We start from the raw sequence: 55,435 nt of genomic DNA, 5'->3' as shown, positions 1-55,435 counted from the left end.
CCGGGCGTCTACCAGCTGGAAAACCGCCATGTGACCACCCATGCCAGCGATTTTTCCGCCTCGCTCGACCAATTGCTCGCCACCTGCCCGAATCTGGAGCGGGTGGCGCTGGTCGTCACCTGGTTCGGCACCGACCTCCGGGCCGGTGCGTGCCAGATCCGCCCCGCCGTCGAGCGGCGCAACAAGCCGACGCAGATCGGCATCTTTCCTCTGGCGTGGCAGGTGGCCGGGCTGACGCGCACCAGCGCCGCGCTGGTGAGCCATTATGAGGGCAAGCCGGCCTATGGCGGCACGCCCTCCGACGACAGCGTGATCGCGGCGATTGAGGCGCTTAAGGCGCGCGGGCTGAAGGTGACGCTGAACCCCTTCCTGATGATGGACATTCCCGCCGGCAACGCGCTGCCCGACCCGTGGAACCCCGGGGCGCTGCAGCCGGCCCATCCCTGGCGCGGGCGCGTCACCTGCCATCCCGCCCCCGGTGTCCCCGGCTCGCCGGATGGCACGGCGGCGGCGGGGGCTGAGGTGGCGGCGCTGTTCGGCACGGCCAGCGCGGCGCATTTCGGCGTCGCCTCGGGGCGCGTCACCTATGCCGGCCCGGACGAATGGACGCTGCGGCGCATGGTTCTGCACTACGCTACGCTCGCCCAGATCGCCGGCGGGGTGGAGGCGCTGCTGATCGGCTCGGAAATGGCGGCGCTGACACGGGTGCGCTCAGGCCCCGGCGTCTACCCGGCCGCCGCCGCCTTCGCCGCGCTGGCGGGCGAGGTGAAGGCGCTGCTCGGGGCCGGCACCCAGATCGGCTATGGCGCCGACTGGACCGAATATGGCGCCCATGTGCGGGATGGCGGCGCGGAGGTGCGCTTTCCCCTTGATCCGCTCTGGGCGTCCCCCGCGCTCGATTTCATCGGCATCGACTGGTATCCCCCGCTGGCCGACTGGCGCGAGGGCGGCGCCCATCTCGACGCCGAGAGCTTTGAGAGCGGGCATGACCGCGCCTATCTCGCCGGCAATCTCAACGGTGGCGAGGCGTTCGACTGGTATTACCCGGATGAAGCCGCCCGTGCGGCGCAGGTGCGCGCCCCGATCACCGATGGCGCCTATGGCGAGGCGTGGGTGTTTCGCCAGAAGGACCTCGCCGGCTGGTGGAGCCACGCGCATCACGAGCGCGTCGGTGGGGTGCGGCAGGCGAGCCCGACGGCGTGGCTGCCGGGCTCCAAGCCGGTGCGCCTGACCGAGATCGGCTGCCCGGCGGTGGACAAGGGCGCCAACCGGCCGAGCGCCTTTCCCGACCCGAAATCGACCGAGGGCGGGCTGCCGCCCTTCTCCAGCGGCGCGCGGGACGATTTGATCCAGCGCCGGCATCTCGAAGTGAGCCTCGCCGGCTTTTCCGGCTCGGTGGTGCTGAACCCGCTGGCGCCGGGCCTGCCGGGCGGGCGGATGATCGACCCGGCCGCGCTCACGCTCTGGACCTGGGACGCGCGGCCCTTTCCGGTGTTTCCGCGCGCCAGCGATGTGTGGGCGGATGGCGCCAACTGGCAGACCGGGCACTGGCTCAATGGCCGGCTCGGCGCCGCGCCGCTGGCCGAGCTGACGCAGGCGCTGGCGGGCGATTTCGGCGTGCCCGATATGGCGACGGGCGATCTGCGCGGCATTGTCGACGGCTATGTCGTCGACCGGCCGATGACGGCGCGGGCGGCGCTGGAGCCGCTGGCGCGGGCCTTCGCCTTCGATCTTGTCGAGCGCGGCGGCGCGCTCACACTCGCCCCGCGTGGCGGGCGGGTGCGGGCGGTGCTGACCGATGACGACATCGCCACCGGCGAGGGGGTGGTCGCACCCTCGCTCACGCGCGCGGCGGAGGGCGAATTGCCGCTGTCCGCCACGCTCGGCTTCACCGATGGCGCGCAGGATTACCGCCGCGCCACCGCCGTCTCGCGCCGACTGGCCGGGGCGGCGCGGGCGGAAACCGGGCTGGAGGTCGCCATGGTGGCCGATCCCGGCCTCGCCGCCGGCCTCGCGGATATGTGGCTGCAGGATGCGTGGGCGGGGCGCGACACGCTGAGCCTGACGCTGCCGCCCTCACAGATCGCGCTGGAACCGGGCGATCTGGTGCGGCTGGAGCGCGATGGGCAGGCGCGGCTGATCGAGATCGTCTCGATCGAGGACCGGGGCGCAAGGCTGGTGAATGGGCGCAGCATCGACCCGGCGGTGTTCGCCCTCGCGGTGCGCGAGGGGCGGGCGGGCGAGGTCGAGCTGCCGGGCGGCGAGGGGCCGGCGCTGGTGCATCTGCTCCAGGCACCGCTGGCGCGCGGCGAGGGGGCGCCCACGCTGGCCTGGCTCGGCGCCTTCGTCACCCCATGGCCGGGGAGCCTGAACGTCTGGCGGGCGGTGGATGGCGGCAGCTTCGAGCCGGTCGCCACGCTGGCGGCGGCTTCGGTGACGGGCGAGACGCTGGGCGTGCTGCCCGCCGGCCCGCTCTGGCGCTGGCAACGCGCCAGCCTCGATGTCGCGCTCGATGGCGGGCTGCTGGCCGGGGCGAGCGAGGAGGCGGTGCTGGGCGGGGCCAATGCGCTGGCGCTGATCGACCCTTCCGGCGAGATCGAGGTGATCCAGTTCGCGGAGGCGGAACTGGTCGGGGACTCGACCTGGCGGCTGTCCGGCCTGCTGCGCGGCCAGCTCGGCACCGAGGCGCGGGTGGCCGCTGACTGGCCGGCGGGCACGGCGCTGATGAAGGTGGACGCCAATCTGATGCCTGTCGCGAGCGGGCTCGACATGATCGGCCGCGCTGTCACCTACCGCGTCGGCCGTGCCGATCGCGACCATGGCGACGCCACGGTGACGGAAATCGCCGCCACGTTGGGGCCTGCCGCGCTGCGCCCCTTCGCGCCGGTGCATGCCCGCGCCCGGCGGAGCCCCGCCGGGGTGGCGCTGAGCTGGACCCGGCGCACCAGGGGCGACGGCGATTCCTGGGATCTGGTCGAGGTGCCGCTGGGCGAGACCAGCGAGGCCTATGCGGTCGAGATCCTGAGCGGGGAAGTCGTCAAGCGCCGCGTCACCACCACCACGCCCGCGCTGACCTATGCGGCGGCCGACGAGATCGCCGATTTCGGCGCGGCGCAGCCCTTCCTCGACATCCGCATCGCCCAGCTTTCAGCCGAGGTGGGCGCCGGGGCGGCGCTGGCCGCACGGCTACGGGTTTGACCGTCGCCTTCACAGGAGCACCCCATGAGCGAGACGACCCCTCTGCTCGCGCTGCCGCTGCTGGCGGGCGCGCAGGCGCAGAAGCACGTGACCCATAATGAGGCGCTGGTGCGGCTCGACGCGGCGTGCCAGCTCGCGGTGCTGGACCGCACCCGCACGGCGCCGCCCGTCAGCCCGCTGCCGGGCGACCGGCATATTGTGGCGGCCGGAGCCGGCGGCGCCTTCGCCGGCCATGACGGCGAGATCGCGCTCTATGATGCGGGGTGGCATTTCCTCACCCCCCGCATGGGCTGGCGCGCCTATGTCGGCACTGAGGCATGCACGCTGCTGTTCGATGGCGCCGCCTGGCGCGAGGCGCTCGCGCTCACCCTCTCCGGCGCCGCCGCCACGCTGCGCATGGTGGAGCAGGAGGTGACCCTCGCCGGGGCCTTCGTCGCCTCCACCCTGCTCATTCCCAACCGGGCGATCTGCCTTGCCGTGGCCAGCCGCACCGTGGCGGCGGTGACGGGGGCGACCGCCTATGAGGTCGGCATATCAGGCGAAACCGCGAAATTCGGCGGGCTTTTGAGCATCGCCGCCGGCGCCAGCAATATCGGCGTGATCGGCCCGCAGGCCTTCTATGCCGACACGCCGCTGCGCATCACCGCGCTGGGCGGCAGCTTCACCGGCGGGCGGGTGCGCCTCGTCCTGTCCTACCTCGCCTTCACCCTCTGATCTCCGGGAGCGAACCCATGCCCTATGATGCCGCCAGGGACCCCTGGCATCGCCGCGCCCTTTCGCCCGCCGCGCTCGGTCGCGCCGGGGCGCTGGTGGTGCCGAACGACGCCGCCGACCTGCCGCGCTATGGCCGGCTGCGTGTGTTCGTGCCCGCGACCCTTGCGAGCGCGGATATCCGCATCCTCCCGGTCGACGCGGCCGATGACGCGCCGCTGACCCTGCCGCTGCCGCCCGGGCAGGTGAGCGTGCTCGAATTCCTGGTGCGCCGCGTGCTGGCGAGCGGCACGAGCGCGGGACTGACCATCCACCGGGTCGATTGAGATGGCGAGCTTCGGTTTCGCCCTCGACCTCACGCGCCGCAGCGCCGCTCATCCGGCTCCGGCGCCGTTCGACGCCTTGGCTGGCCCGCTTTACGCGGCCTTCGGGCTGAGCCGGCTGCTTTCGGCCTATGCCGGCCCGTGTGTGCGGGCCCGCCGCGCCAGCGACGGAGCGGAGAGCGATATCGGCTTTGCCGCGGCGGGCGCTCTCGATGTCGCGGCGCTGCTCGCCTTTGCCGGTGCCGGCAGCGCCTATGCGACGCTCTGGTACGACCAGAGCGGGAATGGCCGCCACGCCGCGCAGCCGACCGGCGCGGCCCAGCCGCGAATCGTCAATGCCGGCGGGCTCGATGTCGGCCCCAATGGCCGGCCGCAGCTTGTGCTCTCCGGCGCGCAATATCTCGACATTCAGAACTCGACCGGCTTTTCCCGCAATATAGCCGCAGCCACCTATGCCGCGGTCACGCGGGTGACGGCGGCGAGCGCGCAAGTCATCCTGTACAATTCCATCGCGTCCACGGCAGGGTCGCTTCGCGCGGCCCTCCTCTTCAGCACCGCGACAGCTCCTGTCATGCAGACGCGCACGACCGACACCGGCGTGACAGCCACTCAAGCCGGTGCGGCCGTGATGTCTGGCGCATGGTCCCGCATCATCGGCCGGGGGCGGTACGCGGCAGGCGCCGTCGATATCTGCGTCAACGGCACGGCGGCCACGAACAGCGCCATGACGCCCGCGCAGAACACTCCGGACAGCGATTCGGCGGCGAACATCCGGATTGGTGCCGCCACCTTCGGCGGGGCGTACCTCACGGGCGGCGTTTCCACCTTTGCCCTGGCGCAGGCGGCGGCCGACATCGCCGCGCTCGATGCCGCCCTCTTGCAGGTGATGCCATGAGCTTTCTGATCGTCGCCACAGCGGCCGCCGCGCACAACCGCAGCGTTCAGGCCTGGCTCGACTGCGGCTATGCGGCCGGCGGCACGTCCCGGCTGTGGGATGTCTCCCAGCACCCGACCGACGGCCGGGCGGCGCTGACGATTCCCACCTCGCCGGGTGACGCGCAGATCGGCCTCGCACAGGAGGCCTATGACGCCCTCCTCAGTGGAGCCGAGCGGGCGGCGCTGCTGCCGGCGCTGCCGCCGGACTGGCAAGGGGAGCCCTGAGGCTGCCCGCCCTGCCTACTCGGCCGGGCCGGGAAGCGGCGCCGGCTTTACCGGCCCCACCGAACCCGCCGAGGCGGTGGCCGGCGGGGTGGCGGACGCCGTAGGCCGCGCCGTCGCCGAGTTCGTCGCGGCGGCGGCCTTGGCTGCCGTGGCAACGACCGGCCGGGTGAGAACCGTGGGGCGGGCAACGATTCGGCGCTGGGCCGTCTCCACCACGCCGGCGATCTTCTCCAGCCGCTTCAGCCGCACGATCTCGTTGTTGAGCCGGTCCAGCTCGTCGCCAATGGCGCGGCAGATCTCCCGGTAGCTCTCGGGCGTCAGCCGGTCGCGCATATAGGCAACGCCCGATTCCGTGCTCTTCAGCGTCACCGGGGCGACAGCCAGAAGCGCCTCCGCCTGCACCTGGCCGGAGCTGCGGCGGGCTTCATCGAAAATGCTGCGTAGATCCTCGACGAGTCGATCTTCTCTTGCCATGCCGAGCGGAGCCCCTTGTCCGTAGCCAGCTATCTCAAAAAGACTCTTGGAAAGCGGGTATTTTTGCAACCGTGCCAGGGTAGTTGAACCGTTAACATAACGTTAATCCCCAGAAAACACCCCCAAAATCTTGCAGCGGAGCCATGCAATGACCGCGTCGAGCTTCGACGAGGCGCTGAGGCGCGTGCTCGTCCATGAGGGCGGCTATGCCGACCACCCCGCCGATCCCGGCGGCGCGACCATGCAGGGGATCACCCAGCGCGTCTATGATGGCTGGCGCCGGCGCCATGGCCAGCCCGTGCGCAGCGTGCGGCGGATCGCGCCGGACGAGGTGGCGGCGCTCTACCGGCGGCAATATTGGGACGCCGTGCGCGCCGACGACCTGCCCGCCGGGCTCGACTATGCGCTGTTCGACGCGGCGGTGAATTCCGGCCCGGCCCAGGCGGCGAAATGGCTGCAGCGCGCGCTCAAGGTCACCGTGGACGGGCAGGTGGGCGAGGCGACGCTGGCGGCGCTGGATGGCCATGCGCCGGAAGCGCTGGTCGACGGCCTGTGCGAGCGCCGCCTCGCCATGCTGCGCAGCCTGCGGACCTTCCCCACCTTCGGAGCCGGCTGGACCCGCCGCGTCACTGACGTGCGGGCCACCGCACGGCGGATGGCCGGCGCGGCCGGGCCGATGGCGGCCGATGTGCAAGAGCGGCCGGACGGCGACGGCGCGGCGCGGGCGCGGCCGGCCGACACACGGCTCTCGCGCACCCCTGAGGGGGCGGGCGGGCTGATCAGCGGCGCCGGCGTGCTCGGCGCTGTCATCGCCGAGCAGGCCGACCGGCTGGCGCCGCTCGCCGCCCTCGCCGAACCGCTGAAATGGCTGTTCGCGGCGCTGATGCTCGCCGGCGTGGTGCTGACCCTGCGCGGGGCGCTGGCGCGAATCGGCGCCGGCGAGGTGGCGCGGTGACGGTGCTGCTCGGCCTGCTGGCGAGCCCACTCGGGCGCGGCGCCGCGCTCCTCCTCGCCGCCCTTGCCTTGGCCGGCGGGATCTATCTCAAGGGCCGCTCGGAAGGCCGGGCCGCCTGCATCGCGCAAGGAGAACGGGATGTGCTGGACACGATCGAGCGCGCGAACGGCGCGCGGGCTGACGCTGATCGCCGCAACGCTGATGAGCGCCGGCTGCGCGACGACGACACCTTCCGCCGCGACGCGGGGAGCGTGCGGCGCCTTCCGGCCGATTAGCTGGGCGATTGAGGACACCGACCCGACGATCCGGCAGGTGAAGGCGCACAACGCGGTGGGGCTGGAATTGTGCGGCTGGCGGGGGCGGGGATGAGGGTGAGGGTGGCGCAAGCGGCCATATGCGCCGTCATCCCGGCCGCAGCGTAGCGGAGAGCCGGGATCGTCCGCCTGATGTCCGCGCGATCCCGGCTCGGCCTGCGGCCGTGCCGCGGGATCGAACTTCCCCAGCCCGTCTGAACACACCCCGCACCTGACATCCGGCGCGCGCGGTGGCATGCTCGGGGCGCCGCGTGCCCCCCGCGCGGTGTGCGTGAGGAACCGCCGTGCGCCTGCTTGTCGTCGAGGATGATCCCGATCTGAACCGCCAGATGGTCGAGGCGCTGGTCGAGGCCGGCTATGCGGTCGACCGCGCCCATGATGGCGAGGAAGGCCATTTCCTCGGCGAGACCGAGCCCTATGACGCGGTCGTGCTCGATATCGGCCTGCCGAAGATGGACGGGCTCTCGGTGCTGGAGGCCTGGCGGCGCGAGGGGCGCAAGATGCCGGTGCTGATTCTCACCGCGCGCGACCGCTGGAGCGACAAGGTGCAGGGCTTCGACGCCGGTGCCGACGATTATGTGGCGAAGCCCTTCCATATGGAGGAGGTGCTGGCGCGCATCCGCGCGCTGCTGCGCCGCTCCGCCGGCCATGCGGCGAGCGAACTGACCTGCGGGCCGGTCATGCTCGACACGCGCTCGGGCCGGGTGACGGTGAGCGGGCGGCAGGTGAAGCTCACCTCGCATGAGCACCGACTGCTGGCCTATCTCATGCACCATGTCGGGCGGGTGGTCTCGCGCACCGAGCTGGTCGAGCATCTCTACGACCAGGATTTCGACCGCGATTCCAACACCATCGAGGTGTTTGTCGGCCGCCTGCGCAAGAAGCTGGATGTCGACGTGATCCAGACCGTGCGTGGGCTCGGCTATCTCCTGGTGGCGCCCGAGCCGCCCCGCGCCGACAGCTCGCGCGCCGAGACCTCGCGCTGATGCGCGCCGGCTCGCTGGCGCTGCGCCTGTTCGTCTCGGCGACGGTGGTCAGCGTCGCCGTGCTGGCGATCACCGGCTTCGCGCTGCATGAGGTCTATCGCGCGGCGGTGGAGCGGGCCTTCGACCAGCGGCTCGACGTCTATCTCAAGACCATTGTCGCCGATGTCGCCAATTCGCCCTCCGGCACCATGCCGGAGCCGACGACGCTCGGCGATCCGCTGTTCAACTTCCCCATTTCCGGCTGGTACTGGCAGATCACCCGCACCGACGGGCCGGCGGCGCAGGTGAAGACCTCGCGCTCGCTGCCCGAGGGCAAGCTGCCGCTGCTGTTCGAGCGCCAGGCCGATGCCGATGTCTCGGGCCTGCGCGAGGCCTATGCCGATGGCCCGTCCGGCCAGAGGCTGCGCATTGTCGAGCGGGTGGTCGATCTCGGCGAGGACGGGCGCTACGCGGTGGCGGTGGCGGCCGATGCCGGAGAGATTGCCGAGGAGGTCGCCGGCTTCGACCAGGCGCTGCTGGTGACGCTGGCGGTGCTCGGTTGCGCCTTCCTGCTGACGCTGGTGTTCCAGGTGCTGTTCGGCCTGCGCCCGCTCAAGCGCATGCTCGCGGCGCTGCACGAGGTGCGCACCGGCCGCGCCGACCGCATCGAGGGCGCCTATCCGGTGGAGATCGCCCCGCTCGCCGCTGAGGTCAATGCGCTGATCGACACTAATCGCGAGATCGTCGAGCGCGCCCGCACCCATGTCGGCAATCTCGCCCATGCGCTGAAGACGCCGATTTCTGTGCTGCAGAACGAGGCGGCGCGGGCCGGCGAGGCCGATGCCGCGCTGGGCGCCAAGGTGACGGCGCAGGCGCAGATCATGAAGGACCAGGTGGCGCATCATCTGGAGCGCGCCCGCATGGCGGCCCGCGCCTCGGTCGTCACCACGGTGGAGGAGGTGGAGCCGATCGTCGCCCGCATCGCCACGACGCTGGCCAAGGTGCACCGCGCCAAGGGCGTGGCGGTGGAGATGGAGGTCGCGGGCGGCCTGCGCTTTCGCGGCGAGCGGCAGGATCTGGAGGAGATCCTCGGCAATCTCGTCGACAATGGCTGCAAATGGGCGCGCACGCTGGTGGAGATCGCGGTGGCGCCGGTGCCCGGCGGGGCCGGCGAGCGGGATTATTTCGAGATCACCATCGACGATGACGGGCCGGGCCTGACGCCGGAACAGCAGACCGAGGCGCTGAAGCGCGGCAAGCGGCTGGACGAGACCCAGCCGGGTTCCGGGCTGGGCCTGTCCATCGTCTCCGAACTGGTCGGGCTCTATGGCGGGCGGCTGGCCTTCGACCGCTCGCCCTTTGGCGGGCTGCGCTGCGTGGTGCGGCTGCCGGCGGCGTGAGCTGCCCCGATGTCGGTCCCCTTGCGTCGGTGCGGTGGGAGAGGTGACGGGGCCGCGCTTTCGCCCTATTCCTCTTCCTTAAGGTGCAGATGTTCCGCGAGGAACGTGCCGTGTCGAGGCTGGAGGAAGGAATTTCATGCGCGCATACCAATTCGTGGCCGTGGGCCTTGTCGCCGGCGCCCTCGCGGGCTGCAGCACCGCGCAGGAGAACCCGAACACTGTCGGCGGCGCGGCCATTGGCGCGGTGGCGGGCGGCGTCATCGGTCAGGTCGTCGGGCACAACACCGCCAGCACGCTGGTCGGCGCGGCGGTGGGCGGCCTGATCGGCGGCACCATCGGCAATGCGCTTGATCAGGCCGACCGGCAGCGGGCCCAGCAGGCCGAGACGCAGGCGCTCGAATATGGCAACCCCGGCGCGCCGGTGAGCTGGCGCGGCGACAGCGGTTCCTATGGCACCATCGTCCCCGGCCCGACCTATGCGCGCGGCGGTTCGCCCAAATGCCGCGAATTCACCCACACCATCTACATCAACGGCCAGCCGCAGACCGCGCGCGGCACCGCCTGCCGCAACCCGGACGGTACCTGGTCGCCGGTGGCGGGCTGAGCGCGCCTCTCTGCGTACCCCGTTCCGGTGCCCGTGACGGGGTGACGCAGGCGCCCGCCAGCCCGCGCCGTCGCGTGATTCAGACCGGCGCCCCCTCGCGCGACTGTGAGCCTGCGGCGATCGGACTGAGGGTGTTACGGATTGGCGACAGGGCCCGGGTCGGCTACCCCTCAGCGCATTAGAGGAAAACTAATGTTGCTGTGGATCGCCTTCTCGCTGATGACCGGCGCCGCCATTCTGGCGGTGCTCTGGCCGTTGCGCACCGGCGCGGCCGTGCCTGCTGCCAGCACCGCCGAAGCCGATCTCGCCGTCTATCGCGACCAGCTAGCGGAAATCGAGCGCGACCGGGCCTCCGGCCTCATCGCGCCGGCCGAGGGCGAGGCGGCGCGGACGGAAGTGGCGCGCCGCATCCTGCGCGTTTCCGCCGAGCGCGGCCGCGAGGGCGCCTCCTCCGGTGACGACCGGCGCCGGCGTATCGTCGCCGTCGTGGCGCTGCTGGGCGTGCCGCTGCTGGCGGGCGGGCTCTACCTCTCGCTCGGCTCGCCGCTGACCCCGCCGCAGCCTTTGGCGCAGCGGCTGGAGGCCCAGCCCGACCCCTCCGACATCGCCATTCTCATCCGCAAGGTCGAAAGCCATCTCGAAGCCAACCCGAATGACGGGCGCGGCTATGAGGTGGTGGCGCCGATCTATGCCCGTATCGGCCGGCTCGACGACGCGGCGCGGGCCTGGGCCAACGCCATTCGCCTGCTCGGCCCCAATGCCCAGCGCGAGACCGGCCTCGGCGAGGCGCTGACCGCGCGGGCCGGCGGGGTGGTGACGGGCGAGGCCAAGTCCGCCTTCCAGGCCGCGCTCGCCGCCGATCCGAACGACCCCAAGGCGCAGTATTTCCTCGGCCTCGCCGCCGAGCAGGACGGCCAGACCGCCGAGGCGGCGCAGCGCTGGAGCGCGCTGGTGGCGGCTTCCCCGCCCGACGCGCCCTGGCTCGGCCTGGTGGGCGCGGCGCTGACCCGAATCGGCGCCCCCGTGCCGGCCCCGGCGTCCGGCCCCGGCGCGGCCGATGTGGCGGCGGCGCAAAGCCTTACCCCCGAGCAGCGCGACGCGATGGTGCGCGGCATGGTCGAGCGGCTGGAGGCGCGGCTGGCGCAGGAGGGCGGCGATATCGAGGGCTGGCTGCGGCTGATGCGGGCCTGGACCGTGCTGGGCCAGCAGGACAAGGCCAAGACCGCCGCCGGACAGGCGCGCACCCATTTCGCCAGCGATAGCGGCGCGCTCGGGCGTATCGACGCGCTGGCGCAAGAACTCGGCCTCGGGAGCTGACGCCATGACCCGCAAGGGACGTCGCCTACTGGTCATTTCCTGCGCCGCCGGCGTGCTCTTCGTCGCCGCCGGGCTGGTGCTGTTCGCGCTGAACGACACGATCGTGTTCTTCCGCTCGCCCAGCGAGATCGCCGCCGAGGGCACGCGGCCGGGCACAAGGCTGCGGCTGGGCGGGCTGGTGAAGGACGGCAGCGTGCAGCACACTGACGGCACCCATGTGCGCTTCGTCGTCACCGATGGCGGCGCCGATATGGGCGTGACCTATGTCGGCCTGCTGCCGGACCTGTTTCGCGAAGGCCAGGGCGTGATCGCCGAGGGCGTGCTGGCGCCGGATGGCAGCTTCACCGCCGACAGCGTGCTGGCCAAGCACGACGAAACCTATATGCCGAAGGAAGTCGCCGACGCGCTGAAGAAGCAGGGCGTGTGGAAGGAAGGGGAGGGGACGCCGTGAGGGGGACCTTGCCCCGCGTCCTCGCATCGTCATCCCGGACGCGGCGCAGCCGCGCGCCGGGATCGCGCGCCGTTCTGGCGGGCGTTGGCGTCACGCGATCCCGGCTCGGCCTTGCGGCCGTCCGGGATGACGTTTCTTCCGGTTGCGCGCCCTTTGGCCACGCCGTCATCCTGAGGTGCCGCGAAGCGGCCTCGAAGGATCCTTGCTGGAGTACGCGCCCATGAACCCGGAAATCGGCCATTACGCGCTGGTGCTCTCGCTGGCCGTCGCGCTGCTGATGACGGTGATCCCGGCCTGGGGCGCGCGCACCGGCGACGCGGCGCTGATGCGGGTCGGCTCGACGTTGGCGCTGGTGCTCGCCGGCTTTGTCGGCCTGTCCTTCGCCACGCTTGTCGTGGCCTATGTGCAGTCCGATTTCTCGGTGCTGAACGTGGTCGAGAACTCCCATTCCGCCAAGCCGCTGCTCTACCGCATCACCGGCACCTGGGGGAACCATGAGGGCTCGATGCTGCTCTGGGTGCTGGTGCTGGCGATCTTCGCCGCGCTGGTGGCACTGTTCGGCGCCAATCTGCCCGCGCGGCTGAAGGCCAATGTGCTCGCCGTCCAGGGCTCGGTGGCGACCGCCTTCCTGCTGTTCATCCTGTTCACCTCGAACCCGTTCACCCGGGTGATTCCGCCCCCGGCGGAGGGGCAGGACCTCAACCCGATCCTGCAGGATATCGGCCTCGCCATTCATCCGCCGCTGCTCTATCTCGGCTATGTCGGCTTCTCCATCACCTTCGCCTTCGCCGTCGCCGCGCTGATCGAGGGGCGGATCGACGCCGCCTGGGCGCGCTGGGTCCGGCCCTGGGCACTGACCGCCTGGGCGTTCCTGACGCTAGGCATCGCCATGGGGTCCTACTGGGCCTATTACGAGCTCGGCTGGGGCGGCTGGTGGTTCTGGGACCCGGTGGAGAACGCCTCGCTGATGCCGTGGTTCGCCGGCACGGCGCTGATCCATTCCGCCGTGGTGATGGAAAAGCGCGACGCGCTGAAAGTGTGGACGGTGCTGCTCGCCATCCTCGCCTTCTCGCTGTCGCTGCTCGGCACCTTCCTCGTGCGCTCGGGCGTGCTCACCTCGGTGCACACCTTCGCCACCGATCCCTCGCGCGGCGTGTTCATCCTCGCCATCCTGGTGTTCTTCATCGGCGGTTCGCTGGCGCTCTATGCGCTGCGCGCGCCGATGCTGCGGCAGGGCGGCCTGTTCGCCCCGGTCTCCCGCGAGGGGGCGCTGGTGCTGAACAATCTGCTGCTCACCGCCGCCTCCGCCGCCGTGCTGGTCGGCACGCTCTACCCGCTGGCGCTGGAGGCCTATAATGGCGCCAAGATCACGGTCGGGCCGCCCTATTTCAACCTGACGGTCGGCGCGCTGATGCTGCCGGTGGCCTTCGCCATGCCGTTCGGGCCGCTGCTGGCCTGGAAGCGCGGCGATCTCGCCGGGGCAGCGCAGCGGCTGATGGCCGCCTTTGGCGCCGCCATCGTCATCGCCGCGCTGGCGGCCTATGCGCAGGGCGGCGGGCCGGTGCTGGCGCCGTTCGGCATGGGGCTGGCCGCCTTCGTGGTGATCGGCGCGATGGCCGAGGTGATCGAGCGCGCCGGCTTCGGCCGGGTGCCGCGCGCGACCGCCTTCGCCCGGCTGCGCGGGCTGCCGCGCTCGGTGTTCGGCGGGGCGCTGGCCCATGCCGGCGTCGGCGTCTGCCTGTTCGGTATCATTGCCGAGACCAGCTGGAACGCCGAGCGCATCGCCGGCGTGAAGGTCGGCGGCAGCTTCGAGGTGGGCGGCTATGAGCTGACCCTCGACCGGCTGGAGCCGCGCAACGGGCCGAACTACCGCGATCTCGTCGGGGTGTTCACGGTCCGCCGGGGCGGTGTCGAGATGGGCACCATCGAATCCGCCAAGCGCCTGTTCACCGCCCGCAACATGCCGACCACCGAATCGGGCATCCGCACCATGTGGTTCAGCCAGCTCTATGTGAGCCTGGGCGACGAACTGCCGGGCGGCGGGGTGGGCGTGCGCGCCTATTGGAAGCCGTTTGTGACGCTGATCTGGATCGGCTCGATCATCATGGCGCTCGGCGGTGCGCTCTCGCTCAGCGACCGGCGCCTGCGCGTCGGGGCGCCGAAGCCGGCGAAGAAGCCGAAGGTGAGGCCCGACCCCGCCGCGGTGCCGGCGGAGTGAGGGCGATGCGCAAAGCCCTCGCCTTCATGTTGACCGCCCTGCTGCTGGCGGCGACCCCCGCCGCCGCCGTGCAACCGGACGAGGTGCTGCCCGATCCCGTGCAGGAGGCGCGGGCGCGCGAGCTCTCGAAGGAGCTGCGCTGCATGGTGTGCCAGAACCAGTCGATCGACGATTCGGACGCGCCGCTGGCGCGCGACCTGCGCCTGCTGGTGCGCGAGCGAATCCAGCAGGGTGAGTCCGACCGGCAGGTGATGGACTATCTGGTGGCGCGCTATGGCGAGTTCGTGCTGCTGCGCCCGACCTGGCACGGGGCGAACGCGATCCTGTGGCTGGCGCCCTTCGCGGTGCTGGTCGTCGGCGGCATCGGCCTGTTCGTCGCCTATCGCCGCCGGGCCGCGCCGCAGGGCGTGCGCGAGACGCCGGCGCCGCCGCTGACGCCCGAGGAGGAGGCGCGCCTGCGCGCCGCGCTGGGCGAGCCGACCTCGCCGGAGCAACCGGGCGACGTTACGAAAGTTTAACGCCACCGCCAGACTGCGTTAAGGCGACCGCCTCTAGTTTCTTGTTCAACGCTCCCGGTGGGGAGAGTGATTTGTCGAACGAGGAACGACACATGTCGCGCATCGCGCCCATCCCGACCCGCACCCCTTCGTCGTCCACGCTGCGCAAGAGCCGTTCCCGGCTGCTCGCCGGTGTGTTCACCCTGGCCCTGGCCGGTGGCACCGTCGGCGCCTTTGTGCTGCCCGAAATCATCACCCCGGCCCAGGCCCAGCTGACCACCAACCAGCCCGCCGGCACCTTCTCCTTCGCCGACATCGTCGAGAAGGTCTCGCCCGCCGTCGTCAGCGTGAAGGTGAAGAAGGACGAGGACAAGGTCGCCTCGAATGACGAGGAAGGCATGGGCGGCCAGAACGTGCCCCCGCAGATCGAGCGCTTCATGCGCCGCTTCGGCTTCGGCCCGGGCGGCCCCGGCGGCCCGGACATGGGCCCGCGTCGCGGCCCCGGACATCGTGGTGTCGTCGGCCAGGGCTCCGGCTTCTTCATCTCCGCCGACGGTTTCGCCGTGACCAACAACCACGTCGTCGACGGCGCCACTGAAGTCGACCTCACCACCACCGACGGCAAGAGCTACACCGCCAAGGTGATCGGCACCGATCCCCGCACCGACGTGGCGCTGCTGAAGGTCGACGGCAAGTCGGACTTCCCGTGGGTGAAGCTCGCCGCCAAGGCGCCGCGCGTCGGCGATTGGGTGGTCGCGGTCGGCAACCCGTTCGGCCTCGGCGGCACCGTCACCGCGGGCATCGTCTCGGCGCGTGGCCGCGACATCGGCTCGGGCCCCTATGACGACTTCATCCAGATCGACGCCCCGATCAACCGCGGCAATTCCGGCGGTCCGACCTTCGGCCTTGACGGCGAAGTGATCGGCGTCAACACCGCCATCGTCTCCCCCTCGGGCGGCAATGTCGGCATCGCCTTCGCCATTCCCTCCGAGACCGTCTCCGAGGTGATCGAGGCGCTGAAGAGCGGTGGCGAGGTGGCCCGCGGCTATGTCGGCGTGCAGATCCAGCCGGTCAGCGACGAAGTCGCCGAGGCGCTGGAACTCAAGTCGGCCGAGGGCGCCCTCATCGCCCAGGTGCAGCCCGGCACCCCCGGCGAGAAGGCCGGCCTCAAGCCCGGCGATGTCGTGACGCAGATCGACGGGGAGACCGTGAAGGACTCCCGCGAGATGTCGCGCGAGATCGCCCGCAAGAAGCCCGGCACGGTGGTGAAGCTGAGCGTGCTGCGCGACGGCAAGTCGATGACCATTCCGGTCACGCTGGAGCAGCTGCCGACCGACGTCGCCTCGGCGGCGAAGGCCAAGGCCGATCAGGGCGAAGAGGACGGCAAGGGCATTCCGCGCCTCGGCCTCTCGCTGGCTCCTGCCAAGGGTGTCGCCGGCGCTGGTGACATCGGCGTCGTCGTCACCGAGGTCGATCCGAACGGCCCCGGCGCCGAGCGCGGCATCAAGGAAGGCGATGTCATCCTCGACGTGGGTGGCAAGCCGGTGATGACCCCCGCCGATGTGCGCGATGGCCTCGCCACCGCCCGCAAGGACAATCGCAAGGCCGTGCTGATGCGGATCAAGTCCGAACAGGGCACCCGTTTCGTCGCCATCGCGCTGGGTGACCAGCGCGGCTGACGCAAGGTTCCGGTTGCGGCTCGTTCCGTCGCCCCTTGGGCTGCGGCCGGTTCGGTGGCGCGGGGAGTCCGAAAGGATTCCCCGCGTCATCTATTTCAGGGGCCCTCCGGCGCGGACGCCGGGGGATGCCAATATAGGCGCGAGGCTCGAAATGACGTACATGGAGACGAATTCGAATCTTACCGCCGCCTCCGATTCCGCGCGGGGCAGAGATGACCCGTTCATCGAGCTTGCGGATTTCCGGAGAGCAGCCCGAAAAAGCGCCGAAGAGTCCCCCATGCGCCTGCTCATCGTCGAGGACGACCGCGACGCCGCCGATTATCTGCGCAAGGCGTTCCGCGAGGCGGGCCATGTGGTGGACGTGGCCTCGGACGGCGAGGAGGGCCTCGTTCTGGCCCGCGAGGGCGGCTATGACGTGCTCATCGTCGACCGCATGCTGCCGCGCCGCGACGGCCTGTCGGTGATCGCCGATCTGCGCGGGCGCGGCGACAAGACGCCGGCGCTGATCCTTTCCGCCCTCGGCCAGGTGGATGACCGCGTGACCGGCCTGCGCGCCGGCGGCGACGACTACCTGCCCAAGCCCTATGCCTTCACCGAGCTGCTCGCCCGGGTCGAGGCGCTGGCCCGGCGCGGCGGCCCGCAGGCGGCCGATACGGTCTACCGTGTCGCCGACCTCGAGCTCGACCGGCTGGCGCATCGCTGCACCCGTGCGGGCCAGGAGATCGTGCTGCAGCCGCGCGAGTTCCGGCTGCTGGAATATCTCATGCGCCATGCCGGCCAGGTGGTGACGCGCACCATGCTGCTGGAAAATGTGTGGGACTATCATTTCGACCCGCAGACCAACGTGATCGACGTTCACGTCTCGCGGCTGCGCGCGAAGATCGACAAGGGCTTCGATCCGCCGCTGCTCCACACGGTGCGCGGCGCAGGATACATCGTCCGTGACGGCGCTCGGTAAACTCATCCGCACCACCGCGTTCAAGCTTCTCGCGGCCTATCTGTTCATCTTCGCCCTCTTCGCCGGCTCGGTCATCGCCTATCTCGGCTGGCACACCCAGCGGCTGGTGACGCGGCAGGCGGTGGAGGCGATCGAGAACGACACACGCTTCATGCAGGCGCAGTTCGAGCGTGGCGGCATCACCCGCCTCGTGCAGCTGGTGAACCGCCGCGCCCGCGCGCCCGATGCCGGCCTGCTGCTCATCGCGAGCTTCAATGGCGACCCGCTTGCCGGCAACATGCTCAACCTGCCGCTGAACATTCTCGACCGGCAGGGCTGGCGGGAAATCGACTATGTGCGCTCCGAAGAATCCTCCGGCCCCCCGAGCCGCGCCCTGGTGCAGGTGATCTTCCTGCCCGGCGAATACCGGCTGCTGATCGGCCGCGACATCGTCGAGCGCGAGGAACTGCGCCAGATCATCATCGGCCCCGCCGTGTGGGGGCTGGCGCTGCTCGTGGTGCTCGGCATGGCGGGCGGGCTGTTCATCACCCGCCGCGTGCTCAAGCGCATCGACCAGATGACGGCGATCTCCGACGGCATCATGGCCGGCGACCTTTCCGGTCGGCTCGCCGTCTCCGGCACCGGTGACGAGTTCGACCGACTGGCCCTGAGCCTCAACGCCATGCTCGACCGCATCGAGGCGCTGATGGCCGGGCTGAAGCAGGTGTCGGACAACATCGCCCATGACCTCAAGACCCCGCTGACCCGGTTGCGCAACCGCGCCGAGGATGCACTGCGCACGGCGCAGTCGGAGCCGGAATGGCGCCTCGCCACCGAGCGGACCATCGAGGAATCGGACGGCCTCATCCGCACCTTCGACGCGCTGCTGATGATCGCCCGCGCCGAGGCCGGGCAGGCCCGCGCCACGATGCTGCGCTTCGACCTCGCCGAGACGGTGGCGGGGGTGGCCGAGCTCTATGAGCCGGTGGCCGACGAAAGCGGGCTGGACCTGCGTGTCGAGGTCGCCGGGCCGCTGCCGATGCGCGGCGTGCGCGAACTGTTCGGGCAGGCGCTGGCCAATCTTCTCGACAATGCCATCAAATACAGCGCGCCTGACATGCCCGGCGGGGCGCCCGGCCCGCGCCGCGACGTGACGCTGACCGCCCGGCGAGATGGGGACCGGCTGCATCTGGTGGTCGCCGATCGCGGGCCGGGCATTCCGGAGGCGGACCGGCCGCGCGTGCTGGAGCGTTTTGTGCGACTGGAGGCCAGCCGCACCCGCCCCGGCTTCGGGCTGGGTTTGTCTCTCGTTGCGGCAGTGGTACGCCTGCACGGCGGCACACTGTCGCTGGAGGGCAACGATCCGGGGCTGCGGATCGTTATCGACCTGCCGCTCGATCTTACCGACGAGGCGGCAACGGATTAACACACGCAAGGGGGGCGACGGCGGCATGGCGGCAAGCACGAGCGGGACGGTGGCGGCGCCGGCTGAGAGCCTGATCACACGGCTCCAGCGCGCGCCTGGCTTTCCCGTGCCGGCGGGGCTGCCCGAGGCGGTGGCGGACGCTCTTTCCGGTGCGCCCAAGCCGGTGCGCGACCGCCTGGACGCCCTTCTCGCCGCCCATGACGATTCCCGCGCCGTGCTGGCGGCGGTGGCGGCCCATTCGCCCTTCCTGACCGATCTCATCCGCCTCGACCCCGCCCGGCTGCTGGCGCTGCTGGAGGCGGAGCCCGCCGAGGCGCTGGCGCGCGCGCGTGCCGACACGGTCCGGGTGGTGGAGGCCTCTTCCGACGAGGCGGAGGTGATGGCGGCGCTGCGGCGGCTGCGGGCGCTGACCGCGCTCACCGTCGCGCTGGCCGATATTGGCGGGGTGTTCGACCTTGCCACCGTGACCGCCGAGCTGACCGCGACGGCCGACACCGCCATCGCGGCGGCGGTGGCGTTTCTGGTGCGCGAGGGCATCAGCGCGCGCAAGCTGCGCAAGACCGGCGTCGAGGGGCTCGGCTACACCGTGCTGGCCATGGGCAAGCATGGCGCGCGCGAGCTCAACTATTCCAGCGATGTCGACCTGATCGTGCTCTACGATCCCGACCTCGCCCCGCTGGCCAAGGATGTGGAGGCCGCGCCCTTCTTCGTGCGGATGACACAGCGGCTGGTGAAGCTGATCCAGGAGCGCACCGGCGAGGGCTATGTCGCCCGTGTCGATCTGCGGCTGCGGCCCGACCCGGCCTCGACCCCGGCCGCGCTCTCGGTGGAGGCGGCGCTGGCCTATTACGAGCGCGAGGGCGCCACGTGGGAGCGCGCCGCCTATATCAAGGCGCGGCCGATCGCCGGCGACCTCGCCCTCGGCCAGGAATTCCTCAAGCAGCTCACCCCCTTCGTCTGGCGCCGCGCCCTCGATTATGCGGCGGTGTCCGATGTCCACGCGATGAAGCAGGACATCCACGCCTTTCGCGGCCATGAGGCGATCGCGGTGGAGGGCCACAACGTCAAGCTGGGGCGTGGCGGCATTCGCGAGATCGAGTTCTTCGCCCAGACGCAGCAGCTCATCGCCGGCGGCCGCGACCCGCGCCTGCGCACCCCGCGCACGCTGGAAGCGCTCGCCGTGCTGGCGCAGACCGGCTGGATCGGCGAGGCCGCGCGGGCGGAGCTCGACGAGGCCTATCACTTCCTGCGCCGGGTGGAGCACCGGCTGCAGATGGTGGCCGACGCCCAGACCCACACCCTGCCGGAGGACGAGGACACGCTGGCCGGCTTCGCCCGCTTCATGGGCTATGACGCGCGCGACGCCTTCGCCCAGGCGCTCACCCAGCGCCTCTCGAGGGTGCAGGACCACTATTCCAAGCTATTCGAGGACGCGCCGCCCCGGGCGGCGGTGGAGGGGCGGCTCGAATTTCCGGAAGGCGCCGACGACCGCGAGACGCTGGCAACGCTGCACCGGCTCGGCTATGCCGACCCCAAGGCGGCCAGCGCCACGGTGCGTGGCTGGCTGGCGGGTGAGCCCCGCGCCCTGCGCGCTGAGGGCGTGTGCGAGGAACTGGGAGCCATCGTGCCGCTGCTGGTCGACGCGCTGGCGCGCGGCGGCGCCCCCGATGCCGGGCTGAACGCCGCCGACCGCTTCTTCCGGGAAATGCCGACCGCCCAGCGGCTGCTGGCGGCGCTGCGGCACAACCCGGACCTTGTGCGGCTGCTCGCCACCATTCTCGGCACCGCGCCGCGCCTTGGCGAGATGCTGGCGCACCGCCCCTCGCTGCTCGATGCGCTGCTCGACCCGGCCTTTTTCGGCGCGCTGCCGGACGAGCCGGAACTGGCGGCGCGGCTCGCCGCCGACCTCGCCCAGGCGGAAAACGAGGAGGACCGGCTCGACCGCGCCCGTCGCTTCCGGCAGGAGCACCATGTGCTGATCAGCGTGCGGATACTCTCCGGCACGCTTCCCGCCGCCCGCGCCGGCGAGGCCTTCGCCCGGCTGGCCGATGTGCTGATCCGCTCGCTGGAAGAGGCGGTGATCGCCCGCTTCCGCGAGGCGCATGGCACGCTGGCAGGGGCCGAGGTGGCGGTGCTCGCCATGGGCAAGCTCGGCGGGCGGGAGATGACGGCGGGCTCCGATCTCGATCTCATCGTGCTCTATGATTTCGACGAGGAGCATCCTGACAGCGACGGGCCGCGCCCGCTCTATGGCGCGCAGTATTTCGCCCGGCTCACCCAACGCATCGTCAGCGCCCTGACCACCCCGACCAATGCCGGCCAGCTCTATGAGGTGGACCTGCGGCTGCGCCCGTCCGGGCGTTCCGGCCCGGTGGCGACCAGCCTGCCGCGCTTCGAGGTCTACCAGGCCGAGGAGGCCTGGACCTGGGAGCATATGGCGCTGACCCGCGCCCGGGTGGTGGCGGCCTCGCCGGCCTTCCGCGCCCGGGTGGAGGGCGCCATCCACCATGTCCTTTCCGGCGAGCGCGACCCGCACCGCCTCGCCGCCGACATTGTCGATATGCGCGGCGCCATCGCCGACGAGAAGGGCGAGGACGATCCTTGGGACCTCAAATATGCGCGCGGTGGGCTGGTCGACATCGAGTTCATCGCCCAGTACCTCGTGCTGGCCCATGCCGCGCATGAGCCGCGCATCATCGACACCTCGACGCTGCGGGTGATCGAGACGGCGCAGCGCGTCGGCCTGCTCGACGTGCAGGACGGGCAGGTTCTGGCCGATGCCTGCCGGCTGCTGCACGACCTGACGCAGGTGCTGCGTCTCGCCATCACCGAGCCCTTCAAGCCGGCGGAGGCCAGCCCGGCGCTGCGACGGCTGCTGGCGCGGGCGGGGGCGATGCCGGATTTCTCGACGCTGGAAGCCCATCTGTTCGAGACCCAGCGCCTGGTGCGCGCCACCTTCGAGCGCCTGCTCGCCGCCGAGCCCAAGCGCCGGCGCAAGCGGGCGTGAGGGCTTTTTCCCCTTTTCCGTCGTCCTCCTGAGGCGCCGCTGCCTGCGGCGGCACCTCAGGAGGACGTTCCTCCCTGAGCGCGTCTCAGCCCAGCTTCGCCGCCACCTGCTCGGCAATGGCGAGGCTGGCGGTGAGGCCGGGGGATTCGATGCCGAACAGCTGCACCAGCCCCGGCACGCCATGCTCGGCCGGGCCGTCAATGCGGAAATCCGCCGCCGGGGCGCCGGCGGGCACGATCTTCGGCCGAAGGCCGGCATAGGCCGGGTTCAGCGCCCCGTCCGGCAGTGCCGGCCAGTAGCGGCGGATCGCGGCATAGAACACGTCACCGCGGGCGGGATCGACCGTGTAGTCGGGCGCGTCGATCCATTCGGTATCCGGCCCGAAGCGGGCCTGGCCGCCGAGATCGAGCGTCAGGTGCACGCCGAGCCCCGCCTGTTCCGGCACCGGGTAGATCAGCCGCGCGAACGGGGCCCGGCCGGACAGGGTGAAATAGGAGCCCTTGCAGAAATAGGCCGGCGGGATCGCTTCGGCCGGAATGCCGGCGATCGCGCGGGCCAGCGTCACGGCGCCGTGGCCGCTCGCATTGATGAAGCTGGCGCAGGCAAGCCGCGTCGGCTCGGGGCCGCCGACGTCGAGGACGATCCCCCGCGCCGTCACCTCGCCCGAAAGGATGGGGGCGTTGAAGGCGATCATGCCGCCGGAATCTTCCAGATCTCCGCGCAAAGCGAGCATCAGGGCGTGGCTGTCGATGATGCCGGTGGAGGGCGAGAGCAGCGCGGCCTCGGCGTTGAGTGCCGGCTCCAGCGCCCGCGCCTCGGCGCCGCTCAGCGGCTGCAGATCGGTGACCCCGCAGGCCCGCGCATGGGCGTCGATGGCGGCGAGTTTGTCGGTCTCCGCCGGGCTGGTGGCGACGATGAGCTTGCCGGTGCGCCGGTGGGGAATGCCGCGCGCCTCGCAATAGGCGTAGAGCGCTTGGCGCCCCTCAACGCAAAGCCGGGCCTTCAGCGTGCCGGGTGCGTAATAGAGACCGGCATGGATGACCTCGCTGTTGCGGGCCGAGGTGTCGGAGCCGACAAGGCCGGTCGCCTCCAGAACCAGCACGTCGCGCCCCTTCAGGGCCAGGGCGCGGGCAATGGCGAGGCCGACGACACCGGCGCCGGCGACGACGCAGTCGACCGCGTTTTCCTCAAGAACATCCATGGGTGGTCTACTCGGCGGGAAGGGTCCGGCTGGTACGGTATTGCAGAGCCGGGCGGCCGTTCAAGGGCAGGCGGATCACCACCGTGGTGCCAACCCCTTCGGAGGAGCGGATCCGCATCGAGCCGCCATGCAGCTCGACCAGCGACTTGGCGATGGCGAGGCCGAGGCCGGACCCCTTGTGGGTCTTGGTGAACTGGCTTTCCACCTGCTCGAACGGGCGGCCGATCTTGGCCAAGGCGCTCTTGGCGATGCCGATGCCGCTGTCCTCGATGACGAGCAGCGCCGCGTGCTTGGAGCGGCGCGTGCGCAGGCTGACGCGGCCCTGCTCGGGGGTGAACTTGATGGCGTTGGACAGCAGGTTGAGCGTGATCTGTTTGAGCGCCCGCTTGTCGGCCTCGACCGCCACGGCGGCATCGGATTCGTCGACGATGGTGAGCTGCTTCTCGCCGGCCCGCACCGACATGACGCGGATGGCGTCGGCAACCACCTCGTCGAGCCGGACCGGCTGGAGGTTGAGCTGCACGCGGCCGGCTTCGATGCGCGACATGTCGAGAATGTCGTTGATGACGTCGAGCAAATAGCGGCCGGAATCGCGGATGTCGCGGCAGTACTCGTTGTACTTTTCATTGCCGAGCGGCCCGAACAGGCCGCTTTCCATCAGCTCGGAGAAGCCGATGATGGCGTTGAGCGGCGTGCGCAGCTCATGGCTCATATTGGCGAGGAATTCGGACTTGGCCCGGTTGGCGTCCTCGGCTTTGGTCTTCTCGTCGGCATAGTTCTGCGCCAGCTCGGCGAGCTGCAGCGCCTGCAGTTCCAGCGTCTGCTGCGATTTGCGCAAATCGGCGACCAGCGCCATCAGCCGCTTCTCGCTTTCCATCAGGCGCTCTTCGTGGCGCTTGAGGGCGGTGATGTCGGTGCCGACCGAGACGTAGCCGCCATCCTTGGTGCGGCGCTCGGCAACCTTCAGCCAGCGCCCGCCTTCCAGCTGCGCCTCGAAGGCGCGGGCGCCCTCTTCCGGCCGGTCTTCCGGGCGGAGCGGGATGCGGACCACCGGCTGGCGGGCGAGCGAGGCGATGGTTTCGAACTCCGTCCCTTGCCCGACATGGGCGTCGCCGATGCCATAGAGCGACTGGAACCGCGAGTTGCAGAGCACCAGCCGGTTCGAGGCGTCCCACAGCACGAAAGATTCGGAAATGCTCTCGATGGCGTCGCGCAGGCGCATGTCGGCGGTGGCGGTGCGTTCGGCCAGGCGTCGCTCCTCGGTGACATCCACCGCGATGCCGACCAGATGCGGCGGTTCGCCATTGGGCTGGGGCACGACTTCGGCGCGGGCGCGCAGCCACACCCAGTGGCCATCGGCGTGCTTCATGCGGAAGACGCGATCAATGGTGCGGCCGGGCTTGTCGGCGATCTCGCGGGCGATATCGTAGAGATTGGTGTCGTCGGGATGGACGAGGCTGGCCACTTCGCCGAAGGAGATCAGGTCCTCGCGCGGGGCGTGGCCGAGCATCTCGAACATCGAATCCGACCAGAACATGCGGCCGCGGCCCATGTCCCAGTCCCACAGGCCGCAACGGCCGCGCGAGAGCGCGGTGTCGATGCGCGCGCGCACCGTCTCGTAGATGCCGTCGGCCTCGCGGGCGCGGGTCGCCTGCCAGTGGAAGGCGAAGCCGAGGATCAGCAGCACCGCGCCCGTGGTGGAGAGCAGGGTGACGGTGAGCACGGTGTCGGAGCGCCAGGTCGCCAGCGCGCCGGAGAGCGGCTGCACCACGACCAGTTGCAGCGCGCCATTGGGCAGGTTGCGCACCGTGGCGAGGGCTGCGGCGCCATCGGGCATGATGACATCGAGCACGCCGGCATTTTCGGCGAAGATGGTGAGTGCCTGGGTATTGGCGAGAAGCTGGCTGATCTGCTCGGCGGCGGTCGACGTCTCGTCGTGGGTGGCGAGGATCTTGCCGTTGGAATCGATCAGGCCGTAGCGCCGCCCGTCCTCGGCGGCGCGGGGCGGCAGGCTGTTCTGCAGCAGCGCGTCCGGCGTGGTTGATCCTGCCGGCAGGCGGCCGGCCTCGCTGGCGATGGCGGCGGCGAACAGCGCCAGCTCATCCTTGGCATTGGCGATGGCGTCGGCGCGATAGGCGTGAATCTGCACGATCGCGGCGATGGCGACCGAGGCGATGAACGCAATGATCAGCGCCGGAACGGCCTTGCGCATGAAGGGTTCGGCGTCGACCAATCGCTGATAGGCAGGTCGCGCCACGGTGCGTGCAAGCCCTCGCATGGCTTGTACGCGCACGGACGCGCCTGCAGCGTTGGCGCGCGCCATCGCCGGCCTCCCCCGAAGTCCCAAAACCCGTTCCCAGTCCGATAGGAGCGATGTGCCGCATCTCTCCGAATCACTCCGATTTGAATCGATCGGACCCCTCCGTGTCCAGAGTCCCGGGGAGTCAAGTTAACGATTCAGCAACCTGCGGAGGTGGCGAGGGTGCCAGGGTGGGTGGCGCTGCCGGACAAACGGGGTGTCGCCTGCCGACAACCACGCCGCATGGACGGCGCGCAGGCCCCGGTGCTATGCGCTTTTGCCCGGTTTGCGGGTGGCTGCAGAAATAAAGAGGTTCACATGAGCGACATCTGGTTCCGCACCGGCGAAGCGACCGTTCTCGCTGCCGACGGGCAGTTCACCGACGCGATGCCGGAGGTTCTGATCGGCTCGGTGCGCGGCCCGGCCGGGCATGCCTTCGCCTCGATGATGGGGCAGGTGCAGGGGCACACCCGCATGTTCGTGGTGCGCGACCTGAACCAGCAGGTGCGCCCCGCGACGATGATGACCACCAAGGCCACCATCCACACGCTGGAATATGTCGATCTGCTCGGCGGCGTGGTGCAGGGCGCCATTGGCGACGCCATCGTCGACGCGCTCAGCGAGGGCATCCTGCCGAAGGACCAGGCCGACGAGCTGTGCATGATCGTGATGGTGTGGCTCGACCCGCGCTGCGCCGAGGATGCCAATCTCGACAAGGCCGATCTCTACCGCACCAATTACGAGGCGATGAAGCTGGCGTTGGAGCGCGCCATGACTGGCAAGCCGACGGTCGACGAGCTGATCGCCAACCGCAAGACCATCAAGCACTACGCGCTCGACGGCGTGGTCGAGTACTGAGGCCGGGCCTTGGGCTTGCGCCTCACCTCGCCGCGCAGGGGCGGGTGTGAGGCGCAAGCGCCGCTGATCAGCCGAGCGAGCGGCCGACGATGTCGGTCACGTCGGGCGACAGGCCCGGCTTTTCGGCCACGCGCCGCAGCGCCGCCTCGGCCGAGGCGCGCCGCATAGGCTCCAGCGAACGCCAGCTCTTGAAGGCGGCGAGCAGCCGGGCGGCGAGCTGCGGGTTGCGCCCGTCAATGTCGATCACCGCGTCGGCGACCAGTGCATGGCCGGCGCCGTCGATCCGGTGAAACTGCGTCGGGTTGAGCCCGGCGAAGCTGCCGATCAGCGCCCGCACCCGGTTTGGGTTGCTCCAGGCGAAGGCGGCATGGTGGGTGAGCCCGCGCACGCGCTCCAGCGCCTGCGGTTCGGCGATCTGCGCCTGCAGCGCCAGCCATTTGTCGACGACCAGCGGGTCCTCGCGGAACCGCTCATGGAAGGCGGCCAGCGCCGCCTCCCGGGCCAGCGGCGCCGTATGAGCGAGCACCGAGAGGGCGAAGAAGCGGTCGGTCATGTTGTCGGCGGTGTCGAAATGCGCCTGCGCCCGGGCGAGGCTCCCCGCCGTGCCGCCGGCGGCGAGAAGATCAAGACAGGTGTTGCGCAGCGCGCGGCGGCCGGCTGAGGCGGCGTCCGGCGAATAGGCGCCCGATGGCGCGTGGTGGGCATAAATTGCCTCCAGCGCCGGCGCCAGCGCCCCGCTGACCGCCCGGCGCAGAGCTGTTCGGGCGAGATGGATCGCGTCCGGGTCCACATCCTCGCCGATCTCGCGGGCGACGTCGGTTTCCGATGGGATGGAGAGCGCCTGCGCGACGAAGGCCGGGTCCAGCGCGCCGTCGTCCAGCGTGGCACCAAGCGCCGCGACCAGCGCGTCCGGTGCCGGCAGCGCGGCGCCGGCGCGGGCGGCGGCGGTCGCCTCCACCAGATGACTGAGCGCGATGGTCTGGGCGGCGTCGAAGCGGTTGAACGGGTCGCTGTCATGGCGGGCCAGAAACAGCAAATCCGCCGTCGACATGTCGCTGGAGAGCTTCACCGGCGCCGAGAAGCCGCGATTGAGCGAGGGCACCGGGCGCTCGGCGATGTCGCGGAAGACGAAGCTCTGGCGCGGCTGCGTGACCAGCAGCACGCCGCGCTCGGCATTGCTGCCGTCATCCGGGGTGAGCGCCATGTCGGCGCCGTCGGGCCCGACCAGGCCGATGGCGAGGGGGATGACCATGGGTAGCTTCTCGCTCTGCCCCGGCGTCGGCGGCAGGGTCTGCACCACATCGAGCCGATAGCTGCGCCCGGCCTCGTCCCAGCGGCCGCTCACGGTGACCTGCGGGGTGCCGGACTGCGCGTACCACAGGGCGAACTGGGTCAGGTCGACGCCATTGGCGTCGGCGAAGCAGGCGAGGAAGTCCTCCACCGTCGCCGCATCGCCGTCATGGCGGTCGAGATAGAGGTCCATGCCGGCGCGGAAGCCCTCATCGCCCAGCAGCGTCTTGAGCATCCGCACCACTTCCGCGCCTTTCTCGTAGACGGTGGCGGTGTAGAAATTGTTGATCTCGCGGTAGCTGTCGGGACGCACGGGATGGGCCAGCGGGCCGGCATCCTCAGGAAACTGGTGGCCCTTCAGCAGCCGGACATCGCTGATGCGCTTGACCGGACGCGAGCGCGCATCGGCCGAGAATTCCTGGTCACGGAAGACGGTGAGGCCTTCCTTCAGGCAGAGCTGGAACCAGTCGCGGCAGGTGATGCGGTTGCCGGTCCAGTTGTGGAAATATTCATGGGCGATGATCGCCTCGATATTGGCGTAGTCGGCGTCCGTCGCGGTCTGCGGGCTGGCGAGGACATATTTGTCGTTGAAGATGTTCAGCCCCTTGTTCTCCATCGCCCCCATATTGAAATCGGCCACGGCGACGATGTTGAACACGTCGAGATCATACTCGCAGCCGAACACCTCCTCGTCCCAGCGCATGGAGCGCTTGAGCGCGTCCATGGCGTAGCCGGCCCGCTCGGTCTTGCCCGGCTCGACATAGATGCCGAGCGCGACCCTTTTGCCGGTGGCGGTGACGAAGTCTTCGGTGATCCGGTCCAGCCGGCCGCCGACAAGAGCGAACAAATAGCAGGGCTTCGGCCAGGGATCATGCCACACCGCGTAGTGGCGGCTGGTGCCCTCCACCGCGCCGCTCTCCACCGGGTTGCCATTGCCCAGCAGCACAGGGGCCTCCTCCCGCTCGGCCTCGACGCGGGTGGTGTAGACGGCGAGCACGTCCGGCCGGTCCGGGAAGAAGGTGATGCGGCGGAAGCCCTCCGCTTCGCACTGGGTGCAATAGGTGCCGCTGGAGCGGTAGAGGCCCATCAGCTTGGTATTGGCGGACGGGTTGACCACCGTCTCGATTTCCAGCGTCAGCGCCCGCTGCGGCGGGGCGAGCAGGGTCAGCGCCGTTGGGGTGACGACATAGGCGGTGCCGGCCAGCGGCACGCCGTCCAGCGCGAGCGATTTCAGGCTGAGCTCGTCGCCATCGAGAACGATGGGCGAACCCTCGCGCCCTTCGGGATTCGGCCGAAGCGCCAGCCGGGCAATGATGCGCGAGGCGGTGGGGTGAAGGCGCACGTCCAGATGCACGGTGTCGACGAGCCAGTCCGGCGGCTGGTAATCGCCAAGACGGACAGGCGGGGGCACGGCATCGCGCGACATGGTCGACTCCAGGCAGAGAACGGGCGGCGGCCCTAGAGGTAAGCGCTTCGGGGCCGCACCGGAAGCCCCGGCGCGGCCCCGCCGCGTGGGTCAGCGGGTGCGGGTGATCTCCACCCCGGCATCGCGAAAGATGCCGGCGATCGGCGCGGAGGGCTTGTGCAGCTCAACCCGCACCTTCTCCACCCGGGGATAGCGGGCGAGCACCGCCTCGGCGATCGCCTGGGCGAAGGCTTCCAGGATGTGGAAGCGGTGACCGGACGAGACCTCGTGGATGACCTCGAACACTTTCTCATAGCCGACCGTCTCGGCGTAGTTGTCGTGGGCGGCGGCAGCGCCGGCGTCCAGCCACCAGTCGATGTCGACGATGAAGCGTTGGCCGAGCCGCGCCTCCTCTTCCAGCAGGCCGTGCGTGGCGTGCAGCTCGACGCCGCGAAGGAAGACGCGGTCGGTTGGGGTACGCTCGGCCATGGGGCGGTCGGACATGGGCGGGATTCCGGTACGTGCGAGGGTGGGTCAGGCGGCGTCGAGGGCGGCGGCGAGCAGGCCGACCGCGACGGCGGGCGCGCAATCCGCCGCCTGGCGGGAAAGGGCGGGGTCGTCGGTCAGCACGTCGGCGAGGTCGAAATAGGCGAGGTCGCGCCGCTCGGCGAGCCGCGCCGCCATGAACCGTCCAACGCCGGCGCCGACCAAAAGTTCGGGTCCGTTCTCCTGGGCGGAGGCGACGCAGTCGAAGGCGCGGCCGATGCGGGCAAGCTGCGCCTCGGCGAGGTGGCGGGCCAGGGCCCGCGCCTTGGGTAGCAGCGGCGGCGAAAAATCATGCCCCACCATACGCAGCAGCCGCCGGGCGCTGGCCTCGATCGTCTTCGGCCCGCCATCGGCGCTCGGGTGCAGGTCGGCATCCTCGGCGAGGGCGCCGGTGAGGCGGTGAACATCCGCCGTCGTGGCGAAGTGCTCGGCCATCAGCGGCAGCCACCGCCCCTCGAACGGCGCCTCGTGGGCCAGCGCCATGACCGGGGTGCGGGCGGCCCCGGTATAGACCAGCTCATGGCTGGCGAGGCGTTCGGCGTCGGAGAAGCCCCGCGCCGTCACCCGGCCGCTGTCGAAGGGGATGAGATCGGCGGTGGTCGAGCCGATGTCGACCAGAATGCCGCCGGGCAGCAGATGCGAGAGCACGGCGGCGGCGGCGTACCAATTGGCCGAGGCGATGTGGTCGGCGTGCTCGGCGGCGCGCTCGGGCGGCACGAAGCCTTCCGGTCCGGCGAACAGCACCAGCGGGGCGCCGGCAAGCTCCCGCATCAAGATCGCCGCTGTGCCGACCACGCCAGCGCGGCGGTCGGGCCACAAATCGGCGCCCTCGGCGGTCATGGTGACGGCGGAGGGCACGCCGGGCTCGAACTCGGCGCGCAGCTGGCGCAGGGCGTCGGCAAGCGTTTTGTCGCCCTTCCACACCGGGCAGGGGGCGATCCGCACGGCCTTCAGCCTTCCATCCTGCCCGAAGGCGGCAAGCTTTACATGGGCGCCGCCGACATCCCATCCCAGGCGGGCAATTCTCTTCACGGCAAATCCTTGGTCACGGTCATTTTCAGGGCACGATGTCGACAGGAAGCGCGGGCGGCAGGTGCGGCAGGTCCGGCACCACGCCATCGCGGATGAACTCGGCCATGAAGGCGAGCGGATTGACCGCCAGCGCCCGGCGCAGACCGGCATAGGAGGTGGTGAGGCGTGGATTGACCTCCACCGCCACCGGCCCCTCAGCGGTAGCGATATAATCCACGCCCACCAGCCCATGCAGTCCCGGCAGCGCCGCACCCACGCTCTCGCCAAAGGCGTGCAGCGCGTCATCGACCGGGAAGGCGCCGACGGTGACGCCGGTGAAGCGCAATGTGTCGTCGACCCTCACGATGTGCTGGCGATTGGCGGTGAGCACATGGGTGCGCCCACTCTGGCACAGCAAGGTGAGGCTCGCCGCCTCGCCCGCGATGAAGGGCTGCATGACATGGCCGGCCGAAAAGGGCGGCGTCGGGCGGTGATTGAGGATCCGGAGGCCAAACCCGCCGGCACCGTCATCCGGCTTCACCACGAAGGGGCCGTCCATGCCTTCGGGCAGGGCATCGAGCGGCCAGGTGGCAACGACCTTCACGCCCGCCGCCGCCAGCGCCTGCGCAGTGCGGCTCTTGCTGGCGCACAGGGCGATGGTCTCGGCATCCGGCGCCACCACGCGTCGGCAATGGGCGCGAAAGTCGCGCACCAGCCCTTCGAGAACGCCCCCGCTTTCCGGCGCGATCGGCCAGCAGCAATCGGCCTCCTGCGCCATCAGCCGCCAGATCGAGCGCGGATCGTCGCCCAGGCGCAGCGCCGTGCTGGTGCCGCGCGGCGGGGCGGCAAAGCGCGCATCATGGGTGGTGATGACCCGCACGCCGGGCAGGTCCTCCAGATCGCCAATCAGCGTGTCGCGCATCAGCGCGCCTTCGGCTATGAGCGAGGCGGGCAGTTCCGCACCGAGGGCGCCGCCCCCCGTGACCGTTTCAACGACAAAGACCAACATCTACCGAAGTACCAGAGAGGAATGCCGAAGGTGGAACTTATACCCGTGATCGACCTGATGGGAGGTGCGGTGGTCCACGCACGGCGCGGCGCCCGCGCGGCCTACAGACCGATCGAGACGCCGCTCTCCGCCAGCGCCGCCCCGCAGGACGTGGCCGAGGGCCTGCTGGCGCTGGGTACCTTCCGCACGCTTTATATCGCCGATCTCGACGCCATTGCCGGCGCAGCGGGGCATGACGCGGTGCTGGAGGCACTCGCGGCGCGCCACCCCGGGCTGGCTCTGTGGGTGGATGCGGGGGAGGCCTCTCCCGCCGCGCTGTCCCGCCGTGTCGCGGGCGGTCCGGGCCGGCCGGTGATCGGCAGCGAGAGCCTTGCCGATCTCGCCGAAGCCGAGGCGGCGCTGGCGAGCGGGGCCGGGCTGCTCTCGCTCGACTATGGGCCGGAAGGCCCGCGCGGGCCGGGGGAGCTGCACGCCCGCGCCGATCTCTGGCCGGAGGCGGTGATCGTGATGACGCTGGCGCGGGTGGGCGCCGGGCAGGGGCCTGATATGGAGCGCCTGTCCGACATTCTGGCGCGGGCGCAGGGCCGGCGGGTCTATGCCGCAGGCGGGGTGCGCGACGTGGGCGACCTTCATCATCTGGCAGAGCTCGGCATCGCCGGCGTTTTGCTGGCGAGTGCGCTGCATGACGGGCGGCTGTCGCGGGAGGATATCGCGGCCTTCATGGCGTGAGCAGAGCGGCGGCGAACAGCGTCGCCACGGTGAGATCGGCGCTGGTGCCGGGATTGAGCCCACGCGCCTTCAGGCTGGCGTCGAAGGCATGCAGCGGTACGCGGCGCCTCTCCGCCGGAGCGCGGAAATCCACGGTTCCCGCGACCTCCGCCGCCTCGGCGCGCACCTGCTCGGCGGTCACCTCTCCGAATTTGCGGGCGATGTGGCTGTCCGGGAAGGCGGCCATGAAGGCGAGATGCACCGCCTCGGTGCGCGCTTCCGGCTCGGCGTCGCGCAGCTCGGCAAGGCGCGCGAGGCCGATGTCGAACACATCGGTAAAGCCGCTGACATATTGCCGGGCGACGCGGTCGCGGCTCGCCGCCTCCGCCATAGCCTCGCGCAGCCCGATGCGGGCGGGCGCCGCCACATCATGCGCGCCATGCCGGCCGAGCCCGCCCGGATTGGCCGCAGCAATGGCGCGGAAGGCAGCCTGCGCGTCCGCGATGTCGAGACCCGCCAGCACCGCGTCGAGATGTGCCCGCATCGGGGCGGGCTGTTCCGCTGCCGCCGCGAGGGGCGCGCAGAGGAGAATGATGCCGAGATTGGTGTTGAGGCCGGTCGCTTCCAGCGAGGCCGCCACCGCCGCCTCGATCCGCGCGCCCACCCGCTTTCCCGGCGCGGCAAGGGCGGGTGCCGCCGCCTGCGCCGCGCGCTCGAAATGCGCCACCTCCATGCCATGGCCGGCACTGAAGCGGTGGACATTGCCCGCCTTCAGCGCGTCGAGCTCGGCATGGCAGGCGCTGCGGAAGGCGGCCGCGATGGCGTCGGCGTTCATGCCGGCACGGCCACGCGCCGGGGTGCCGCCAGCTGGGTCGCGAGATGGCGGGCCAGCGCCGCGGCGATGTCGACCTCGATGGCCTTCTGCAGACCCTTCCATGCCGGCATGGAATTGACCTCCAGCACCTGAAGCTGCCCGCTCGCGTCCTCGATCAGGTCCACTCCGGCATAGTCGGCGCCCACCGCCGCCGTGGCGCGTATGGCGAGATCATGGGCGCGGGGGTCGAACGGGGCGGGCACGCCGACCGCGCCCTGATGGATATTGGTGATCCACACCGGCGAGCGGCGCAGCATCGCGCCGGCCACTGTCCCGCCAATGACGAAGACCCGCCAGTCCTGATAGCTCTCGGCCGTGGGCGCAGCGACGAAATCCTGGAGATAATACAGGCCGCCGACCTTTTCCGGCTCGGGCAGCTGCGCGCGGGGGGCCAGCCGGCGAATGCCCCGGCCCTGCGCGCCGAACAGGGGTTTGAGCACCATGTCGCCCGGCGCGGCGTCGAGCAGCGCCTGCATCGCCGCCCGGTCCTCGCTGACGAAGCTGCGCGGGGTGGGCAGGCCGGCCTGCGCGATCAGGAAGCTGGTCATCGACTTGTCGACGCAGCGCTCGACCGCGCGGGCGTCGTTCATCACCTTCACGCCCAGCGCGCCGAGTGCGTGCAGCAGGCCGAGCCGGGCGGTGATCTGCTCGGTCGAGCCCTTGGCGATGAGGCGGACAAAGGCGGCGGTCGGCAAAAGGTCGCCGAGGCCCGGCAGCACCAGCCCATGGGCGGTGCCGCCAATGGCGAAGCCGCAATCATTCAGGGAGAGCACGAGGACATCAAAGCCCTCGCGCTCGATCGCCGCCTTCAGCCGGCGTGTGTGCCAATCGGCGTCCTCGGTGAAGATGACGACGGTATCGGAGCGCTCCACGCTCATGCGAAGGAACGCTCCAGAACATCCTCGTGGAACGCGCCGAAGGTGAAGCTGCGGCCGGTTTCCAGCGCCGTCACGGTGACGCGGGCGGGGCTGAACAGCATCGGGTCCATGGCGTAGAAGTCGCCCTTATAGGCGGTGAAGATCTCCGCGAAGGTGCGGCCATGGTCGCGCGAGGAGGAACTCGGCAGCCCCTCGGCCAGCGCCCGCGCCTCGTCTTCCGGCCCGGTGACGAACAGCTGCACATCGCCGCCATAGAGGGTGGCGTCATTGGTGCGGCCCATGGCGGCGACGAAATCCGGCGCCGGCGGCGGCAAGGGCGAGGCGCCGATGCCATCCACCACCCGGTCGAGCGGAAAATGCAGCGCGTGCGTCTTGTGCAGCGCCACTTCCAGCACGCGGGCGACGATCTGCACCGTGCCGGCAAGGCTTGAGGTGGGGGTGAGGATCAGCGTCAGCTTTTCCGGCGCGATGCCGCATTCCTCGGCGATGCGGGCGACCAGCACGTCCGGCGGCAGCTTGTCGACTTCAAGCACCAGGCAGGCCTGGTCGGCGCTGTCGCGGTAGCCGAGCTCCTCGAACAGCGCTTCCTTCCCCCACAGCGCGCGGGCCGGGCCCGAGCCGAGGGCGAAGAAATCGCCTTCCGCCAGGCTCCAGCCGGCATATTGGCTGCCGAGGCAGGCAATGACGGGATCGGCGGTCGTCACCGTCACCATCGTGCCCCAGCGCGGAAATCGGCCGCTGGTGGAAAGGCTGACCGCGCCGAGGCCGCCGAGGCAGATTTCGGCGATGCGCCGGCCCGCTTCCAGCCCGCCGCGCGCGGCGATGCCGGCATCGACGAGGAGGGCGCCGCAGGGGCTTTTGCTGATGCCGAGCCGCAGCGTGGTGGCGTTGGCGACGAGATGGTCGACGAGGGGCGCCGCCAGCGCCGCAACGCTCGGCTTCAGCCCGTCCAGAATGAGGTCCGCCATGGGAGAGTTACTCCGCAGCTGCGCGGCTGGCTGTGCTCAGCGCGCGCGAAAGGTGATCCATGCGCCGCGCCAGAACGGCGCGGGCTTCGGCAATGTCGCGCCCGGCCGCCCGCACCGTGCAGACGGGTTCGCCCGCCGCGATACGCGTGCCCGGGGCGGGACGGTCGGCTGCCCAGTCGGGCAGCGCGTCCCTCAGCACCATGGCGGCGGGTGCGTAAAATAGGCCGGCGGCCCGGGCCTCCACGCCCGCGCCGGGGACAAGGAGCGGGAGCTCCGGCAATCGGCCTGCGCAGGCGTCGAGGTGAAGTCGCAACAGGGGCGGCAGCGGGGGAGCGTCGAAGATGTCCAGCGTCGCGCCCGGCCGGGGATTGACCTCGATGAGGTGCCAGCCTTCGTCGTGCAGGATGAGATCGGCGCTGGCGAGGCCCTTGAGACCGACGGCGCCGGTGAGCTTGGAGAGCGCGTCGGCAACCTGCCGGGCGCGCGCATCCTCCACGGCGACAGGCCCGGCGCAGCCGCCATAGCGGAACGGGGCGTCGTCGCTGGCGTCACACCATTGCTCGGAGAAGGCGATGAGGCGTGCGGCTTCGCCATCGCCGAGAAACAGGACGGAGACGCTGCGCCCTTCCACGAACTCCTGCAGATACCAGCCCGCGCCGCGCGCCCGCCGCGCCGGGCGGACATGCCCGCCGCCCGAACCGCCGACACGCTTTTCCAATGCGCGCCTGCCCTCCGGCGCCGCTCCGGGAAAGAGCCGGGGATGGGGAATGCCGAGAGCTGCCAATTGGCGGGCGAAGAGGACGGGGTCCTTGAGTTTTGCCAGCGTGTCGGCACCGCTGCCGACAACGTGGAAGCGCGCCGCCAGTTGGGCGACAAGCTCCGGCGCGTCCTCGAAGCCGGTGCCGAGCACGAGCGGGACATCCGCCCCGGCATGGCGGCCCAACTGTTCGAGGAGATCGTCCGGGTCGAGGGCGAAGCCGTCGTGGCGGCGCAGCTGGACGACATGTGACGCCAGCGCGCGCGTGTCCTCGTCCGCAAACAGGTCGAGGACAAGGGCGCGCAGGCCGGCGCGGCGGGCGCTGGCGGCCAGCCCACGCGCGGCGATGCCGGCAAGGACGACATCGAACCCGTCCTCAGGCCGTGAGAGATCGCGCGAGGACGAAGGCATCTTCAAACCCGATGGTCATCGCCGAGGGCGCGATGCGCATGCGCTGCAGAAGTTCGTGCTGCACGCGGTATTTGAGATGGCCGATGGTCAGCGCGCCGATGCCGAGCGCGCCATGGGCCAGCGGCTTGCCATTAGCATGGGCGTCGATGCCGGCAATGCCCGCGGGCGGAACGGCGTTGACGTCGGCGGCGACCTTGAGGTGCCTCGCCTCGGCCAGCACGTCGGCGGAGAGGATTTCCACCCCCGCCCGGCCACAGGCCAGCACCACTTCGACGTCCGCGACCAGCGCGCGCTTATCGTCTTCGCTCTTGCCGGTGGCGCTGGCGAGGTCGACGCCGAAGCGCTGCTTGAAGTCGCGGGCCTTGGCCTCGACCGCCTCTATGTCGCGGTGGCTGACCAGCGTCACCTGCGCGCCCGCCTGTGCCGCGATCACGCCGGCAATGCCGCCGACCACGCCGGTGGCACCATAGACCTGCACCTTCACGCCCTTGAGCCCCTCGGGGCGGGAGGGGCGCAGCTTCAGCTCGACTTCCGCCACCATGGCGGCGGCGGTGGTGAAGGAGCCGGCCGGGTCGACGAAGATGGAAATCTCGAAGGGCGGGAACAGCACGCTCTTCGCCTTGTTGGCCATGTCGAGCGCCAGGCCCGCATCCTTGCCGCCGATGAACAGGCCGGTGCGCGGGGCGGCATCGGGGTGGCGCGAGAACATCATGTCCTGCGTCAGGTCGCCGACCTCGTCGAGCGTCACCCCGGAATAGGGGAGGATGGTGGTGTAGCCGGCATCGACCGCCATGTTGACGTCGAACGGGCTGACGTGGCGGAGCGGCGAGATGATGTGGAGAATGGGGGCGATGTCCGCCATGGCGTGCGTTCCCTAGGTCAGAATCGGGCCTTGCGGCCTCTCGTGCGGAAGAGGGGGAGCGACGCGGGCGTTACGCCAAAACCGTCGCTAGCACTGCTCGACGCAGGCAAGCCATTCGATCCGCGCCCCGGCATTGCTGCCGCGCGCACAGTCGAAAGCCAGAGCGGGCCGGTCGCCGAAGCGAATCCGGGCCTCGCTGAGAAGCTGGTCGGCCTCCTCGGGGCTGCCGACAATGGCAAAACCCGTGGGACCCCAGGAACTCTGGCCGAGGCCGCGCAGGCCGCGCGCCTCCAGCCACTCCATCACCTCGGCGACGGAGGAACTTGTATAGCGGCCCCCCTGGGCACTCGCATAGTGCTCTCCGAGCAGTCGCTGCATTTCGCCCACCGCGGCGGCGAAGTAATCCACATCCTGCTCCGCCAGCGCAGGGAGCGCCACCATTACGGCGAGCCGGGACATATGGCCGGCCAGCGTGTCGGCGAAAGGCGGCAGGCCCTCCATCGCCTTCACCTCCTCCGGCCCGCTAAGTCCCTGATGCCCGTGGTCATATACCAGCAGAAGGCGCCAGTGCTCGGGGAAGGGCAGGCGGGAGAGAATGGGGGGTGGTGCGTCCGAGCCCCGCCTCTTGCCGCCATCGAGGATCACCCCGCCCTCGGTGAAGGCGCCGATGCCGATGGCGGAGCGGGCGCCGCGACCCAAAGCCGCGCCGATCTCGCGCGGGGACAGGTCGAGCCCGTTGACGAGGCAGAGCCCTGTCGCCACGGCGAGGCCGAGCTGGGTGCCGGAGCCGAGGCCGGAATGAGGCGGCAGCGCCGCTTCCACCGTCACCTCCACCTGCGGGTCGAGGCCGAAGCGGGCGGCGGCTTTTTCAACCGCGACAAGGGCGCGATCCGAATCCGGCCCGCTGGCGGTGAGGGTGTCGGCGCGGCGCAGGCGGACCACGGTGGCGGGACGGTCCAACGTGATGCCGAGGCTGCCGAAATGCCGGCCCAGCGTTCCGGCGAGATCGAGGAATCCGAGGTGCAGGCGACCCGGCGCGGTGATGCGGATCACCGACCTCTCCAGCTCATCCCTCGCTGTCTGCAATTGACGTGTTGTGGTGTTCACCAGCGTTTCCTCGACGGCCATGGTAAGGCCCGGAAGGCGTCGGGGACAAGCCGGGTGATGATTTCCGCGTTTGCCGGATGCGGCGCGGGCGTGCTACCGAATCAGTCAATGACGCCCGCATCAGAACGGGCAGATGCCGCCAGGAGGACGCCAGGACATGGCGCTGGACCCGAAAAAAACCTTCACCGACAATGAGGTGGAGGAACGGCTCGCCGTCGATCTTCCGCAGTGGAAGCTGCAGGACGGGTGGATTCGGCGTACCTATCGCACCTCTTCGTGGAAGGGGACGTTGATGGTGATCAACACTGTCGGCCATTTGGCGGAGGCAGCCTGGCACCATCCGGATCTCACCGCTTCCTATGCCTGGGTGGAGGTGCGGCTGATGTCGCACGACGCCAAGGGCATTACCGAGCGGGACTTTCAGCTGGCGAAAAAGATCGAGGATGTTGTCGGCTGGCAGCCGGGGACCGAGGCCGATAGCGCGCTGGAAGGCACGCCGCGCGGCGACCTGCGTTTCGCCTACATCAAATACGACTGATTTGTCAGGTAATTAGCAATGGCCGAGGTTCAGACGATCCATGATGTGGCCTGCGGCTTCTGCGGGCTCGGCTGCGATGATTTGACGGTCGAGGTCGAGGGCCGGCAGGTCCGCGCCACGGCGCCCGTCTGCCCCGAGGCGGCGCGGCTGCTGCGGCGCCTGGATACCGCCGATCCGATGGCGCGTGTGGCCGGTGAGGTGAACAGTCAGGCCGATGCGGCCAAAGCGGCCCATCACATTCTCGCGGCCGCCCGGGCGCCGCTGATTGGCGGGCTCGGCGTCGACATGGCCGGCGCCGGCGCTGCCGTCGACCTCGCCATCCGCTTCGGCGGGGTGCTCGACCATTACGCCTCCGAGGGGCTGTTTCGGAACTACGCCGCCGCCCAGCGCACCGGCTGGCTCTCCACCACGCTGGCGGAGGTGCGCAACCGCTGCGACGTGCTGCTCGTCGTCGGCGACGATCCCAGCGCGACCTGGGGCCGGCTGTTCGAGCGCCTGTTTCCCGCGACCCCGCTTTTCGCTGGTGCCAACCGCCGCGTGATCTTCCTCGGCGGCGCGCCGGGGGAGAAGGCGAGCGCGCAGCTTGCCGGCGCGAACGTCGTTCACCACGCCACCACCGATGCGGTGGCGGCGCTGGAGGCGCTTGGCAGCCTCACCGCCGGCCGTCGCCCGCCGGGGGGCAGCTTCGGCGGCATCGATGCCGACACGCTGGCCGGCCTCGCCGAGGAACTGCGCAATGCCCATTACGCGGTGGTGACCTGGAACGCGGCGGATCTCGGCGATGGCGACCTCGTCGCGGAGCGGGCCACCGCGCTGGTCGACACGCTGAACGTGACGACGCGGGCCGGCGTGTTTCCGCTCGGCGGGCGCGACAACATCATCGGCGTGAACCAGCTGCTGCTCTGGCGGCTCGGCTATCCCCTGCGCACCGCTGTGCGGGGCCAGACCAGCAGCCATGACGGCACGTTGTTCGCGACCGAGGCGGCGCTGGCGGATGCCGATGTGCTGGTGTGGATCTCGGCCTTCCGGCCGGAGCCGCCGCCCGATTTCGGGGGTAAGATCATTGCTCTTGCCCATCCCGAGACAGTGTTCGACAAGGAACCTGATGTCTTCATCCCTGTGGGCACCCCCGGCGTCGACCATGCCGGCACGGTGTTCCGCATGGATTCCATCGTAAGCCTGCCGCTCGGCGCCTTGCGCGTCGCGACGCTTCCCAGCGTTGCCGAGGCTGTGCGTCGCATAGCGGAGGGGTAAATGAGACTGCGGCTGAAGGGTGGGCGTGTGCTCGACCCTGCCAATGGCGAGAACGGGGTCGCCAGCGGCACCGTGCGCGACATCGAGATCGAGGATGGGCGCATCGTCGCCGCCACCGATCGAAAGGCCGATGCGGAATATGACCTGGGCGGCGCTGTCGTCATGGCCGGCGGCATCGACCTGCACAGCCATATCGCCGGCGGCAAGATGAACCTGGCCCGCCTGCTGATGCAGGAGGACCGGCGGGCCTTCCCTGAGATGCCCGGCAATTTCTGCGGCTGCGGCGGCGGGCGGGCGGTGCCCACCGCGCACGCGACCGGCTGCCGCTATGCCGAACTTGGCTACACCACGGTGTTCGAGCCGGCCATGGTCGGCGCCAATGCGCGCGGCGCGCATCTTGAAATGGCGGACATTCCCAATCTCGACACCGGCGCCTATCTCGTGCTCGGCAATGACGATTATTTCCAGCGCCTGCTGGCGGCCGGTGCCGGGCAGGAGCAGGTGAACGCCTATGTCGGCTGGATGATCGAGGCGACGCAAGCCTTCGCCATCAAGATCGTCAATCCCGGCGGCATCAACGCCTTCAAGTTCAACGCCCGCAAGATGGACCTCGACGAGGCCAACCCGCATTACGCGGTGACGCCGCGCAAAGTGCTGACCACGCTGATCCGGGCGGTGACGGAACTCGGCCTGCCGCACCCGATCCATTTGCATGGCTGCAATCTTGGCGTGCCAGGCAATGACGAGACGACGCTCGCCACCATCCTCGCCACCGAGGGGCGGCGGCTGCACCTCACTCACCTGCAATTCCACTCCTACGGCACCGAGGGCGACAAGCGCTTTTCCTCCTCGGCGGCGCGCATCGCCGAGATGGTGAACGCCAACCCGAACATCTCGGTCGATGTCGGGCAGGTGATGTTCGGCCAGACCATCACCGCGTCGGCCGACTACATGTCGCAATACCGCAATCGCGGCCTGGCCAGCCCGAAGAAGTCCATCGGCATGGATATCGAGCTGGACGCCGCCTGCGGGGTGGTGCCGTTCGAGTACAAGGACAAGTCCTTCGTCAACGCGCTGCAATGGGCAATCGGGCTGGAGCTGTTCCTGCTGGTGGAGGACCCCTGGCGGATCTTCCTCACCACCGACCATCCCAATGGCGGGCCGTTCACCACCTATCCGCACCTCATCCGCCTGCTGATGGACCGGGATTTCCGCAACGCCCAGCTGGCGACGCTGAACAAGGCGGCGCAGGCGCACACGCTGCTGGCGCAGATCAAGCGCGAATATTCGCTGGAGGAGGTCGCCATCCTCACCCGCGCCGCGCCCGCCCGCATTCTCGGGCTGAAGGACAAGGGCCATCTCGGCCCCGGCGCGGTGGCCGACATCGCCGTGCACACCGAGGATGCCGACCGCGAAGCGATGTTCTCGACCACGCGCATGGTGTTCAAGAACGGCCGGCTGATCGTCAAGGACGGCGTGGTGGTGGAACTGGCGCAGGGCACCACCCATGTCGCCCGCCCGGAGTTCGACCGCTCGGTGGACAAGGACATGCAGCGCTGGTTCGACGAGGCGGTGGGGCTGAAATCGAAGCATTTCCGCATCGCCGATGGCGAGCTGAGGCACGGCGCCGGGCCGACCATCCTGAAATGCGAAGGGGTGGCGTCGTGAACGGGACCGACATGATTTTCACCTCTCCCCGTGGGGGAGAGGGAGTGGGGCGCACGGACGGCAAGGCGCGGCGCGTGGCGCCGCTTGTCCGGGAAACAGCTGTCTCCTTGTGTCCCGGACAAGCGCAGGCGCAGCCGAAGCGCCGATCCGGGACCCAGCGCAGGGATCGCCGCAGGCGTCCAAACCTGATGCCGCGACGGGAGGCCGCCCGATGATCCTCAATGGCGTCGAGATCCGCGACACCTTCGCGGAAGCCTTCCCGATGGTGGGCACACGGCTCATCGTCACCGCCGACACGCCGGAATGGGCGCTGATCGCCGGCCGCACCACCACCGGCTTTGCCACCTCGGTGATCGGCTGCGGCTGCGAGGCGGGGATCGAGCGCACGCTCACTCCCGAGGAGACGCCGGACGGGCGACCGGGCGTTTCCCTGCTGATCTTCGCGATGGATTTCGGCTCGCTGAAAAAAGTGGTGCCGCTGCGCCTCGGCCAGTGCGTGCTGACCTGCCCGACCACGGCCTGCTATGCCGGCATCGAGGGCGGCAAGCGGGTGCCGCTGGCCAAGACCATCCGCTACTTCGCCGACGGGCACCAGATTTCCAAGAAGATCGGCGACAAGAGGTTCTGGCGCCTGCCTGTTATGGAGGGCGAGTTCGTCTGCGACGAGGATACCGGCTCGGTCGAGGGCGTCGGCGGCGGCAATTTCCTCATCCTCGCCCGCTCGCGGGGTGAGGCGCTGAAGGCCGCCGAGGCGGCGGTGGCGGCGATGGTGCAGGTGCCGGGCATCATCCTGCCCTTCCCCGGCGGGGTGGTGCGCTCCGGCTCCAAGGTCGGCTCGAAGTACAAGGGCCTGTTCGCCTCCAGCAACGACGCCTATTGCCCGACCCTGCGCGGCACGGTGCCGAGCCAGCTGCCCGACGAGGTCGGCTCGGTGCTGGAGATCGTCATTGACGGGGTGAGCTTCGAGGCGGTGGCGGAAGCGACGCGCGTCGGCATCACGGCGGTCTGCGCCATCGGTGCCGAGGGCGGCGTGGTGGCGATCGACGCCGGCAATTATGGCGGCAATCTCGGCCCCTTCCACTTCAAGCTGCGCGAGATCATGCAGAACGGCGCGGGAGAGACGGCATGACCGGAGTTTCCCTCAAGCCGCGCGCGCCGTTCGAGGCGCGGGTGGACCTGTCCGGCCTGACGCCTGAAGTCACCGGCCCGCTCTCGCTGCGCGAACTGGAGCACCGCGAGGTGCCGTGCGGCGGGCGCAGCCTCAAGCTGGCCGAGCTGTTCTTCGTCGAGGGCGCGCCGGACGGGGTGCTGCTGGTCGAAATCGGCGATGCGCGGCTCGACGGCGTCGGCGCCGGCATGACCCGGGGCGAGCTGATCGTCGACGGCACGGTCGGCGCCTTCGCCGGGCGCGGCATGAGCGGCGGCGTGCTGCGGATTGGCGGCGATGCCGGCGATTTTCTCGGCAGTGAGATGTCCGGCGGGCGGATCGAACTCGCGGGGAATGCGGGTGCGCACGCCGGCGCGGCCGGCTCGGGCGCGCGGCGCGGCCTCTCGGGCGGGGTGCTGCAGATCGGCGGTCATGCCGGCCCGCGCGCGGCTGAGCGCCAGCGCGGCGGGCTCATCACCATTGCCGGCGATGCCGGGGAGGGCCTCGCCACCGGCATGATCGCCGGCACGGTGAGCGTCGGTGGCACCATCGGGCCGCTGGCCGGGCGTGGCATGAAGCGCGGGACGATCTTCGTCAACGCGGTGCCCGAACTGCCGGCCGGCTTCATCGACACCGGCGCGCATGAGCTGGTGGCGCTGCGCCTCATCGCCCGCCGGGTGCCAGAGCTTTCCGCCATGCTGAGCGGCTGGACCCATGCGCGCCGGATCGTCGGCGACACGCTGATGGGCGGGCAGGGGGAAGTGCTGGCGGGGGTGTAGGGGCTCCCGCCTGACGACTTCTGTTCGGGCTATGCTAAGTTTGGTACCGGCGGCTGAGCGAAGCTAGAGCAGGGACCAGCCTCGGAGGAAGTCGCGACCTCCCAGCCGCCACGTGTTGCCCGCCCCAAATCGTGGATCCCCGGGCCAAGCCCGGGGATGACGTTGCTTTTGCGTGGGAGTGGGCTTCCTACAGCAGCGTGCCCTTGAGGATCACCATGGCGACGGTGAAGTAGATCACCAGGCCGGTCACGTCGACGAAGGTGGCGACGAACGGCGCCGAGGCGCTGGCGGGGTCGAAGCCGGCGCGGCGCAGCACGAAGGGCAGCATCGAGCCGATCAGCGAGCCGAAGGTGACGATGGCGATCAGCGCCGCACCCACCGTGGCCGCCACCAGCATCCAGTACTCGCCATAATCATGGAAGCCGGCGAGCTGCCAGACGGTGATGCGGGTCACGCCCAGCGTGGCGAGGATGGAGCCGAGTACGAGGCCGGAGGGCAGCTCGCGCAGGGCGACGCGCCACCAGTCCTTCAGCTGGATTTCGCCCAGCGCCAGCGCCCGGATGATGAGCGAGGTCGCCTGCGAGCCGGAATTGCCGCCCGAGCTCATGATCAGCGGGATGAACAAGGTGAGCACGATGGCGCGCTCCAGTTCGTCCTCGAAATGCTGCATGGCGTTGGCGGTGAGCATTTCGCCGAGGAACAGGATGGAGAGCCAGCCGCCGCGCTTCTTCAGCATGTTGAAGAAGCCGATCTCCATATAGGGCTCGTCCAGCGCTTCCATGCCGCCGAATTTCTGCGCGTCCTCGGTGCCTTCCTCGATGATGGCGTCGATCATGTCGTCGACGGTGACGATGCCGAGCACCTGCTCGTTCTCATCCACCACCGGAACCGCCAGCAGGTCGTATTTCGAGATCAGCTTGGCCACCTCCTCGCGGTCCATCAGCGGGTCGGTGGTGATGGGGTCGTGCCGGGGCGCCACCTCGAGGATCGGCTGCTCGGGTTCGCCGGTGATGAGGCGGCGCAGCGTCACCGCCTTGAGGAGCCGGTGCGAGACCGGATCGAGCACATAGATGGCGTAGATGGTCTCGCGCGTGCGTTCGATCGCGCGGATATGGCGTAGCGTCTCGCCCACCGTCCAGGAGGAGGGCACGGTGACGAATTCCGTCGTCATCAGGCTGCCGGCGCTGTGCTCGGGCCAGGCGAGCAGGCGGTTCAGCTCGGCCTGCGTTTCCGGCGCCAGCCGCGCGAACAGATGCGAGCGGGCGGGCTCGTCCATCCAGCGGAACAGGTCCGCCGCGCGGTCGGCCGACATGTCGGAGACGAGACGCACCGCTTCCTCGACCGGCAGCGCCTCGATCAGCTCGCTGGTGAGGTCGACATCGGGGCCGTCGAGCACTTCCACCTGCTGCTCGCGCGGCAGGCTGGCGAGCAAAGCGGAGGCGGTTCTCGGCTCGTGCTCGTCAAGGGCTTCGGCGATGTCGGCGGGGTGCTCTTCGGCGAGCTCGGCCGCGAGGGCTGCGGTATCCACGACGAGATCGTCGCGGCGGTCTTCCGTCCGGTCGTCCATTTCGGCTCTCTTTCCGCTGTCCCGCCTATAGCGGGCGGGCGCGGGGAGCCGAAGCCGGGTCAGCCCCGGGGCCGGTTCACAGCGCCAGCCGCCATGGGCCGGGCAATCGACTGGTACTGTCGCTGGGCATGTCTAAGGTATTCCGGTGGCGGCGCGGTGACACGCGGCGGGCGGGGGAATGAACCTCGCCGGCGGCAAAGTCAAGGCAGGCGCGTCCGCATCTTCGCTGCGCTTCGGCCGGGCTGACGGCAGTGGGGCGCGCGGCTTGTGCGGGGAACGAGGGGCGCTAATGGTCGCTCGGCTCGCGCAGGCGGGCATGGACCTGGCCGAGACGCACCGGGTCGAGCGTGCCGGTGCGGCCGCCCTCGCACAGCGCGCCGCGAAAGCCGAGATAGTCCGCCCCGACGCCGACCAGCGCCGGGATGTCCTCCAGCCGGAGCGAGCCGGCGAGCCCGGTGATGAGCCCGTGGCGCCGCGCTTCGGCGACGAACTGGCCCAGCGTGAGCGGGTCGAGATGCTCGGTCAGCGAACCGGCCTTCTTGTCGGCGGTGTCGATCATCACCCCGGCGAAGCCGGCGCGGCCCAGCGCGGCGAGAACCGTGAAATCGGGCGTCTCGTCGGCGAACAGCACGCCGATCAGCCGGGTCCGGCTGGCGAGCGGGGCCAGCGCCTCGATGCATTCATTGGTGTGCTGGGAGGCGGAAAGGCCGATCTTGACCAGGGGCACGCCGGTGCGGGCGACGCGCTCGGCGGCGGCGCGGATGAGCGCCGGCACCATGGGCTGGTCGCCGATCGTGGCGCTCAGCGCCGGCCGGCCGGCCTCGCCCAATTGGTCGCCCCAGGCGTTCCACAGCATGAAGGCGGCGGCCAGCGCATCGGTGCTCCAGGCGCCCAGCGCCCCGAAGGCCGGCTGCTTGAGATCGACGATATCGGCACCGCCGGCCCGCGCCAGCTCCATCTCGTGCAGATCGGTGACGCTCGCGAGCAGGCCGGGCGCGGCGGGACTCATGACGCCCGCCGGCTGCGGTGCTCGGCCACGGCGTCCAGCACCCAGCCCCAGGCTTCCAGCTCCTCCGGCCCGGCGGTTTTTTCCACCGCGATGGCGAGATAGGCCATTTCCTGATCCACCTTCTCATCCGGCAGCAGTCCGAGCCGGCTGACCAGCACGGCGGCTTCCAGCACCGCCGCCTTGGCGCGGTTCATGCCCTCGAAGCGGGTATGGCCTTCGGAATGATAGGTCTTGCAGAAGAATTTCGGCCGCTGCGGGTCGTCCTCCGCGCGCTCCACCGTCACCTCGTCATGCGAGAGCGCGTCGGCAAGGCGCGGGCAATCGATATAGGTCGCCTTCTTCACATCCACATTGTACCGGCGCCCGACCACGCAGCTGGCGAAGATGCGGACATCATCGGTGAAATTGACCACGGCGATGCGGGTGGCGGCGAGGTTTTCCAGCGTGCGGGAGGGCCGGAAGGGCTGCAGCACATAGCCGCCCTCGATCACCGTCGCGCCCATGGGGGCGATGTGCGGCTCGCCTTCGAGCGAGCGGGTGGTGACGATGGCTTCACGGATCACGGCGTCTCTCCGGCTTTCGGCTCGGCCCTGTCTTTGGCGTCAGCTTTGGCATTGGCTTTGGCCTGCAAGGTCGTGCCGGCCTCCTTGAATGTCAAACGGTGGGCTTCCTCGGGGCTGCCGGCGATCTCGCCCGCCACGCCCCATTTCAACCCCTCGTCCTGCGCGTAGCGCTTGCCGAGCTTGTAGGCGATTTCGGCGCGGGCGGCCTCCACCCCGAGATAGAAGGCATGGGCGCCATCGGCCTCCACCCCGAGATGGGGAAACAGCGCGAAGGGCTCGCTGGCCACATGGTGGCCGTCGCGGTTGTAGATGTGGATGCCGGCCTCGCTGACATCGATGCGGAAATTGCGGTCGCGCACCTCGGCCGCCAGCCGGGCGATCTCGTCGGGCGAGGCGGCATAGGGCTTGCGGTCCCGCAGCGCCATCAGCCCGCCGCCAAAACCCTGCGGCAGCGCGCCGGCCTGGCGGGCGGCGAAATATTCGCGCCGCGCCCGGTCGAATTCGCGCACCGTCGTGCGGCAATGCGGGCTCACCTGCACCGCCAGCACGGCCTGGATATGCAGTTCCGAAATCATGCCCATGAGGAGGGCGTTGATGCCCGTGGTGTCGGCATCGGTCAGCTCGGTGACATTGCCGATGCCCATCAGGATGGGAATGTCGGGGTAGCGCCGGCGCAGCTCGGCATAGCGCACCACCGAGGCGGTGTAGCCGTAATGGATCGGGTCGAGGATCGGGTCGGCATAGAAGGGCTGGCCGGAGGCGAGGCAGGCGTCCACCGCGCGGCAGAGCGAAGAGAGGTCGCCCTGCGTCGCCGGGACGAGGATCGGCACCGCCGGGCCCTCCTTCGCCACGTCGAGCGTGTTTTCGTTGAGGCTGAGCAAATAGTCGGCGCCGGCGCGGGTGGCGCGGGTAAGCTCCTCCAGGCTGAACGAATCGACGCTCACCTTTAGCCCCGCCCCGTGCAGCGCGGCGATCGCCTCTTCCAGATGCGGGAAGGGCGTGTCCGGCAGGCAGCCGAGGTCGATCACATCGGCGCCCTCGCCCTTGAGGAAGAGCGCGCGGGCGATAAGCGCGTCGATGTCCAGCACGGTGGCGTCGACGATCTCGGCGAAGATGGTGACGTCGTGCTGCGAGAGGTCGGTGGCGCGGCGCTTCTGGCCGAAATAATCCGGCAGGTCCGCCACCTCGTCCGGGCCACGGGCGAAGGGCACGCCGAAGAAGCGTTCCAGCCGGTCGAGATCGCCGCGGAATCGGCCGGGCATCAGCACCCGGTCGGTGCCCTCGGGCAGCTTCAGCCGGCGCTCGACGATGTCAGCCGTCATCAGCGCCGCCACCTTCACCCCGACATTGACCACGACGGGATCAAGGCTCGCATCGGTGATCTCGCCGGCGATCTTGGTCAGGCGCGGCTCGGCCAGCGAGCCGGTGATGAGGGCGACCCGCTCCGGTTTGGTCGAGGCAGGGGGCTCGTCCGCCATCTCAGGAGGCGGCCTTTTCCGCGAGGTGGAGCCCGCGCGCGGCGATGGCGGCTTCAAGATCGCCGATCGATTCGACCACGACGGTGTCGTCGAATTCCTTCAGCTTGGCGGTGTTCTCAAGGTCGATCCGCCGGGGATAGACCGAGACCGGGCCCTTGGGCGCCATGGTGATCATTTCAGGCGCGGTGTCGCAGGCGAAGACGATGGCGTGGACGCGGCACTTGCCGGCCTGGGCAAAGCAGTTGGTCACCAGCGTGTCGGAAATGCCGAACACCGCCTTCGCCACCGTGTTGGAGGAGGCCGGGGAAACCACCAGCGTGTGGTACAGCCCCTCATAGAAGCGCCCGACCGGAGCGGAACTCGCGGTCGTCTCCTTGAAGATGCGGGTGTCCTTGGGCAGGTCCTGCTTGTACATGCGCAGCACCTCGTCCGCCGCCCTGGAGACGAACAGGTCCACCGCGTCGAGCGACTTTATCAGCGCGATCGACTCGGTGAAGTAATGGCCCGAGCCGGTGAGCGCCCAGGCCCAGCGCGGATAGGCTCCCTTGCTCGCGCTCATGCGGCGATCTCCCCTTGGGTCGGTGCGGCCAGGAAGGCCTCCGCCGTTGTCACGCCGACAGGGCAGGCGAGACGGGCGGCGAAGGCGGGAAAGAGCGGATCGACGAGGCCGGCCGCCGCCCAGTCGGCGGGCGTGCTGCCGGCGGGCGCGGGGATGGATTTGACCAGCGTCAGCCGGAGGGCGCCGGTCTTTTCCGCCAGCCAGGCGGCAAGACTGTCCGAGGTGAGGTCCCAGCTTTCCGGCAGGTCGCTTGCCGCCAGCGCCATGCGGGCGGGCAGCCACAGGGCGGCGCGGCCCTGCGCCTGTGCCTCCTGTATCGCGGCGGGCGCGTCGGCGAGGGCGAGGCCGGGCGACAGGGAATCGCGGCTGAGGTCGGCGAAGGCGTGGGCGGTCTGCTCCATGGCGAGGATCGCCATGCGGTGGCAGGCGGCATCTGAAAGCGACAGGCGCGGCTGCAGCGCCCGCACGGCATCGGCCAGCGGGCCGCCGCCAGCCACCAGCAGCAGGGGCGCGCCGCGCCGGGCGAGCGCCGCGAGCAGAGCGCGCAGGCGGGGATGGCCGATGAGGCTGCCGCCGAGCTTGATGATCTCGGGACGGAAGGGCTGAAGGTCTGGCATCGCTCTCTACGCCAAGGGACGGGCCGCGCGAGGGTCGCAATACCAGCAAAAGGCCGGCGCGTCCAAAGCAGCAGCCGACAGAAAAAAGGCCCGAGGGGGTACCTCGGGCCTTTAAGAGTTGACGATCAATCAGACGGCTTCCCGCCTGTAGAAGTGCGATTCAAGATGCGCCTCGGTGCCGCGATTGTCGAGCCTTGATTCGTGCTTCACGCGTGCTTTACCGGCCACAGGCAAGAGCGTGCAGCGCAATACCGCTTGTTGTGGCGACATTGAGCGAGTCGAAGCCCCCGCGCATCGGGATCCGCACGGTGCGGGTGCGGGCGAGGATGGAATCGGGCAGGCCCGGCCCCTCGGCGCCGAGCAGAAGCGCGGTGCGGCGGGCGGGCTTCACCTCGCTCAGCACCGTCGCCCCGGCGGGGCTCAGCGCCAGCAGCTCGAAATCGGCGGCGGCCAGCAGGTCCAGCAGCACTGGCGCCGCACCTTCGCGGGCGAAGGGCACGATCAGGCTGCCGCCGACCGAGACGCGAATCGCCTTGCGGTAGAGCGGATCGCAGGAGGCGAAGTCGAACAGCGCCGCATCGGCGCCGAAGGCGGCGGCGTTGCGCATGATGCCACCGACATTGTCGTGATTGGCGATGCCGAGCGGCACCACGACAAGCGCCGCCTCCGGCAGCCCGGCCACCAGTTCCGCCATTGAGGGCAGGGCGCCGCGCAGCCCGACGCCGAGCAGGCCGCGATGGATGTGGAAGCCGGTGATGCCGTCGAGAATGGTCTGGCTGGCGGTATAGATCGGCAGGTCAGCGGGGGCCTGCGCCAGCAGCGGGGCGAGGGCGTCCACCCGGCTTTCCGCCAGCAGCAGCGATTCCAGCGCGAAGCGGTTGCGCTTTGACAGCGCCACATCCAGCACCGTGCGTCCCTCGACGATGAAACGCCCGCCGCGCCCGACCAGATCGCGCTCCTTGATGACGCGATAGGCGTCGATGCGCGGGTCGTCCGGGGAGGCGAGGGGGATGAGGCGGGGCATGGTGGGCTCGGGTGGTGTGTTCTTTGGGAGGCGCTGGCCGGCGGCGGCCGGCGCGGCGAGGGCGTGCGTCCTTCGAGGCCCGGCTTCGCCGGGCACCTCAGGATGACGAAGGGTGTCCTTCGTCACCTCAGGATGACGAAGCACCCTCATCGCTCCCGTAACACGCCCTCGTCATGCTGAGGAGCGGCGCGCAGCGCCGCGTCTCGAAGCACGCAGGCCGCGCCCTCGCGCGGCCACGCCCGCTCACCCGCCGGCTTCCTCGCGCATCATTTCCAGCTTCAGCCACTCTTCCTCGGCCTTGGCCAGTTCCGCCTGCGCCTTGGTCAGCTCGGCTGTGGCCTTCTGGAAGCCGGCGGGGTCGCGGGTGTAGAAATTGGGCGTGTGCAGCGTGTTGTTGATGCGCTTGATGTCGGATTCCAGCTGGGCGATACGCTTGGGCAGCTGCTCCAGCGCGTGCTTCTCCTTGAAGGAGAATTTGCGCTTGGACGCGGCCGGGGCGGGCGCGGCGGTGCCGGCTTTGGCATTGCCCGCCTTGGCGCTCGCCGCCTTGGGCGCCGCCGCCGCGCGCATCTTCACGCCATGGCCGCGCTGGGCCACCATGTCGGAATAGCCGCCGGCATAGACCTCCCAATTGCCGTCGCCCTCATAGGCGATGGTGGCGGTGACGGTGCGGTCGAGGAAGTCGCGGTCATGGCTCACCAGCAGCACCGTGCCGGCATAGTCGTCGATCATCTCTTCCAGTAGGTCGAGCGTTTCGAGGTCGAGATCGTTGGTCGGCTCGTCCAGCACCATGAGGTTGGAGGCCTGCGCCAACGCGCAGGCCAGCAAGAGCCGCCCCCGCTCGCCACCCGACAGGCGCGAGACGGCGGTGCCGGCCTGTTCCGGGGTGAACAGGAAGTCCTTCATATAGCCGATGACATGGCGCGGATTGCCGCCGACGAACACCTGGTCGCCGCGCCCGTCGGTGAGCGTCTCGCGCACCGAGCGGTTGGGGTCGAGCGCGGCGCGGCGCTGGTCGAGCGTCGCCATCTCGATATTGGTGCCCATCTTGGCCTTGCCGGTGTCCGGGGCCAGTTCGCCGGTCAGCATTTTCAGCAGCGTGGTCTTGCCGGCGCCATTGGGCCCGACAATGCCGATGCGGTCGCCGCGCTGGATGCGGATGGTGAGGTCGCGCACGATGACGCGCTCGCCATAGGTCTTGGAAATGTGCTCGGCTTCCATCACCAGCTTGCCGGAGACTTCCGCCTCGGTGGCCGCCATGGTGACGCTGCCCAGCGCGCCGCGATGGTCGCGGAACTGGGCGCGCAGGGCGGCCAGCTCGCCGACGCGGCGGACGTTGCGCTTGCGTCGCGCGGTGACACCGTAGCGCATCCAGTGCTCTTCCGCGACGATCTTGCGGGCAAGCTTCTGCTGGTCGCGCTCTTCCTCTTCCAGCACCTGGTCGCGCCATTCCTCGAAGAAGCCGAAGCCGCGCTCCATGCGCTTGGTGCGGCCCCGGTCGAGCCAGACGGTGGCGCGGGTGAGGTCCTGCAGGAAGCGGCGGTCATGGCTGATCAGCACGAGGGCCGAGCGCAGCGAGGCAATCTCCGCCTCCAGCCATTCGATGGCGGGCAAATCGAGATGGTTGGTCGGCTCGTCGAGCAGCAGAATGTCCGGCTCGGGGGCCAGCACGCGGGCCAGCGCCGCGCGGCGCGCCTCGCCGCCGGAGAGGTTGGCCGGGTTTTCCATGCCGGTGAGGCCGAGCTCGCTGAGCAGATACTGCGCGCGGTATTCCTGGTCGCCCGGCCCCATGCCGGCCTCGACATAGGCCAGCGTGGTGGCGAAGCCGGAGAGGTCCGGCTCCTGCGGCAGATAGCGCACCGTCGCGCCGGGCTGCACGAAGCGCGCCCCGCTATCGGCGGAAACGAGGCCGGCGGCGATTTTCAGCAGGGTGGACTTGCCCGAGCCGTTGCGGCCGACAAGGCCGACGCGCTCGCCGGCGGAGACGGAAAGCTCCGCCCCCTCCAGCAGCGGCGTGCCGCCAAAGGTGAGCTTGGTATCTTGAAGCAGAAGAAGAGGAGGGGCCATGGCGCGGGGATAGGGGGAAAGACGCGCCGGGGCAAGGGGGCGCGGCGGGGCGACAATGGAGCCATGTCCGCGATGAGCGGCGCGCCGGGCGGGCGCGCGCCCTCCTTGCCATTGCGGGACAATGATGTACATAAATCATGTACAGGCTCCAGGAGGCAGGCTCATGAGCGCAAGGATCGTCCCGGCCGCGCAGTTCAAAGCCGAATGCCTGCGCCTGATCGACGAGATGAACGAGACCGGCGAGCCGGTGACCATTACCCGCCGGGGCAAGCCGGTGGCGGTGCTGAGCCCGGTCCCCGCCGTGCCGGCGCGGTCACTGATCGGCGCGTCTCGCGGGGTCGTCACCCGCTATGACGAGCCGTTCGAACCGGCGACGGATGCGGGCGACTGGGCCGCCCTTTCGTGATTGTTCTCGACACGCATGTGCTGATCTGGGCGCTGGACGACGACGTACGGCTCGGCGGGCAGGCGCGCGCCGTCCTCGAGCGGGCGGGCGAGGCCGGCGGCGTGTTCGTTTCCGCCATCACGCCGTGGGAGATCGCGCTGCTGGTGCACAAGGGCCGGCTGGCGCTGGCCGACGATGTCGGCGCCTGGCTGGAGAGCGTGCTGGCCCTGCCCGCGCTGCGGCTGGCGGCGCTGGAGCCGGCCATTGCCGTGGACAGTGTGCGCCTGCCGGGCACGCTGCACGCCGACCCGGCGGACCGCATCATCATCGCGACGGCGCGGCATCTGGGCTCGCCCCTGCTTACCGCCGACCCCGCCATTCTCGACTATGGTGGCGCCGGCCACGTTCATGTCATCGACGCCTCCCGCTAGTTTCAGGATCGCTCATGTCCACCCTCTCCCCCCTGCTCGCCGCCCTCGCCCAGCGCATCGGCGCCGCCCATGTCCTCACCGACCCGGCCGACATGGCGCCCTATCTGCATGAGGAGCGCGGGCTCTACCGGGGCGAGGCGCCCGCCGTGCTGCGGCCGGGCTCCACCGAGGAGGTGGCGTTCATCGTCGAGGCCTGCGCAAAGGCGGGGGTGGCGCTGGTGCCGCAGGGCGGCAATACCGGGCTGGTGGGCGGGCAGGTGCCGTTCGGGCAGATGCTGCTCTCGCTCGCCCGGCTCGACCGCATCCGCGCCGTCGATCCCGTCGACATGACCATGACGGTGGAGGCCGGCTGCATTCTCGACAAGGTGCATGCGGCAGCGGAGGAGGCGGGCTGCCTGTTTCCCCTGCACATCGCCTCGCAGGGCTCCTGCCGCATCGGCGGCAACCTGTCCTCGAACGCCGGCGGCACCGCCGTGCTGCGCTACGGCAATGCGCGCGAGCTGGCGCTGGGGCTGGAAGTGGTGCTGGCCGACGGGCGGGTGTGGAACGGGCTGAAGCGGCTGCGCAAGAACAATGCGGGCTATGACCTCAAGCAGCTTTTCCTCGGCAGCGAGGGCACGCTCGGCATCATCACCGCCGCCGTGCTGAAGCTGTTCCCTAGGCCGGCGCAGCGCGCCACCGCCTTCCTTGCCGTGCCGGACCCGGCGGCGGCGCTCGCCTTGCTCAAGCGCCTGCGCGGCGAGGCGGGCGACGCGCTCACCACCTTCGAGCTGATGGCCGCCTTCGGGGTCGAGACGGTGCTGCGGCACATGCCGGGCACGGTGCGCCCGCTGGCGGACAGCTATGAGTGGTATGTGCTGGCCGAGCTCTCCTCGCCCACCCGCGCCTTCGATCTCGGCGCGCTGATGGAGGAGGGGCTTGGCGCCGCGATGGAGGCGGGGGAGGTGCTCGACGCCGTCATCGCCAGCAGCGAGGCGCAGGCGGCCAATCTGTGGCGGCTGCGCGAGGACATGTCGGAGGCGCAGAAGCACGAGGGCGGCTCGATCAAGCACGACGTCTCGGTGCCGGTCTCGCGCGTGCCGGAATTTCTCGACCGGGCGCTGCCCGCCTGCCTCGCGGCGCTGCCGGGGCTGCGGCCGTGCCCGTTCGGCCATGTCGGCGACGGCAATATCCATTTCAACCTCAGCCAGCCGGTCGGCATGGACAAGGCCGCCTTCCTCGCTTTGTGGGAAAGGTTCAACAGGATCGTGCATGACATCGTGACCGAGATGGACGGCTCCATCGCCGCCGAGCACGGTATCGGCCTCTTGAAGCGCGAGGAACTGGCCCATTACGCCGATCCCGTCGCGCTTGACCTGATGCAGCGGGTCAAAGCGGCACTTGATCCCGCACAGACCCTCAATCCCGGCAAGGTGATCGGTGTTCGGGTGGGATGAATGCTTAGTCTAGAATGATGTTAAATTGTACAATCCTGCTGTAATCCTTGTTTCGAAGAATTCTACATTTGAGCATCTGGTCGTTTTAGTGTTGTCGATCCCGTCATTGCGGGTTTATGGAAGCCGGGACTGAGGACGCCCCGGCCGACATCTCCGCCTTCGGGCCGGAGCGCCGGGGAAACCGGAGCTTCGGGAAGCCGCCATGCCGACGACACCCACAACCCTCGCCGCGTCCCTCGCCCAGCGCCCGGCGCTGAACCTTCTGCTGGCGCTGGCGCTGCTGGTGGCCGGCCCCGTGGCGGCGTGGGCGCAGGTGCAGCCGCCGGCGCCGGCCCTCTCGACCCCCGCCACCCCCGCGCCAGCCGCGCCCGGCATGGCGGCCCCCGCGCCGTCGGCGTTCGATCCGCTGGTGCCGCCGGCTCCCGGCATGGCGGCCCCGGCGACCGGCGAGCCTGTGCACTCCCCGGCCGGCGATGCCGCCGCCGCCCCGGCCGCGCCCGCCGCTGACCCCTCGGCCACCGCGCCCGCCACCGGCGAGGCCCCGGCGGACCCGGCCGCCTCAGGCCTGCCGCTCGACCAAGGTGAGGACCCCTCCGTCGCGGCGCAGCTCCCGCATGACCTGTCCCCTTGGGGGATGTTCCTGGCGGCGGACTGGGTGGTGAAGGCTGTGATGATCGGCCTTGCCTTCGCCTCGGTGGTGACCTGGACGGTGTGGCTGGCGAAGACGCTGGAACTGGCCGTGGCCAAGCGCCGGCTGCGGCGGGCGCTGAAGGGCTATCTCGCCAGCGCGACGCTGGACGAGGCGCGGCGCGTCGACCCGCGCGGGCCGGCCGGCGCCATGCTGGCGACGACCGATCTCGAACTCCAGCGCTCCGGGCCGCTGCCGGCCGACGGCATCAAGGAGCGGGTGTCGATCTCGCTGTCGCGCATCGAGGTGGCGGCGGGGCGGGCGATCACCCGCGGCACCGGCCTGCTCGCCACCATCGGCGCCACCGCACCCTTTGTCGGCCTGTTCGGCACGGTGTGGGGCATCATGAACTCGTTCATCGGCATCTCGAAGGCGCAGACCACCAATCTCGCCGTGGTGGCGCC

50 protein-coding genes (1 of these 50 cut by a window edge) are annotated in these 55,435 nt (G+C 70.1%); 29 read left to right on the top strand and 21 right to left on the bottom strand.

The window, feature by feature from the left end; all coding sequences use genetic code 11:
- The 5 genes in view from J2S76_RS08035 to J2S76_RS08015 are tightly spaced (at most 24 nt apart) and all read left to right on the top strand, a layout consistent with a single transcriptional unit that may run on beyond the window.
- A protein-coding gene (locus tag J2S76_RS08035; RefSeq protein WP_307059254.1) for a baseplate multidomain protein megatron crosses the window boundary here: on the top strand, positions 1-3,198 show its 3' portion. The gene continues 705 nt to the left of window position 1, outside the view; the window shows 3,198 of its 3,903 coding nt (coding positions 706-3,903); its start codon lies off the left edge, out of view; its stop codon occupies positions 3,196-3,198.
- A gap of 24 nt (positions 3,199-3,222) precedes the next feature.
- Positions 3,223-3,912, top strand: a complete 690-nt coding sequence (locus J2S76_RS08030; RefSeq protein ID WP_307059252.1) for a DUF2793 domain-containing protein — start codon at positions 3,223-3,225, stop codon at positions 3,910-3,912.
- Positions 3,913-3,929: 17 nt separating this feature from the next.
- Positions 3,930-4,235, top strand: coding sequence for a hypothetical protein (locus J2S76_RS08025; protein ID WP_307059250.1), 306 nt, complete (start codon positions 3,930-3,932; stop codon positions 4,233-4,235).
- A 1-nt stretch (position 4,236) separates the two neighbouring features.
- Positions 4,237-5,127, top strand: coding sequence for an arabinofuranosidase catalytic domain-containing protein (locus J2S76_RS08020; protein WP_307059248.1), 891 nt, complete (start codon positions 4,237-4,239; stop codon positions 5,125-5,127).
- Entirely contained in the window at positions 5,124-5,393 is a 270-nt protein-coding gene (locus J2S76_RS08015; RefSeq protein ID WP_307059246.1) for a hypothetical protein, read from the top strand. Before J2S76_RS08020 ends, J2S76_RS08015 begins: the two co-directional genes overlap by 4 nt.
- 15 nt (positions 5,394-5,408) lie before the next feature.
- On the opposite strand, the gene J2S76_RS08010 is transcribed toward J2S76_RS08015, so the two are convergent.
- Positions 5,409-5,867 (bottom strand): hypothetical protein, encoded by a 459-nt coding sequence (locus tag J2S76_RS08010; protein ID WP_307059243.1) that lies wholly within the window; start codon positions 5,865-5,867, stop codon positions 5,409-5,411.
- A gap of 148 nt (positions 5,868-6,015) precedes the next feature.
- Between J2S76_RS08010 and J2S76_RS08005 the strand changes: the two genes are divergently transcribed.
- From J2S76_RS08005 to J2S76_RS07945, 13 genes are all read left to right on the top strand, one after another.
- On the top strand, positions 6,016-6,822 hold the full coding sequence (locus J2S76_RS08005) for a glycoside hydrolase family 108 protein (protein ID WP_307059241.1): 807 nt from the start codon (positions 6,016-6,018) through the stop codon (positions 6,820-6,822).
- Positions 6,819-7,097 carry a hypothetical protein gene (locus J2S76_RS08000; protein ID WP_307059239.1) on the top strand — a complete coding sequence of 93 codons (279 nt, stop codon included), beginning with the start codon at positions 6,819-6,821 and terminating at the stop codon, positions 7,095-7,097. The genes J2S76_RS08005 and J2S76_RS08000 overlap by 4 nt, the downstream gene beginning before the upstream one ends.
- Positions 7,098-7,420: 323 nt before the next feature.
- Positions 7,421-8,122, top strand: coding sequence for a response regulator transcription factor (locus J2S76_RS07995; RefSeq protein ID WP_307059237.1), 702 nt, complete (start codon positions 7,421-7,423; stop codon positions 8,120-8,122).
- A complete protein-coding gene (locus J2S76_RS07990; RefSeq protein ID WP_307059235.1) occupies positions 8,122-9,501 on the top strand; it encodes a sensor histidine kinase in 1,380 nt (459 codons plus the stop codon). The genes J2S76_RS07995 and J2S76_RS07990 overlap by 1 nt, the downstream gene beginning before the upstream one ends.
- A 136-nt stretch (positions 9,502-9,637) precedes the next feature.
- Complete coding sequence (locus J2S76_RS07985; protein WP_018389894.1) at positions 9,638-10,105, top strand: RT0821/Lpp0805 family surface protein; 468 nt, start codon at positions 9,638-9,640, stop codon at positions 10,103-10,105.
- Positions 10,106-10,297: 192 nt separating this feature from the next.
- Positions 10,298-11,422: a c-type cytochrome biogenesis protein CcmI gene (ccmI, locus tag J2S76_RS07980; RefSeq protein WP_307059234.1), complete on the top strand. Its 1,125-nt coding sequence runs from the start codon at positions 10,298-10,300 to the stop codon at positions 11,420-11,422.
- A 4-nt stretch (positions 11,423-11,426) separates the two neighbouring features.
- Positions 11,427-11,873: a cytochrome c maturation protein CcmE gene (gene ccmE / locus J2S76_RS07975; RefSeq protein ID WP_018389896.1), complete on the top strand. Its 447-nt coding sequence runs from the start codon at positions 11,427-11,429 to the stop codon at positions 11,871-11,873.
- Between the two features lie 220 nt (positions 11,874-12,093).
- Entirely contained in the window at positions 12,094-14,091 is a 1,998-nt protein-coding gene (locus tag J2S76_RS07970; RefSeq protein ID WP_307059232.1) for a heme lyase CcmF/NrfE family subunit, read from the top strand.
- Between the two features lie 5 nt (positions 14,092-14,096).
- Positions 14,097-14,609 carry a cytochrome c-type biogenesis protein gene (locus J2S76_RS07965; protein ID WP_307059230.1) on the top strand — a complete coding sequence of 171 codons (513 nt, stop codon included), beginning with the start codon at positions 14,097-14,099 and terminating at the stop codon, positions 14,607-14,609.
- A gap of 92 nt (positions 14,610-14,701) precedes the next feature.
- A complete protein-coding gene (locus J2S76_RS07960; RefSeq protein WP_307059228.1) occupies positions 14,702-16,267 on the top strand; it encodes a Do family serine endopeptidase in 1,566 nt (521 codons plus the stop codon).
- Positions 16,268-16,544: 277 nt separating this feature from the next.
- Entirely contained in the window at positions 16,545-17,225 is a 681-nt protein-coding gene (locus J2S76_RS07955) for a response regulator transcription factor (RefSeq protein ID WP_307059226.1), read from the top strand.
- Positions 17,209-18,630: a sensor histidine kinase gene (locus J2S76_RS07950; protein WP_307059224.1), complete on the top strand. Its 1,422-nt coding sequence runs from the start codon at positions 17,209-17,211 to the stop codon at positions 18,628-18,630. Before J2S76_RS07955 ends, J2S76_RS07950 begins: the two co-directional genes overlap by 17 nt.
- Before the next feature lie 25 nt (positions 18,631-18,655).
- Positions 18,656-21,637, top strand: a complete 2,982-nt coding sequence (locus tag J2S76_RS07945) for a bifunctional [glutamine synthetase] adenylyltransferase/[glutamine synthetase]-adenylyl-L-tyrosine phosphorylase (RefSeq protein WP_307059222.1) — start codon at positions 18,656-18,658, stop codon at positions 21,635-21,637.
- Positions 21,638-21,722: 85 nt separating this feature from the next.
- Here the strand turns inward: J2S76_RS07945 and J2S76_RS07940 are convergent, their stop codons facing one another.
- Both J2S76_RS07940 and J2S76_RS07935 read right to left on the bottom strand, forming a co-directional pair.
- Positions 21,723-22,838 (bottom strand): NAD(P)/FAD-dependent oxidoreductase, encoded by a 1,116-nt coding sequence (locus J2S76_RS07940; RefSeq protein WP_307059220.1) that lies wholly within the window; start codon positions 22,836-22,838, stop codon positions 21,723-21,725.
- Between the two features lie 7 nt (positions 22,839-22,845).
- Positions 22,846-25,050, bottom strand: a complete 2,205-nt coding sequence (locus tag J2S76_RS07935; protein WP_307059218.1) for a PAS domain-containing sensor histidine kinase — start codon at positions 25,048-25,050, stop codon at positions 22,846-22,848.
- A gap of 405 nt (positions 25,051-25,455) precedes the next feature.
- Here J2S76_RS07935 and fae point away from each other — a divergent pair, with 405 nt between their 5' ends.
- Positions 25,456-25,995: a formaldehyde-activating enzyme gene (gene fae / locus J2S76_RS07930; RefSeq protein ID WP_018389907.1), complete on the top strand. Its 540-nt coding sequence runs from the start codon at positions 25,456-25,458 to the stop codon at positions 25,993-25,995.
- Positions 25,996-26,062: 67 nt separating this feature from the next.
- On the opposite strand, the gene pepN is transcribed toward fae, so the two are convergent.
- The 4 genes from pepN to J2S76_RS07910 all read right to left on the bottom strand — a co-directional run bounded on the left by pepN (position 26,063) and on the right by J2S76_RS07910 (position 31,256).
- On the bottom strand, positions 26,063-28,711 hold the full coding sequence (gene pepN / locus J2S76_RS07925) for an aminopeptidase N (protein ID WP_307059213.1): 2,649 nt from the start codon (positions 28,709-28,711) through the stop codon (positions 26,063-26,065).
- A gap of 90 nt (positions 28,712-28,801) precedes the next feature.
- Positions 28,802-29,194, bottom strand: a complete 393-nt coding sequence (gene folB, locus J2S76_RS07920; RefSeq protein WP_307059211.1) for a dihydroneopterin aldolase — start codon at positions 29,192-29,194, stop codon at positions 28,802-28,804.
- Between the two features lie 30 nt (positions 29,195-29,224).
- A complete protein-coding gene (locus J2S76_RS07915; RefSeq protein WP_307059209.1) occupies positions 29,225-30,268 on the bottom strand; it encodes a hydantoinase/oxoprolinase family protein in 1,044 nt (347 codons plus the stop codon).
- Between the two features lie 25 nt (positions 30,269-30,293).
- The gene (locus J2S76_RS07910) at positions 30,294-31,256 is read right to left on the bottom strand and encodes an ATP-grasp domain-containing protein (protein WP_307059207.1); all 963 of its coding nucleotides are present in this window, start codon (positions 31,254-31,256) and stop codon (positions 30,294-30,296) included.
- Positions 31,257-31,277: 21 nt separating this feature from the next.
- Here J2S76_RS07910 and J2S76_RS07905 point away from each other — a divergent pair, with 21 nt between their 5' ends.
- Positions 31,278-31,985 carry a HisA/HisF-related TIM barrel protein gene (locus tag J2S76_RS07905; RefSeq protein ID WP_370874712.1) on the top strand — a complete coding sequence of 236 codons (708 nt, stop codon included), beginning with the start codon at positions 31,278-31,280 and terminating at the stop codon, positions 31,983-31,985.
- On the opposite strand, the gene J2S76_RS07900 is transcribed toward J2S76_RS07905, so the two are convergent.
- From J2S76_RS07900 to J2S76_RS07875, 6 genes are all read right to left on the bottom strand, one after another.
- Complete coding sequence (locus tag J2S76_RS07900) at positions 31,975-32,799, bottom strand: triphosphoribosyl-dephospho-CoA synthase (protein WP_307059204.1); 825 nt, start codon at positions 32,797-32,799, stop codon at positions 31,975-31,977. The two genes, J2S76_RS07905 and J2S76_RS07900, sit on opposite strands and share 11 nt — an antisense overlap.
- On the bottom strand, positions 32,796-33,716 hold the full coding sequence (locus tag J2S76_RS07895) for a RimK family alpha-L-glutamate ligase (protein WP_307059202.1): 921 nt from the start codon (positions 33,714-33,716) through the stop codon (positions 32,796-32,798). Before J2S76_RS07895 ends, J2S76_RS07900 begins: the two co-directional genes overlap by 4 nt.
- Positions 33,713-34,684 (bottom strand): methenyltetrahydromethanopterin cyclohydrolase, encoded by a 972-nt coding sequence (gene mch, locus J2S76_RS07890; protein ID WP_307059199.1) that lies wholly within the window; start codon positions 34,682-34,684, stop codon positions 33,713-33,715. The genes J2S76_RS07895 and mch overlap by 4 nt, the downstream gene beginning before the upstream one ends.
- A 7-nt stretch (positions 34,685-34,691) precedes the next feature.
- On the bottom strand, positions 34,692-35,852 hold the full coding sequence (locus J2S76_RS07885) for an ATP-grasp domain-containing protein (RefSeq protein ID WP_307059197.1): 1,161 nt from the start codon (positions 35,850-35,852) through the stop codon (positions 34,692-34,694).
- Positions 35,818-36,714 carry an NAD(P)-dependent methylenetetrahydromethanopterin dehydrogenase gene (locus J2S76_RS07880; RefSeq protein ID WP_307059195.1) on the bottom strand — a complete coding sequence of 299 codons (897 nt, stop codon included), beginning with the start codon at positions 36,712-36,714 and terminating at the stop codon, positions 35,818-35,820. Before J2S76_RS07880 ends, J2S76_RS07885 begins: the two co-directional genes overlap by 35 nt.
- A gap of 87 nt (positions 36,715-36,801) precedes the next feature.
- Complete coding sequence (locus J2S76_RS07875; RefSeq protein ID WP_307059191.1) at positions 36,802-37,821, bottom strand: beta-ribofuranosylaminobenzene 5'-phosphate synthase family protein; 1,020 nt, start codon at positions 37,819-37,821, stop codon at positions 36,802-36,804.
- Positions 37,822-37,978: 157 nt separating this feature from the next.
- On the opposite strand from J2S76_RS07875, the gene J2S76_RS07870 reads away from it, so the two are divergent.
- The 5 genes from J2S76_RS07870 to J2S76_RS07850 all read left to right on the top strand — a co-directional run bounded on the left by J2S76_RS07870 (position 37,979) and on the right by J2S76_RS07850 (position 43,207).
- Positions 37,979-38,359 carry a 4a-hydroxytetrahydrobiopterin dehydratase gene (locus J2S76_RS07870; protein ID WP_307059189.1) on the top strand — a complete coding sequence of 127 codons (381 nt, stop codon included), beginning with the start codon at positions 37,979-37,981 and terminating at the stop codon, positions 38,357-38,359.
- Positions 38,360-38,377: 18 nt separating this feature from the next.
- A complete protein-coding gene (locus tag J2S76_RS07865; protein ID WP_307059188.1) occupies positions 38,378-39,613 on the top strand; it encodes a formylmethanofuran dehydrogenase in 1,236 nt (411 codons plus the stop codon).
- Positions 39,614-41,281 (top strand): formylmethanofuran dehydrogenase subunit A, encoded by a 1,668-nt coding sequence (locus tag J2S76_RS07860; RefSeq protein ID WP_307059187.1) that lies wholly within the window; start codon positions 39,614-39,616, stop codon positions 41,279-41,281. It begins immediately after the preceding gene.
- 211 nt (positions 41,282-41,492) lie between these two features.
- Positions 41,493-42,410 (top strand): formylmethanofuran--tetrahydromethanopterin N-formyltransferase, encoded by a 918-nt coding sequence (gene fhcD, locus J2S76_RS07855; protein ID WP_307059185.1) that lies wholly within the window; start codon positions 41,493-41,495, stop codon positions 42,408-42,410.
- Complete coding sequence (locus tag J2S76_RS07850; protein WP_307059183.1) at positions 42,407-43,207, top strand: formylmethanofuran dehydrogenase subunit C; 801 nt, start codon at positions 42,407-42,409, stop codon at positions 43,205-43,207. Before fhcD ends, J2S76_RS07850 begins: the two co-directional genes overlap by 4 nt.
- Positions 43,208-43,394: 187 nt before the next feature.
- On the opposite strand, the gene mgtE is transcribed toward J2S76_RS07850, so the two are convergent.
- From mgtE to J2S76_RS07810, 8 genes are all read right to left on the bottom strand, one after another.
- Complete coding sequence (gene mgtE, locus J2S76_RS07845; RefSeq protein WP_307059181.1) at positions 43,395-44,774, bottom strand: magnesium transporter; 1,380 nt, start codon at positions 44,772-44,774, stop codon at positions 43,395-43,397.
- A 286-nt stretch (positions 44,775-45,060) separates the two neighbouring features.
- Positions 45,061-45,783: a (5-formylfuran-3-yl)methyl phosphate synthase gene (locus tag J2S76_RS07840; RefSeq protein ID WP_307059179.1), complete on the bottom strand. Its 723-nt coding sequence runs from the start codon at positions 45,781-45,783 to the stop codon at positions 45,061-45,063.
- Entirely contained in the window at positions 45,780-46,346 is a 567-nt protein-coding gene (locus J2S76_RS07835) for a DUF447 domain-containing protein (RefSeq protein ID WP_307059177.1), read from the bottom strand. The genes J2S76_RS07840 and J2S76_RS07835 overlap by 4 nt, the downstream gene beginning before the upstream one ends.
- A complete protein-coding gene (locus J2S76_RS07830; protein ID WP_307059175.1) occupies positions 46,343-47,824 on the bottom strand; it encodes a DUF6513 domain-containing protein in 1,482 nt (493 codons plus the stop codon). Before J2S76_RS07830 ends, J2S76_RS07835 begins: the two co-directional genes overlap by 4 nt.
- A 1-nt stretch (position 47,825) precedes the next feature.
- Positions 47,826-48,383, bottom strand: a complete 558-nt coding sequence (locus tag J2S76_RS07825) for a flavoprotein (protein WP_307059173.1) — start codon at positions 48,381-48,383, stop codon at positions 47,826-47,828.
- On the bottom strand, positions 48,380-49,000 hold the full coding sequence (locus J2S76_RS07820; RefSeq protein WP_307059171.1) for an amino acid kinase family protein: 621 nt from the start codon (positions 48,998-49,000) through the stop codon (positions 48,380-48,382). The genes J2S76_RS07825 and J2S76_RS07820 overlap by 4 nt, the downstream gene beginning before the upstream one ends.
- 217 nt (positions 49,001-49,217) lie before the next feature.
- Positions 49,218-50,024 (bottom strand): TrmH family RNA methyltransferase, encoded by an 807-nt coding sequence (locus J2S76_RS07815; RefSeq protein WP_307059168.1) that lies wholly within the window; start codon positions 50,022-50,024, stop codon positions 49,218-49,220.
- A gap of 243 nt (positions 50,025-50,267) precedes the next feature.
- Positions 50,268-52,091, bottom strand: coding sequence for an ABC-F family ATP-binding cassette domain-containing protein (locus J2S76_RS07810; RefSeq protein WP_307059166.1), 1,824 nt, complete (start codon positions 52,089-52,091; stop codon positions 50,268-50,270).
- Between the two features lie 163 nt (positions 52,092-52,254).
- Between J2S76_RS07810 and J2S76_RS07805 the strand changes: the two genes are divergently transcribed.
- From J2S76_RS07805 to exbB, 4 genes are all read left to right on the top strand, one after another.
- Positions 52,255-52,497: a type II toxin-antitoxin system Phd/YefM family antitoxin gene (locus tag J2S76_RS07805; RefSeq protein ID WP_307059163.1), complete on the top strand. Its 243-nt coding sequence runs from the start codon at positions 52,255-52,257 to the stop codon at positions 52,495-52,497.
- Positions 52,494-52,907: a type II toxin-antitoxin system VapC family toxin gene (locus tag J2S76_RS07800; protein WP_307059162.1), complete on the top strand. Its 414-nt coding sequence runs from the start codon at positions 52,494-52,496 to the stop codon at positions 52,905-52,907. The genes J2S76_RS07805 and J2S76_RS07800 overlap by 4 nt, the downstream gene beginning before the upstream one ends.
- A 14-nt stretch (positions 52,908-52,921) precedes the next feature.
- The gene (locus J2S76_RS07795) at positions 52,922-54,343 is read left to right on the top strand and encodes an FAD-binding oxidoreductase (protein ID WP_307059160.1); all 1,422 of its coding nucleotides are present in this window, start codon (positions 52,922-52,924) and stop codon (positions 54,341-54,343) included.
- A 202-nt stretch (positions 54,344-54,545) separates the two neighbouring features.
- Positions 54,546-55,435, top strand: an 890-nt coding sequence (gene exbB / locus J2S76_RS07790; RefSeq protein WP_307059158.1) for a tonB-system energizer ExbB, incomplete at its 3' end; no start/stop codon positions are given.

Origin of the sequence: Ancylobacter vacuolatus, from assembly GCF_030813595.1 — a bacterium.
GTDB lineage: Bacteria > Pseudomonadota > Alphaproteobacteria > Rhizobiales > Xanthobacteraceae > Ancylobacter > Ancylobacter vacuolatus.
Note: the sequence above shows the minus strand (reverse complement) of the source record. Positions and strands in the feature narration are given on the sequence as shown.

What these genes read in the sequence shown, in the direction of transcription:
- J2S76_RS07940 (WP_307059220.1), bottom strand. Translation starts at nt 22,838, where the DNA reads ATGGATGTTCTTGAGGAAAACGCGGTCGACTGCGTCGTCGCCGGCGCC.
- J2S76_RS07820 (WP_307059171.1), bottom strand. Translation starts at nt 49,000, where the DNA reads ATGCCAGACCTTCAGCCCTTCCGTCCCGAGATCATCAAGCTCGGCGGC.
- J2S76_RS07865 (WP_307059188.1), top strand. Translation starts at nt 38,378, where the DNA reads ATGGCCGAGGTTCAGACGATCCATGATGTGGCCTGCGGCTTCTGCGGG.
- J2S76_RS08025 (WP_307059250.1), top strand. Translation starts at nt 3,930, where the DNA reads ATGCCCTATGATGCCGCCAGGGACCCCTGGCATCGCCGCGCCCTTTCG.
- J2S76_RS08030 (WP_307059252.1), top strand. Translation starts at nt 3,223, where the DNA reads ATGAGCGAGACGACCCCTCTGCTCGCGCTGCCGCTGCTGGCGGGCGCG.
- J2S76_RS07830 (WP_307059175.1), bottom strand. Translation starts at nt 47,824, where the DNA reads ATGGCGGACGAGCCCCCTGCCTCGACCAAACCGGAGCGGGTCGCCCTC.
- J2S76_RS08020 (WP_307059248.1), top strand. Translation starts at nt 4,237, where the DNA reads ATGGCGAGCTTCGGTTTCGCCCTCGACCTCACGCGCCGCAGCGCCGCT.
- J2S76_RS07810 (WP_307059166.1), bottom strand. Translation starts at nt 52,091, where the DNA reads ATGGCCCCTCCTCTTCTTCTGCTTCAAGATACCAAGCTCACCTTTGGC.
- J2S76_RS07840 (WP_307059179.1), bottom strand. Translation starts at nt 45,783, where the DNA reads ATGAGTCCCGCCGCGCCCGGCCTGCTCGCGAGCGTCACCGATCTGCAC.
- fhcD (WP_307059185.1), top strand. Translation starts at nt 41,493, where the DNA reads ATGATCCTCAATGGCGTCGAGATCCGCGACACCTTCGCGGAAGCCTTC.
- folB (WP_307059211.1), bottom strand. Translation starts at nt 29,194, where the DNA reads ATGTCCGACCGCCCCATGGCCGAGCGTACCCCAACCGACCGCGTCTTC.
- J2S76_RS07860 (WP_307059187.1), top strand. Translation starts at nt 39,614, where the DNA reads ATGAGACTGCGGCTGAAGGGTGGGCGTGTGCTCGACCCTGCCAATGGC.
- mch (WP_307059199.1), bottom strand. Translation starts at nt 34,684, where the DNA reads ATGGCGGACCTCATTCTGGACGGGCTGAAGCCGAGCGTTGCGGCGCTG.
- J2S76_RS08010 (WP_307059243.1), bottom strand. Translation starts at nt 5,867, where the DNA reads ATGGCAAGAGAAGATCGACTCGTCGAGGATCTACGCAGCATTTTCGAT.
- J2S76_RS07885 (WP_307059197.1), bottom strand. Translation starts at nt 35,852, where the DNA reads ATGCCTTCGTCCTCGCGCGATCTCTCACGGCCTGAGGACGGGTTCGAT.
- J2S76_RS07910 (WP_307059207.1), bottom strand. Translation starts at nt 31,256, where the DNA reads ATGTTGGTCTTTGTCGTTGAAACGGTCACGGGGGGCGGCGCCCTCGGT.
- J2S76_RS07960 (WP_307059228.1), top strand. Translation starts at nt 14,702, where the DNA reads ATGTCGCGCATCGCGCCCATCCCGACCCGCACCCCTTCGTCGTCCACG.
- J2S76_RS07935 (WP_307059218.1), bottom strand. Translation starts at nt 25,050, where the DNA reads ATGCGCAAGGCCGTTCCGGCGCTGATCATTGCGTTCATCGCCTCGGTC.
- J2S76_RS07805 (WP_307059163.1), top strand. Translation starts at nt 52,255, where the DNA reads ATGAGCGCAAGGATCGTCCCGGCCGCGCAGTTCAAAGCCGAATGCCTG.
- J2S76_RS08015 (WP_307059246.1), top strand. Translation starts at nt 5,124, where the DNA reads ATGAGCTTTCTGATCGTCGCCACAGCGGCCGCCGCGCACAACCGCAGC.
- J2S76_RS08005 (WP_307059241.1), top strand. Translation starts at nt 6,016, where the DNA reads ATGACCGCGTCGAGCTTCGACGAGGCGCTGAGGCGCGTGCTCGTCCAT.
- ccmE (WP_018389896.1), top strand. Translation starts at nt 11,427, where the DNA reads ATGACCCGCAAGGGACGTCGCCTACTGGTCATTTCCTGCGCCGCCGGC.
- J2S76_RS07900 (WP_307059204.1), bottom strand. Translation starts at nt 32,799, where the DNA reads ATGAACGCCGACGCCATCGCGGCCGCCTTCCGCAGCGCCTGCCATGCC.
- J2S76_RS07895 (WP_307059202.1), bottom strand. Translation starts at nt 33,716, where the DNA reads ATGAGCGTGGAGCGCTCCGATACCGTCGTCATCTTCACCGAGGACGCC.
- J2S76_RS07880 (WP_307059195.1), bottom strand. Translation starts at nt 36,714, where the DNA reads ATGGCGGACATCGCCCCCATTCTCCACATCATCTCGCCGCTCCGCCAC.
- J2S76_RS07985 (WP_018389894.1), top strand. Translation starts at nt 9,638, where the DNA reads ATGCGCGCATACCAATTCGTGGCCGTGGGCCTTGTCGCCGGCGCCCTC.
- J2S76_RS07970 (WP_307059232.1), top strand. Translation starts at nt 12,094, where the DNA reads ATGAACCCGGAAATCGGCCATTACGCGCTGGTGCTCTCGCTGGCCGTC.
- J2S76_RS07815 (WP_307059168.1), bottom strand. Translation starts at nt 50,024, where the DNA reads ATGCCCCGCCTCATCCCCCTCGCCTCCCCGGACGACCCGCGCATCGAC.
- J2S76_RS07825 (WP_307059173.1), bottom strand. Translation starts at nt 48,383, where the DNA reads ATGAGCGCGAGCAAGGGAGCCTATCCGCGCTGGGCCTGGGCGCTCACC.
- ccmI (WP_307059234.1), top strand. Translation starts at nt 10,298, where the DNA reads ATGTTGCTGTGGATCGCCTTCTCGCTGATGACCGGCGCCGCCATTCTG.
- J2S76_RS07795 (WP_307059160.1), top strand. Translation starts at nt 52,922, where the DNA reads ATGTCCACCCTCTCCCCCCTGCTCGCCGCCCTCGCCCAGCGCATCGGC.
- J2S76_RS07945 (WP_307059222.1), top strand. Translation starts at nt 18,656, where the DNA reads ATGGCGGCAAGCACGAGCGGGACGGTGGCGGCGCCGGCTGAGAGCCTG.
- pepN (WP_307059213.1), bottom strand. Translation starts at nt 28,711, where the DNA reads ATGTCGCGCGATGCCGTGCCCCCGCCTGTCCGTCTTGGCGATTACCAG.
- J2S76_RS07990 (WP_307059235.1), top strand. Translation starts at nt 8,122, where the DNA reads ATGCGCGCCGGCTCGCTGGCGCTGCGCCTGTTCGTCTCGGCGACGGTG.
- fae (WP_018389907.1), top strand. Translation starts at nt 25,456, where the DNA reads ATGAGCGACATCTGGTTCCGCACCGGCGAAGCGACCGTTCTCGCTGCC.
- J2S76_RS07850 (WP_307059183.1), top strand. Translation starts at nt 42,407, where the DNA reads ATGACCGGAGTTTCCCTCAAGCCGCGCGCGCCGTTCGAGGCGCGGGTG.
- mgtE (WP_307059181.1), bottom strand. Translation starts at nt 44,774, where the DNA reads ATGGACGACCGGACGGAAGACCGCCGCGACGATCTCGTCGTGGATACC.
- J2S76_RS07870 (WP_307059189.1), top strand. Translation starts at nt 37,979, where the DNA reads ATGGCGCTGGACCCGAAAAAAACCTTCACCGACAATGAGGTGGAGGAA.
- J2S76_RS07905 (WP_370874712.1), top strand. Translation starts at nt 31,278, where the DNA reads ATGCCGAAGGTGGAACTTATACCCGTGATCGACCTGATGGGAGGTGCG.
- J2S76_RS07955 (WP_307059226.1), top strand. Translation starts at nt 16,545, where the DNA reads ATGCGCCTGCTCATCGTCGAGGACGACCGCGACGCCGCCGATTATCTG.
- J2S76_RS07965 (WP_307059230.1), top strand. Translation starts at nt 14,097, where the DNA reads ATGCGCAAAGCCCTCGCCTTCATGTTGACCGCCCTGCTGCTGGCGGCG.